This is a genomic window from Paraburkholderia franconis (genome assembly GCF_009362735.1).
GTDB lineage: Bacteria > Pseudomonadota > Gammaproteobacteria > Burkholderiales > Burkholderiaceae > Paraburkholderia > Paraburkholderia franconis.
Genome location: NZ_WHNP01000053.1, coordinates 1 through 53,335, shown reverse-complemented (window position 1 = coordinate 53,335; position 53,335 = coordinate 1). Strand labels below are relative to the sequence as shown.

The window sequence follows — 53,335 nt, the reverse complement described above, 5'->3', positions numbered from 1 at the left end:
CTGCGTGTCCATCACGGCAAGGCCGTGAAGGCCTGGCTGGGCAGGCACCGCGACCGGATCGAGGTGTTCTATCTGCCCAGCTACAGCCCTGAGCTCAATCCCAACGAGATGGCCAACGCCGACCTCAAGCAAAGCGTCACACGGCGGGCGCCAACGCGTACCAGGCTGCAACTGGTCAAGGCCACCGCGCACCATTACAGGGTTGTGCAGAAGCAACCCGAACGCATCCGGCGATACTTCCAGCATGATCCTGTCCGTTATGCGGCTTGATTTCAACATTTTATTGCCGGATCAATAACGCATGGTTGGCTCGCTCAGGCCCAACCCGCGATCGATCAACGTTATCGGCTTGCGGCTCATGATCCGGTGCAGCGCCTGCTCAACGTACATGCATCGCGCTGACTTTCCACCATCGTGCCGGTAACCGGGCTCAGCGCGCGCACCAGATCGCGATCAGACGCGATGCCTTGCGGCTTGCCGTCTCCGACGGCGAAGGCGATGAACCGTCGCCAGGTGCGCGCGGAGGTCCTGCGCCGAAATCCGCGGGCAGTTATTTGATTGCCTTACGCCAAAAGACCAGGTACGCGGCTGCACAGGATGCGATAAGCAGGACGCCCCACATCGGGGCCATGCTGACCAGAACGGAGGTGACAGACATATCGGTATCCTAACCAGAGTGATTGATTTTCAACACACAACTGCTTCACCGCTGTGCCAGGCGATCTGGCCAAGCATTGTGTTCCGTTTATCGATGCATCGATCGTATCTCCGTAAGCGGTGTCATACCTGTGGTTTCCTGTCGCACGACTTTGCGTCAGGTCAACCATCATTCAGTGGAGACACGGTGTCCCGTCCGCAATCCACTGTCACTCCCACCGAATGATGAAGTCATCCCCCCGGTGCGCGTTGGCTCGGGATTTTTACTACCGGGCGGTGCCAGTTGCCCCATGCAACTTGTTGCCCGTCAGAATACTGACGATGACGAGGCGGCTCAGCATGACAACACGAGAGGAATTGACTGACGCAGTCGGCGTCGACATTCGTGTGGAAGCGAGTCGAGCTCAATAGGCTGTTGCCGGCCGAGCGGGATGCCCCGCGGCAATGGAGTGCGGCGGATGTTGGACCCGGCCGCGCGGGATCTGGTCTCGAAGGGCGCGCAGGGCGGATGACGACTGAACGGATCCGCGCCGGTTTGACGCCGCGGAGCAGATATTCCCGATGCAACTCGCTGTGCTGGAAACGTTTACATCCTCGGCTTATTGGGGTTAATTCCAATGCGGTATTTGGATTGCCAGAATTGTTAAACGGCGCAGCTTGATGTAACTTTATCGCTCCAAAAGCCAGAGCAGTTATCCCCGGCTTTTAGTGCGTGTTAGGAAATCCCGCCAGTTTTGAGACTAGACCTCTCATCAGGAGAGCTGGCGGGGACTTTTTGTAAAACCGGGAAGGCGCTGCGTTTACTGGCTGTGGTGTACGTTGCCTTTGCAACGGTCAGGTTTCCTGGCTTCGACTGAAAATGTCGAGGTCAGGCGACAGACTGTCTGCGCGGACGGTAGACGTTATTCGTCGCCACGCCGCGACGGCAATACAAGCACTTCTGAGAGACTTTAAACAACATGAATCGATATGCTCGAACCATCGAGCACCTCGAGCGTAGCGGTGAGAACAGCGGCCTCAGACGCGCCCTTGCTGCGCGCCTCAACACCGCCCTCAGGCGAGCCAACGTCAGTTCGTCTCGCGTTGCAACGTGGCTCGGCGTCAGTGAATGTGACGTTCAGTTCTGGCGCCGGGGAATTACGGTGCCCCCGCTAAATGCATTCAAACGGATCGCCGCGGCGCTCGATCTTGATGTGCATTGGCTTTGTACCGGGCAGACATAAGGGGGTACCGGCTGAGCGGCCTCTGGAAGGATTGCGAAGCGTGTGAATCCCGTGAGCATTTGGCAATGACGGCCGCGTCGCCTCCCGAAAACACTCTATTGCAGAAGTCGCTTCGTCAGTCAGATATTGACAGGGCGTCGGCGAGAGCCGGTCGCATTTCAACTCAACGGTTTGGGAACAACAGGAAAATGGCAACAGGCACAGTGAAATGGTTTAACGATGCGAAAGGTTTTGGATTTATTACGCCGGACGACGGCGGTGAAGACCTGTTCGCACACTTCTCCGAGATACAGGCAAAAGGCTTCAGGTCTCTCCAGGAAAATCAGAAGGTGAGCTTTGAGGTGAAGCAGGGACTCAAAGGCAGGCAGGCGGCAAACATCCAGCCGCTGTAACCGGCTTTGACACCGGTCTGCACCGGAAGACGAAGCACGTCTGATGGCCGCACGATTTCGCGCGCCTGATGCGCGGTCTCTCTCGCCGCTTCTGTTGCTGGACTTCGCGGGGGAGACGGAACATCAAAGGTGCGAAGTCTGCATTCGGGCATTGCATCCCTCCGCGCCATACCGATGAGAGAGGAAATCACAGTGGATCAACGAAAACGGGACAGCATTGTCGCTTACCTGCGCCGTCGAATGGCCGAGGTCGGAATTGGCCTGGACGATGTCGCAGCCGCCATGGCGCAGGACGAAAACACTGCACGGTATCGCAGCGCAACGGGAGAGACATGGTCCGGCGATGGTGAGATGCCCGAATGGCTTAAACAGGCTATCAGTGCCGGTCAATCTCCCAAACACTTTGCCGTTGATGGAACGGCGTCGCAGTGCCACGCTGCTGCGCGTCGAAAAACAGACTGGCGCGAAGATCCGTTTGCAGGTACGCGCCTGGCAACGGTTCACCCTTCATCTGCCCATGCCCTTTGATGCCTGAATGCAGCACTGGCGTGGCGCGCTTCTGCTCGCAGACGGGTACATCGGGCGCAGTCATCCACGCGCAGACCAAAAGGGACCCGTGTAGTGACAGGGACGACGCCCGTTAAACTCCTTAAGCCGCTGCGTCCGTTTCCCGGTTTCCGTTCCTGATCGCACATGCACTCATAGTTGATGTCGATCCCGACACCCGCGACGCGCTTGCGGCGATGATCGCGGATGAAGGGCTGACGACAGCCACGGCGAACGGGCTGCGCGAGGCGCGCATCCCGCTCGTGCGGCAAATGCCCGATTTCGTGTTGAAAACCCGCGATGCCACTGAAGGCTGCCCGCAGGCCTCGTGCCGTGTGGACGCTGTCAATGGATCTCACCGTCGTTGCGTTCCAGCCACGCCGGAATATCACGCTTGCCGTTGAGCACGCGCCAGATTTCGACATGAGCCTCCCGCTCAATGTAGAAGATCAGGTGCGGATAGCGATCAAGCGGGCACGAGCGCAGGCCCGGGATGTCCAGCTCGTACGCGTAACGCGGAGACCCGATGTTAGGGTGCCGGGAGAGACGCGCGTATGCCTGCTCGATCTCCGCGATGAATCCGAGCGCTGCCTGCTCAGAGCCTTCGTCCACGAGGTAATGCGTCACCTCGTCCTCTACGTCCTGTCTGGCCAGCCGTGTCGGGATGACGGGCTTGGCCGTCATTTGCGAGACGTACGCACGCGGGCGCGCAACGATTCGAAGTAGTCGGCGTCGACAGGCGCTGCGAGGCCTGACGTCGCGCCCTGCAAGATCATCGCGCGCAGACGCTTGCGATCCTGGTCCTTCCGGATCAGTTCGCGGACGTACTCGCTGCTCGTGCCGTAGCCGCCCTCGCCGACCTGTTCATCGACGTAGTCCTTCAGCGAATCCGGCAGGGAAATGTTCATCGTGGTCATAAAAACGACTCTAGCACGGTTTGGCAAATTTTGCCAAAACTGCGGCAACAGTAGCAGAGCGACATCGAAGCGGTGGTGCTATGAACGCGGCTTTGAACTTCCAGGTTGGGGAGAACTGTTGTTGGAGAGGCCGGCCTGGATGGTTATGGCTTGCGCGGAGTGCCGCTCGCGCAGCGAGAGCCATCGGCATTGCCATTGGCATCGCAACGAGCGCGCTGCTCGCGATGCGCGCGAACCTGTCGCGCACCTTCACGCTGACGCGTCACGACGACCATTTTCTGCTGTGCCTGCGCAAGGACGCGACGTTCCTGTCGAAGCCGATGCTCACGCACTGTCTCGCGCAGATTCCGGACCGCGCGACCGTGCTGATCGATGCCGAGCGCGCGGATTTCATCGACCGCGACATTCGTGAGACGCTCGACGCGTTCGTAAGCGAGGCGCTGCGACGGCAGATTACGGTCGAACGGCGGCGCTGGTCGGAGGCACCGGCGCAGGAACGGCGGGCGGTGCTGCTGACGTTGCGCGTGATGGGCTAAGGGCGAACAGCGCGAGGAGTAACGGCGAAGGCGCGAAAATCCTTGCTGGCCCTCACCGGATCAGAGGATGCGGACCGCGCCAGAGCGGGGGCGAAATCGACCCTGCAAATATGGAAGGAGGGAGTGCCAACAGCGCCTCGATGGGCTCCTTCCTGGTCGTTTTGCAGTCCTTCATGTCTCTCTGGAGGACGCTTTTAGCACCGAGTCTCCCGGATTCCGGTGTGTCCCGCTAATCGTCGCATTCCAGTCCTCGAACGTCATTTCACGCTGCTTCCTCGTGCCGGGCAGCTGTGCCTTCGGGCGCACCGGTTCACCGCGATCTGCTCTGGAATCAGGACTCGCCGCCAGACCGGGCGGGATGACGTCACGCAGACTGATTCCTAACTGGAGCTTTGCTGACGCCTCCCGCTCGCAGCAATCGTGTCAGCGTTGCTGCCCATCGGCCTCCGCCCTGTCGGGTGACTGGCATGCGCGTCGAAAGTCGATCCCGAGTTTCCCAGTTTTGTCGAGTTGCGGCACGTAGAACGCGAAGAAGAACGCCATCAGCGCGGTGACCAACTCCGGGAGCATTGTCGTAACGAATTCCCTCGGGAAGTTGAGGACGGCAAGATCAATGCGCTCGAGCAAGCGTCGGGTACCTTCGCAAGGTCCTTTGGACGACCCTTCAGATGTCTTTTGACCGCGTTGAAAGAGTGCGCGCACACGATCGTATGCGCCGCCTTTTCGCCGAAACCGTGTCGGAAGGAAGGCGTCGCTTTCGATGTCTGGTTTGGTTTTGGCTTTCGTTCAGCATCGATGCGCGCATCATGTTCAGCGTCCGGTGTTTGCGCAGACCAACTGGCCGCTCTGTCGCCACAAGACCATCTGGAAAATCACTTCAACGCAGGCACCTCATTGTCCAGGGCGCATATGCGCACAACGTGGCAACTGTTAATCAGGTCACGGATACGCGGATAGATCTGTGTTCGCCATCGGTTTCCCGAAAAGATGCCGTAGTGGCCGCAGTCCGCGACCGTGATGCGGTGCCGGCGTGACGGTTCGATTGAGGCACATAGGTCATGGGCGGCGTGCGTCTGGCCTTGTCCGCAGATATCGTCGTTTTCTCCTTCGACGGTGATCAGCATGGTGTTCCCGATCATTTCGGGTCTTACGCGTTCGCCATTTACTGTCCAGGTGCCGCGCGCCAGACTGTACTCCTGAAAAACAACCCGTACCGTCTCCAGATAGTACTCAGCGGCCATGTCGAGAACAGCGTTGTACTCATTGTAAAACTCCCGGTGTTTGAGCGCGGCCCCTGTATTGCCCCTCGACACGTCATGGTAGTAGTTGACGTGCGCTTTCAGGTGGCGGTCGGCATTCATGGATACGAACGCCATGTGCTGGCGAAAGCCGGGGTACACCCTGCGACCCGCACCGGCGCTCGGATGAGGGACGGTATTGATCAGCGCGCGGGCGAACCAGTCCAGTGATCTACTGACCGCGAGGTCATTCACGGTGGTGGGGCTGCGACGCGCGTCGACCGGTCCGCCCATCAACGTGAGACTCGCCGGAGTGCAGCCGCCACCCGAAGCGGACAGGGCGACGGCGCCGAGAACCGGAACCGTGGACTGGCACACCGAAACTACATGAACCTGTGGACCCAGGAAGTCGATGAATTCGCGCAGGTAAGCGACATAGTCATCCAGGTGGAACCTGCCGCTGGATAGAGGCACGTGGCGCGCATCGAGCCAGTCCGTGATATAGACATCAAAGTCCGGCAGCATGCTCCTGACGGTATCGCGCAGTAGCGTCGCATGGTGACCGGACAGTGGGGCAACAATGAGGACAACAGGCTGCTGATAATCGGTTGCCCGCTCGAAATGAATGAGGTGGCAAAATGATTTCTTCAGTACGACGCGCTCGGTGATGGCGACACGCTGGCCGTGCACCACAGTTTCCGCGAGACCGAACTGCGGTTTGTCGTAGCGCCTGAAGAGCCGGACCAGCAGATCGCACCCGGCGGCAAGCTGTCGCGACGGTGTTGCATGGGCTATTCCATCGACTTTCGCGAGCAGGTCGGCTGTCGTCTGTAACCAGGGCAGAACCGGAGCCCACAAAGTGCTTTGCCACTCGCGCCATGCATACAACATCTCAGAGCCTCGTCAAGTTACCGGGATTGACGGTCGGCAGGCTTGCCTTGGAGCGACGCGTTGAACGAGCGGCATCGCGCAAACGGCAGGGCGTTGAGGTGAGATAAATCGCGGCCCCGCCGCCTTGCTGACCTGCTAGCAGCTTACATGGCATGGCTGCGCGTGCTGCTCGGCATAACCGGAAACAGTTGTACGGATGGGCTGCACTTTCGTTAAGGATTTCCCTATACCGAAACATGAGCGCATGAACATCGAGTCGCTTCACGATCAGCTCTTCTGCACGGGACGAACATGAAGCCGCCCTGAAATGTCGGCGGTGGCATGCAGCACACGCGCCAGCGCAGGCGTGGCGCCCACCGATAACAACGGTGAGCGCGCGGCCGCCGTCCCGGTATTTGACGGCGGCGTGACGATCGAGCAGCAGGCGCATCAGGGCGCAATGCGCTGCCTGGCGTCGGCGTCCGATGCATGGCGACGCTTGATGCCGGCGACCCTCCCGCGTATGTCCACGAGGTGGCCGAGCGCTTCGGCAAGATGCGCGAGCGCCGCGTCGATCTTCCGCCGACGGTCGGCGCGGCGAAGTGACGCAATGATCAATCAACTCACCAGTACGCGCCGTCCTCGAGCGCGCCCTCGCCGTGCCGCCTTCGAGTGGTTGACGACTTATACGGGGCGGTCGATTTCGTGAGGATTCGGGCGTGCGCTGAACGGCGCACCCTTATGCCGGATTTATCGGTGTGATACGGGCGGGCGAGACGGCCGACCGAATGATCGGCATCGTCACTTCTTCGACCCGCTCACCCTCGCCGTCGATTCCCTGATCTTCAGCACCGGCTGCACGACACAGGACTCGACGTTTTCCCTCCCGTCGAGCACATCGAGCAGATACCGCGCGGCACGCCTGCCGATTTCCGCCGTATCGACGCGCAGCGTCGTGAGCGACGGATGAATTTCCTGCGCGAGTGCGACGTCATCGAAACCCGTCACCGATAGCTGCTGCGGCACCTTGATCCCCAGCTCACCCGCTTCCAGCAGCACACCGATAGCCAGCTGGTCGTTGCCACAGATGATCGCGGTCGGGCGCTTTTCGGAGCCTTGCCAGATCGCACGCAAACTCTGACGCCCGAACGCAATCGTCGCCGGTCCTTCATACATGTGCGACGGACGCACCGCGAGTCCATGCCGCTCCAGCGCCTCCCTGATGCCTGCCATACGCGCCTGAACGCGATCGTTGCCTTGCGCCGGTTGGATGACGGCAGCAAACCGGCGATGACCCAGCCCGATCAAATGCTCGGTGATTTCAACAAAAGCCGCGCGATTGTCGAACCCGATACAGTGATGCGGGCTGCCATCACGATACGCATAGGTGATCGCATACGGCACACGCGCTTGCGTGAGCGCATCGAAGAGCTCAGGCGGATGCGCCTCCCCGACAATCGCAATCGCCTCGACGCCTCGCGCGAGCATCGCCCGCACCTGAGTCAAGGCCTGCGTGGGATCGTAGTTTGAGCAGCCGAGAAACAGCGTGATGCCGCGCTCGGCCAGCACCGCCTGCATGCCGGCGACTTGCGACGCGAACACCTGATCGTCGAGCGTCGGGATGATCGCACCAGCGATATGCGTGCGCGTCGATGCGAGCGCGCGGCCGGCCGCGTTCGGTATCCAGTTCAGCGCGCTCGCTGCCTGCAGCACCCGCTCACGCACAGAGGGCGAGACCTTGTCCGGCTCGTTATAGACGCGCGATACCGTGGCTGTCGACACTTCCGCGAGCCGTGCGACGTCACCAAGCACGGCTCGCCCGCTTTTGCGGCGAGTGCGGACGGCCGGCGTGTCGGGTGTCGCGGGCAAAGATGAGCTGCTCATGGTCGTTGTGACTGTCGTAGGTGAACCGCTGCGCGAGGCAATGTCGCCGCCATCTTACAGGGCGATGGGCGCGGCAGCGGATCGCGGGTGCGATAGCTGGCATGCAGTGCGGCGCGTGACTCCTTAAACGCAATCCGGGCGCCGCGACCACGCGTTTACCCTCGGCCTTCGTCATCCCGCTTGCAATTTTCGCGCATTTCGGTCGAAAATGTAAGCGCTAACATGACGCATAGGCGACACCGATCGCCGGACAAGGCTCACATGAAGGCCACATTTTCGGAATCAAGCAACATTCTGTCACTGTAGCGGGCCGAAATGTAAGCGCTAACATTACCATGAACAGCGCGACCAGCCCGCTCGACATCGTTCGCCAACCGATACAACCTGTTCCCCGCCATGAATTCTTCTGCCGCCGCACCCCTGATCGTCGTTGTTGGAAGCGCCAATATGGATCTCGTCGTGCATGCACCGCGTCTGCCGTCGCGAGGCGAGACGCTGCTGGGCGATCGCTTCGAAACGGTCAACGGCGGCAAGGGCGCGAACCAGGCTGTGGCCGCTGCGCGGCTCGGCGCGCAGGTGGCGATGGTCGGCTGTGTCGGCACGGACGGGTTCGGCACGGCGCTGTGCGACGCGCTGTATCGCGAGCGCATCGACCTCGCGCATGTGCACCTGATCGCCGGTCAGGCAAGCGGCATTGCCGCGATCACAGTGAGCAGCGAAGGTGCGAACAGCATCGTCGTGGCGCCGGGCGCGAATGCGCAGCTGAACGCCGTGCATGTCGATGCGGCTACCGATCTGATCGCGCGTGCCGACATGCTGGTCTGCCAGCTGGAAGTCCCACTCGCGCCCATCGCGCGCGCGATCGACATCGCCGCGCGCAACGGCACGCCTGTGCTGCTCAATCCCGCGCCGGCTCAACCGTTGCCAGACGTACTTTATCGGCAGATCGACTATCTGCTCGTCAACGAAACCGAAGCGGCGCTGCTGACGGGCATACCGGTGAACGGCGTGCCGTGCGCGCGCTTTGCCGCCGACGCATTGCTCGGCAAGGGGGTACGCAACGTGCTGGTGACGCTCGGCGCACAAGGCGTGATCTGGGCGGGCGAGCAGGGCAGCGGGTATATGACGGCGCCGTCCACGCGCGTCGTCGATACGACGGCGGCAGGGGACACCTTTGCCGGCGGCTTTGCAGTCGAGCGCGCGAACGGCGCACCGATGCAGCAGGCAATTGCTTTCGGGCAGCGTGCGGCGGCCGTGAGCGTCACGCGCTCGGGCGCGCAGACTTCCATTCCGTTTCGGGCGGAACTGGAAGAGCACCGCGTCAGCCCGGCATGATGCCGGGGCCCAGACACGGATGGCCGCACACGTGCGCGAGTCGAGCGTGCCGGAGACGCATTGAAGACTCCATAGCGCGGAAAGCGCATTGAACAAGGCGCCTTTAACAACGCCCGTGAGTGACTGTCATTGAGCAAGAGGCATTGATCAAGGCACATCGAGCAAGACCCATTGAACACGCAGTGAAAAAACAGCCCGCATCCAATACAACTGACGGAGACAGCAAACGTGGAAACAACCTCTGAATGCCTGACCGCGCCGCCGCGCATACGACGCGCACAGACCATCGCACTCGCACTGCTGTTGGTCAGCGGCATCGTCAACTATCTGGACCGTGGCACGCTGGCGGTCGCGAATCAGTTGATCCGCGAGGATCTGGGCCTGTCGCTGGGGCAGATGGGCTTGCTGCTGTCGGCGTTCTCGTGGAGCTATGCGCTGTGCCAGTTGCCCGTGGGCGGGCTCGTCGACCGGATCGGGCCGCGCCGCCTGCTCGGCGCTGGGCTGATCATCTGGTCGTTCGCGCAGATCGCGGGCGGCCTCGTGTCGACATTCGGCTTCTTCGTGCTCGCGCGGATCGTGCTGGGTATCGGCGAGGCACCGCAGTTTCCGTCGGCGGCACGCGTCGTGAGCAACTGGTTTCCGCTGAAGTCGCGCGGCACGCCAACAGGCATCTTCAACTCGGCGTCGCCGCTCGGCAGCGCGTTCGCGCCGCTGTGTCTGTCTGTGTTGATCGTGGCGTTCAACTGGCGCTGGGCGTTCATCGTCACGGGTGCGCTCGGGCTTGTGGTGGCTGTCGTCTGGTTCGCGCTCTACCGCGATCCGGACAGGAAGGCGTTGACCCGCGAAGAATGCGACTACCTCGAAGCCGACGCCGAACAGGTGACGGGACCCGCACCGAAGCTCACGTTCGCCGAATGGCGCGCGCTGTTTTCTTACGGGACGACCTGGGGCATGCTCATCGGCTTCTTCGGTTCCGTGTATCTGAACTGGGTCTACCTGACGTGGCTGCCCGGGTATCTGACAATGGAGCGTCACATGAGCCTCGCGCGCACGGGCATCGCAGCGTCGGTGCCATTCCTGTGCGGCTTCATCGGCGCGTTGCTCGCGGGCTGGTTCTCGGATCTGATCACGAAACGCAGCGATTCGCCCGTTGTAAGCCGTCGCAACGCCGTCGTGATCGCGATGCTCGGCATGGTCGCGTTCACGATTCCAGCCGCGCTCGTTCAGAGCAATACGATCGCGATTGCGTGCATATCGGTTGTGATCTTTCTGGCGAATGCCGCGTCCGCGGCATCGTGGGCACTGGCGACGGCGGCTGCACCGCCCAGCCGTGTCGCATCGCTGGGCGCGATGCAGAATTTCGGCGGCTTTCTGGGCGGCGCGCTGGCCCCGATCGTGACGGGCTTCATCGCGCAAGCGACATCGTTCGTCCCCGCGTTGCTGACGGCGGCGTGCATTGCCTTCGTCGGCGCGATGGCCTATCTGCTGCTGGTCAAGAAACCCATTCCCGAGCACGACACGTCGAGCGTGCCCGCTCAGCTTCCCGTATGACGGATGCTGAAGCGAGCGGTCCTGTGCCGTGCCGATCTGCGTATTCAAGGAGAACCCGATGATCGATAAAACGAAAAAGGCCGGCCCGATCGAGGGCATTGTTCCCGTGATGCTGACGCCGTTCCATGACGATGGCTCGATCGACTACGCGGGCCTCGAGCGCTTGATCGAGTGGTATCTGGAGAAAGGCTCGGACGCGCTGTTCGCCGTCGCGCAATCGAGCGAAATGCAGTTCCTGAGTCTCGCCGAACGCGGGGCGCTGGCGCGCTTCGTCGTCGAGAAAGTGGCGGGGCGTGTACCTGTCGTCGCATCCGGCCATATCAGCGACGATCTCAATGCGCAGGTCGAAGAGCTGTGCGTCGCGGCGGAATCGGGCGCGCAGGGCATCGTGCTGGTGACGAATCACCTGGACCCAAAGCGTGAAGGTTCAGGGACGTTTCTCGCCAATCTGAATCGGTTGCTGTCGAAACTGCCGTCAGACATTCCGCTCGGGCTGTACGAGTGTCCCGCGCCGTATCGGCGTCTGCTCACTGACGATGAACTGAAGGCCTGCATCGACACCGGTCGCTTCGTGATGCTCAAGGACGTCAGTTGTGATCTCGTGATCGTGAAGCGCCGCGTCGCGCTGGCGCAAGGCTCGCCGCTGAAAATCCTGAACGCGAATGCGGCGATTGCGTGGGATGCGATGAAAGCGGGGTCGGCGGGTTTCAACGGCGTGTTCACAAACTTTCACCCGGATCTTTATCAATGGCTGCGCAGCCGCAGTGAGGAAGATGCGGTGCTGGCCGGAGAGCTGTCGACCTTTCTCGTCGTCGCGGCTGTGTCCGAAGCGCTCGGCTACCCGGCGCTCGCGAAGATGTATCACCAGCGCATCGGCACGTTCGATTCGATCCGCTGCCGCGTGATCGACTATGACGTGCGCGAACGGTTCTGGGCGCTCGATGCGGTGCTGGACAAGATCGTCGCGGGTACCGAGCGTTTCCGGGAGCGGATCGCGGTGCTGTGAGTCGTCACCGCACCTTCAACACCGTTGCGCCCGGCGCGCGGCCGTTGCGCAGATTGTCGGGTGCGCGATTCGCTTCGGCGAGCGGATAGGCGTGATCTCGATCTCGAGATCAGTCTCATCGGCGCTTGCCATCACCGCTGCGCCATCGGCGCGCGCTTCAGATTCGCGCGCGGCCGACGTGCCGCTCGCCCCACAAGAACGCGCACGGAGACGCTGGGATGTCGCTCATGTGAATGTCGCCCCATACATCCCTGTGGCCCTTGAGCGAGCTGCGCAATCCGGCCACGGTGAAGGGCGTGCTCGCGGCTCGCATGGACCGGCTCGCGCCGGCGCAGAAGGCACTTCTGCAGACACTGGCTGTGATTGGCAAGGAATTTCCCTGGAGCCTCGTACGGCAGGTCGCCGGGCAACCGGAAGACCACCTGCGTCACCTGCTGGCAGGACTGCAGGCAAGCGATTTCATCTACGAGCAGCCCGCTATCCCGGAGATCGAGTACGCGTTCAAGCACGCGCTGACGCAGGAAGTCGCGGGCCAGGCGATGCTCGCAGAACAGCGCAGCGCGCTTCACGAGCGAACGGCACGAGCTATCGAGATGCTCTTTCGACGACAGCTGAAAGACCACTGCAGCGAGCTGGCCCACCACTATAGCTTGAGCGGCAACATCGCCAAAGCGGTGGAGTACCTGCACTGCACGGGGCGCCAGGCCCTCGAGCGCTCGGCTCACCCGGAAGCGATCCAGCATCTGGGCGCCGCGCTGGAGCTGCTCAAACGTACGCCCGACACGCACGAGCGCGCGCGCCAGGAACTTGCTTTACGCATCACGCTGGCTCCCGCGTTGCTCGCGACGAAAGGCTATGCCTCCCCCGAGGTTGAGGCGACCTATACGCGCGCGCTCGCCTTGTGCGAACAGGGCGGCGAAACCCGGCAGTTTTTCCTGGCGAAGTTGGGACTGCGAACGTTCTTTTCGCTGCGCGCAGAACACAGGATGGCATACGAACTGGGTGAAAGACTGCTCGCTCTGGCCGAGAGCGCGAACGACCCGGGCCTGCTGGGACAGTCGCATATCGTACTGGGAACGTCATCGTTCTATCTCGGTGAGCTTGGCCCCGCGCGAACCCATCTGGACCAGGGCGTTGCCTGCTTCGACCTTGAGAACCACTGCGCCGACGCGTTTCTCCTGGGGCAGGACCCGTTGGTGCATGGGCTGATTGCTTCTGGCCGGGCATTATGGTTCCTGGGCTATCCGGATCAGGCGCGCAGGCGAATGCACGAGGCGCTCGCGCTCGCCCGGAGCTGTCTCATCACCCCTACAGCCTGGCGCTCGGCCTGACTTTGGCCGCTGGGCTGCACCAGTGCCGACGTGAAACTGAACGGACGCTCGAGTACGCCGAAGCGGCCATCACGCTGTCAACTGAGCAGGGGTTTCCGCTTTGGCTGGCATGGGCGACGATTCTGCGTGGGTGGGCGTTGGCCCAACAAGGCCGCGCGGAAGAGGGCATTGCCCAAATGCGCGAGGGCCTGATTGCCTATCGGGCGACGGGTGCCGAGTTGGCGCGGCCCTATCAGCTGGCACTACTCGCCCAGGCCTGCGGGAACGCGGGGCAGGCAGAAACGGGGCTGGAGAAGCTGGGCGAAGCGCTAAACGTGGCTGATCGCAAAGGCGAACGTTACTATGTAGCCGAATTGCACCGACTCAGGGGTGAACTGCTCCAGCAGCGGTCAGGCGCGCAATCCCGCTACCTCGCAGACCACGAAGCAGCGCAGGCATGTTTCCGGGACGCTATCGCGATCGCCCGCCAGCAAGGCGCCCGGTCGCTCGAGTTGCGTACGGCGTCGAGTCTAGCTCGATTGTGCCAGCGCGAGGCCAACGTGGGCGCCGCCCGGCAAACGCTAGCCGCGATCCATGGTGCTTTTGCAGAGGGCTTCGACACCGCGGACCGGCAAGAGCTGTTCGTGTACATGTTCTCGGGGTTTTGTGCGGCGATCGTCGGACTCGTTATCACCGCCCAGTTGCAGACAGCGCACCCGCTGACGGGCCAGACGTTCGAGTTGAACGCGATTGCCGCGGTCGTGTTGGGCGGTACGGCATTGATGGGGGGCCGCGGTACGGTCTTCGGTTCGGTCGTTGGCGCCTGCGTGATCAGTATTCTAGGCGATGGCATGGTGATGTGCGGCATCAGCGATTTCTGGCAGATGGTCATCAAGGGTCTCGTCATCATCTTCGCCGTCGTCGTCGACCAGTTGCAACAGCGCCTGCAAACCCGCATGGTTTCGCTCACCGCCTGAGTGTCAGGGTCCGAACTGTCTTAGGAAAGTGACATGCAATACGTTCTGGCGATTGACCAAGGCACAAGCGGTACCAAGGCGCTCGTTTTCGACTCCGAAGGACAGGTGCATGCTCGTGGCTTTGTAGCTGTGCCGTGTACCCATCCGCGTACGGGATTCGTCGAACAGGATCCGGATCTGATCTACGAGTCGGTACTGCAAGCTGTATCCATATGCCTTGGAGAGTTCAAGGGTGACCGCAAGGACATCGCTGGTGTCGGGATCTCGAACCAGCGTGAGACGGTCGTGCTTTGGGATGCGGAAGGTCGCCCCATCGTTCCCGCAGTGTCCTGGCAATGTCAACGTTCGCTTGCGATATGTGATTGGCTCAGGCAGGAAGGTAAGGCACCTACCATTGCCGAAAAGACGGGTCTGCTGATCGACCCATACTTCTCCGGCACGAAGCTCATCTGGTTGAACGAAAACGATGAGCGCGTGCGATCGCATATTAAGGCGGGCACGGCGCACTTCGGTACGGTCGACAGCTGGTTGCTGCACCGATTGACCAGGGGCACAGCATACCGTACCGACTATACGAACGCGTCCCGGACGATGCTGTTCAATCTTGCAAAGCTGGAGTGGGATCACGAACTGCTTGCCGATTTCGGTTTGCAGGGGCTGCAACTACCCGAACTGCGTCCGTCGGCATCTGATTTCGGCGCAAGCGATTTCGATGGCATTTTCGATCAGCCAGTCCCGATCGTGTCGATGATCGGTGACTCTCATGCGGCTGCTGTCGGCGAAGGGTGTCTGAGTCCCGGTGTTGCCAAGGCGACGATGGGCACTGGCTCGTCGATCATGATGAACGTGGGTAGCAAGCCCTTGCCCGCCGCCCACGGCCTGGTGTCGACCCTTTGCTTTGCCACTGAGGAGCGCGTGGACTATGCACTCGAAGGCATCGTTATCAGTGCCGGCTCGACGCCTTCGTTCCTCAAGGAGAAGCTGCGAATCATCAAGGACTTTGCAGAAGCAGAGCAAGCCTTCACTGAATACGACAACGGTGGCGTCTTTCTGATTCCCGCGTTTTCGGGAATCGGCTGCCCGCACTGGAAGTATCCCGGCGGCGCACAGATCGTGGGTCTGAACTTCTCGACATCGTGGCAAAACGTCGCGCGAGCAGCGTATGAGTCGATCGTTTACCAGATCAAGGACGTGATCTCGGTCATGGAAGGCGCGGCCAATGTGCCGCTGCGTGAACTCTTCCTCGACGGTGGGCTGGTGCAGCGGCCGTTCCTTCTTCAATACCTTGCCGACACGTTGAACCGGCCGGTCAGTACGCTCACGCTCAGCGAGATCTCGGCCGCTGGCGCGGCAGCGCTCGCTGTGTTGCAGCTTGGGTCGATTAGCTCGCTAGACGCATATCGCGAAACACAGGTTGTGTCGCGACGTGTAGAGCCAGGACCAGGCGTCGAAGCGGCTGCAAAGAACCACGAACAATGGTTGCAATGGATCGGACGGCTCTAAGGTCCGTGTCTAATGGAGAGTGAAAGATGGCGTTCCAGCAGCGTTTTGAAAACAAGGTAGTGGTGGTAACCGGCGGTAGCCGTGGCATTGGGTTGGGTATCGCGAGGCGTTTTGGCGAAGAAGGCGCAAAAGTATGTGTCTCCGCGAACGAGAAGGCAGTGCATGACGCAGCGGCGCAGCTGCGTGATTCAGGCTTCGACGCCATCGCCATCGAAACAGATGTCACCAACAAAGAACAGGTTGTCGCGCTGTACGAGGAGGTTGCGGCCAAGCTGGGTGAAGTGGATGTTTCCGTGCAGAATGCCGGCGTCATCACAATCGCAAAGCTCGAAGACCTGACTGAACAGGAATGGGACAAGGTCCTTGCGGTCAACACCAAAGGCGTTTTCCTTTGCTGCCAGGAAGCTGCGAAGCGGATGCTGCGTGCGGGAAAGGCTGGCCGTCTGATCAATACGGCATCGGGACAGGCCCGGCAAGGCTTTGTCTACACGCCCCACTATGCAGCGAGCAAGTTTGGCGTCCTGGGGATCACGCAGAGTCTGGCGAAAGAGTTAGCGCCGACGGGCATCACGGTGAATGCGTTTTGCCCAGGAATCATCACGACCGATATGTGGTCGTACAACGACGAAGCATGGGGCAAGCTGCTGGGTGATTACAAGCCCGGGGAGCTCATGGCCGAGTGGGTCGAAAACATTCCCATGAAGCGCGCCGGCAGCGACAAGGATGTCGCGAGTCTTGTCGCATTCCTCGCGTCGGATGACGCGGCCTACATCACGGGGCAGACCGTCAATGTGGACGGTGGGATGTTCATGTCCTGAAGGTCCGGTGCGTATGGTCGCGAGCAACGTTGCCCGCGACCTTGCACCGCCGTCGGTTTGCAGCTTCAGGCGGCCTGTAGCAGGGAGAGCTTACGTACCGTGTCGCCGCAAGCCCGCGCCACTTCTGCGCCCTTCACAACAAAATGATCGGTGAAGAACTTGATGTGTTCTTCACCGTGATGGAAGTGGTGCGGCGTCAGAACGGCAGAAAACACGGGCGTATCTGTTTCAAGCTGGACCTGCATCAAGCCTGAAACGACCGCCTGAGCGACGAACTCCTGACGATAGATGCCTCCATCGACAACGAGTCCCGCTGCAACGATGCCCGCGTACCGACCGCTCTGTGCGAGTCGTTTCGCGTGGAGGGGAATCTCGAACGCGCCCGGCACTTCGTACAGGTCGATGTCGTCGGCGCCGTAACCGAATTCCTTGATGACGTTCAGGAAAGAGTGCTTGCACTGGTCCACGATATCGCGGTGCCAGCATGCCTGGATAAAGGCGATCCGGGTGCGATTGCTGCCGGAGGCGAATGCCGCTTGTGCTTCGATTGAGAGAGATTTGTTCATGGATTTCAGCCTGTTTTGTGTGAACAGGGCGAAGAACAGCCGTCTCCCGCACGCATGGGAATGCTGGCTGTCCTGTTCTCTTTCATCCGGACTATACCGTCGGCCCCGGAATCCAACCGGGTCTGCTGACCTCTGTTATCGCAGCAATGTCGACACAGAGCGCTCGCGGGCTACGTCTGTGAAAGACGATTACCGCCGGTGGGGAATTGCACCCCGCCCCGAGAACGTGTTCTTGACGAACGGAACGTACGTTACCACGAATCCGCGGAACCTGCTTCCCGTTCGCACCAATTGTGAAACGTAACGAGTGACTGAGGTATCGAGAATGCGACGCGAACTTGTGCTGGGAAACTGGAAGATGCATGGTTCGATCGGTGCGAACGGGCAACTGCTCAAGGCCATCCGGCAATGCGCGAGCCAGATCGATGTTCCGATTGAGGTCGGCGTGTGTGTGCCGGCACCGTATCTCTCTCAAGCCAGGGATGCATTGTTGGGCACTGCCGTGGCATGGGGCGCACAGGACGTCTCTGCATACTCAAGCGGCGCGTTCACCGGAGAGGTATCCGCTGCGATGCTCGCGGAGTTTGGCGCACGTTATGTCATTGTCGGGCACTCGGAAAGGCGCGCCTATCACAGAGAGACTTCGGAACTTATTGGCGCCAAAGCACGGCAAGCTATCTGAACCGCCCCGGCTTTCCCGGAGACTGTTTTGCTTGAGTCATTCCACGTTGGCAGACCCAGCGAGATTTGCATAATAAGCGGCTTCTGCCTCGGCAGGTGGAATGTTGCCGATGGGGCCGAAGAGCCGACGATTGTTGAACCAGTCCACCCATTCGAGGGTCGCCATTTCAACGGCCTGCAGATTGCGCCACGGTCCGAGGCGATGGATGACCTCTGCCTTGTACAAGCCGTTGATCGTTTCAGCCAGAGCGTTATCGTAGGAGTCGCCCACGCTGCCCACTGACGGCTCGATGCCAGCGTCGACCAACCGGTCCGTATAGCGGATCGATACATATTGGGCACCGCGGTCGCTGTGATGGATCAGTCCGTCCTGCTGCGCCGGCTGTCGTGCGTACAAGGCCTGCTCCAGCGCGTCCAGAACGAAGTCTGTGCGCGCCGAGTTCGACACACGCCAGCCGACAATGCGTCGGGCGAACACGTCGATGATGAACGCGACATAGACGAAGCCCTGCCAGCTCGATACATAGGTAAAATCTGACACCCACAGCGCATTGGGCCGTTCGGCCGTGAATTGCCGGTTCACGAGATCCTTCGGGCACGGCGTCGAACCATCGCTCACTGTCGTGTGTACCGTTTTGCCCCGCACCACGCCACGCAGGCCCATCAGCTTCATCAGCCGTTCGACCGTGCAGCGCGCCACGACGATGCCTTCCCGCCTCAATTGCTTCCAGACCTTGTCTGTGCCGTAGACCTGGAAGTTTTCTTCCCATACGCGTCGGATCTCATCCTTGAGCATCCTGTCGCGCCGGGCCCGCGGCGGCACCAGACTTCCCGCTCCAGTTCCTTGATCCGATCCTGCTCCTGCGTGCTCGTGCCCGGGCGCAAACCCCGATCCCGCTCTTCCTTGCGCACCCAGCTACGCAGCGTCTCGCCCGAGCAGCCGAACTTCGCTGCGATCGACGCAATCACCTTCCATTGCGATTCGCGCTCGCCCTGATGTTCCAGCACCATTCGCACAGCCCGCTCACGAACTTCCGGCGAGTACCTTGGGGACTTCTTCTTCGTGTTTTCCATAGCTCCATTTTCTCAAGAAGTGGAGTCTCCGGAAAACCCGGGGCGGTTCAATCTCGGCGGGCCTCATCCCCGTTATCTGCGTAGGTGAGACGTTGCAGGAGCGAGATTCTGGTCTGGCAGAGCCCACAGTTCGCAACCAGCTGTCTGATGTTCTTGCATTCGTAGGCCCCGAGAGTCCCGACCGTATTGTCATCGCCTACGAACCGGTATGGGCGATCGGTACCGGCCGGAGTGCGTCAGCCGCGGATGCGCAGGCGGTCCATGCTGCTCTGCGTGCCTGCTTACGCGAGCACGGCACGGCTATGGAAGAGGCCCGCATCCTTTATGGCGGCAGCATCAAACCCAACAACGCGCTTGAATTGCTGAGTTGTGCGGACATCGACGGAGGACTGATAGGCGGCGCCTCTCTGTCGTCCGCCGACTTTATATCGATCATTGGTTCAGCGTGCCGTGCTTTCGACCGCGTATCGCATCTTGAAGAGGCCGCCAATGCCGGTATCAAGTCGTAGACCGCGCACAAAAGCGTCCCGTCGTGTGCGGTGGTCGACTCAGACCTTGCTACCGCTACCGCACGAGTCCGTCCGCAGCCTGTCTCTCAACGCGCATCTGGCGTTGGAAGCGTGCAAGGCGCGAGACGGGAATCGCCACATGCTCAACGAACTGACCCGGTTGACTTACCTGTCTTTCTACATGTGGAAAGCCGGTATTGGAGAGATTGACCTGGCAGTGTACCAGGCTGCGGAGGATGCGCTAAATCAAGCGGTCGCAGGAGCCGAACGTACCGGTGTCTGGCATCTGCCGGAGTCACACATTAGAGCGTTGGAGCAGATGTTAGTAGCGTACGACGGACAGATCGCGACGGTATCTGCCCGGACCTACATGGAGGCTGTTATCCGGCTGGATCGCGTTCTTTCGCAGAACACGCCGCAGTCGCCTGTGGCAAAGATGCTGGCGACTGAACAATTGAAGATCCGTGCCGCTGGGTTCAATTCGTGATCGAGGAAACCTCTTCCCGGGAGTGTGTTGAGATGAAACGTGTGCCTCTGACGACATTGTCGAATGATCGATCACGCGAAGGCTGGTTGAATGCCTCTTTCTTTGAGCGCGGAGACAAGCATCGTTCTCTCTACAGGTGCGCCTTGAGAGAGCCAACCATATCACTGGTCGGGAAAATTGATGAGCGCCCAGATGTCGCGTCCGCGGCGGTTTTAGGTTATGACTAAGAGTGGTGCATTTTCGGGAAACCGAGAGAGCGTGGTTAGCGCATGAGTTCCTCACATTGCATCGCCGTACACGAGCCGGAATTATGGAATTTCAACCTACTTCGAGCTTCACCTTCGTTCTTTTCGGGGGAACTGGCGATCTGTCCATGCGCAAGATCCTCCCGGCTCTGTATGAAGCGCACCGTGCGGGCATGCTCGCGGCAAGCGGCAAGATCGTGGCCGTCGCGCGTCATGAAGAAGACCGTGACGGCTATCTGCGGTGGGTCAACGAGCACGTCAAGGCGCACGTTGCGAAGAGCGGCGTCGATGAAAACGCGTGGTCGAGCTTTGTCGATCGCATCGAGTACGTGAAGCTCGATCTCGGCAAGGCAGAAGACTTCGTCAAGCTGCGCGACGCGATGCAAGACCTGCCAGGCACGCGCGTGTTCTATCTGGCGACGGGCCCGTCGCTGTTCGTGCCGATCTGCCGCGCGCTTGCATCCGTCGATCTGAACGAGAACGCGCGCATCGTGCTCGAAAAACCGCTCGGCTATGACCTGCGCTCGTCGAATGCGATCAACGACGCCGTCGGCGAGATCTTCGCCGAAGAGCAGATCTACCGTATCGACCACTACCTCGGCAAAGAGCCCGTGCAGAACCTGCTGGCGCTGCGCTTCGGCAATGCGCTGTTCGAGCCGCTGTGGCGCCGCGAGTGGGTCGAGAGCATCCAGATCACGATTGCGGAAGAACTCGGCGTCGAGGCGCGCGGCGACTTCTACGACAACACGGGCGCGTTGCGCGACATGGTGCAGAACCATTTGCTGCAACTGCTTTCGATCGTCGCGATGGAACCGCCGCATTCGATGGACTCCGACTCCGTCCGCGACGAAAAGCTGCGCGTGCTGCGCGCGCTGAAACAGATCGATCCGCGCGACATCAGCAAGGTCGCCGTGCGCGGTCAGTATCACGCGGGCGTGATTCGCGGCACGTCGGTGCCCGCGTACGCGACGGAGCCCGGCGTGAAGACGGACAGCGCGACAGAAACCTTTGTCGCGCTGAAGGTCGAGATCGAAAACTGGCGCTGGGCGGGCGTGCCGTTCTTCCTGCGCACGGGCAAGCGGCTGGCCGATCGCGTCGCGGAGATCGTCGTGAACTTCCGCGCCGTGCCGCATTCGGCGCTCGGTTCGTCGGCGCTGCGGCCGGGCGCGAATCGCCTCGTGATCCGCCTGCAGCCGAACGAAACGATCCGCCTCTATTGCCTCGCGAAGAAGCCTGGCGAAGGGATGAACCTGTCGAGCGTCCACCTCGACCTCGCCTTCGACCAGTTCTTCAAGGAAGGACAGATGGAGGCGTATCAGCGTCTGCTGCTCGACGTGATCCACGGGCGTCTCGCGCTCTTCGTGCGTCGCGACGAACAGGAAGCGGCATGGAAGTGGGTCGAGCCGATCCTCAACGAGTGGGCCGCGTCGGGCAAGCCGAAGCCTTATGCGGCAGGCACGTGGGGGCCGGCGGCGGCGAGCGCGATGCTCGCGCAGCATGATACTTGCTGGCTGGAAGAAGAAAACTGAGGTTAAAGCGATTTGTGACATCGGGAGTGCCCAAAATGGAACTGCGCGAGGTTGAACGTAATCGTCTTCGGGTGTTCAGCGCGGATATCCCGAGCGATCGAGTTGAAAATGAGGAGTTGCAGATGTCTAGAACAAACCCATTTCAATCTGAATCGTTGACTGCGGCAGATAGAGAAATACTCGCACAGGGGCTGAGCGCTCTCCTGCGTGAACGATCGATTGCGTACGAACTTGCGGTTAAGGTCGCGGTTGCGCGAGGTCTTGTTCAACCGGACGTTTGTGATTTTGGATTGCCCGATATCCTCCGATTGAGCCGCGTCATCTAGCTAGGAGAAGAGTAGGGCGCTTCTTAGATGGTGGCTTTGATCGCGCTCGACTGCCTGCGGCCTCCGCCCTTCGCTGCGGTAACGGGCAAAGGCTCGGCTTTCTTCGCATCAACGGAAGACGCAAAAGTTTGCTACGTGCGCTCAACCATCGTTCAGCTGGGCGAACCTCGGCGCTCAAGAATGCGTCGAGCCTCCCCCGGAGACGATCTAATGACGGGGCTCGCTCCCGAAAAACGGAATGCCACTATTGCCTCGGTAACACAGTGGTCGCACCTGCGCCTGAAGCAACGGCAGGCTTTTGGTATCGGCATTGCCTCCTTGATCTGAGACGCGATAAAGGCGATCACGGACTTTTCCTCACACTCTACCGAGATAAAGTCGATTGTTGGCTATTTTCGCCCAACCCCCGAAAACTGAAAATCTCCTTTAAACCCTCGCAGACAAGGCTTCCCGGGCCAGATGAATGGCGGAATGGGCGTCCTGAAAGCCGGAGGTCAGCGTTCCTCATCCTCCTCTTCGGCTGCCGCCTGCAGCATGCGGGCCCAGTACTCAGGGTCGGCGTAATACGAGGCGAGCGCGTCGATGTCGACTGGCGCGGTCGCGGCGCCGAAATCCATCGCGCCGAACAGGTTGACGTGTCGCCAGGCGACTGGTGACATGCCTGCGATGAATGCCATCGCGGCCTTGTCTCCCGCGGCCCGCTTGTGCTCGTGGACGCGTGAGAGCAAGGCCGTGTTGTAGTGAATGATGGCGTTCGCGATCAGACGGGCGCACTCGTTCCACAATTGCTGCTCGGCCTCGGTATGCACGCGCAGCTTGCCGCCGTTGACAAAGGCGACCGCGCGGCGCAGCCGGTGGTACGCCTCGCCACGGTTCAGGGCTCTCTGCACTGATTGGCGCAGATCGACATCGTTGATGAAGCGGAGGATGTGGCGCGTACGGCAGAGGTTGTCGAGTTCCCAGAGCGCCTTTTTCGTCTGGTTCTGGCGTTTGTAGCTCGAGAGCTTGCGCACAATGGTGGCCTGCGAGACCTGCTTCTGCCCGAGCGAGGCCATGATGTGCTGCACGGCGGGCCATTCGCGGATGATCAGCTCGTCATTGGATTTACGCGAGGGTTTGACGAGCCACTTGCCATAGTTGCCGGGGGCATGACGGCCAACGAGGCCGCCGAGTTTCTTGTGGAAGTCGCGATAGCGCGGCGCGAACTGATAGCCGAAGGCATACAGGGTCCAGTAGTTCACCTGGTTGGTGCCGTGCGTGTCGGTGGAATGCAGCTGCGGGCGGATGTCGGAGGTGTTGTTGTAGAGCAGATCGAACACGTAATGGCTCTCGTGTTCGTGAGCGCCGAAGACGGTCAGATTGAACGGTACATGGTTGGCGACGGCGGTGTTGGCGCTGATGCCTTTGTCGAGGCCGAAGTACTTGGGTGAATGGCGTGCCTGAAAGGTGTCGAACTGGGTCTCGAAGCGCTGACCATCGCTGCTTGAATGGATCTGGTCGCCGATGTTGAAGAGGTGGAAAGCGGGCAGCCCGGCGGTTGCGTTGCTGATCGCGTCGTTGGCCGCATGGGCGGTTTCGACGCGAAGATAGTTGCGCGCGCAGCTCACGAGCGCGGCGTAACTGAGGCCCGAGATTTCGGCCATTTTGCGCAGCCCCATGTTGGTGCCCATCGCGATGATGCAGGCGAGGAGTTCGCGTGCATCGGCCTCGTGTTTGACGTACCGGTCGAGCACATGCGTGAATGCCTTGAGAAAGCTGGTGCGACCGGCTACGAACCAGAGCAGCCGCGCGATGTCGATGCTGGGGATCTGGCCATAGAATGCGTGATTGACGTTCTCATCGGGCTCCGGATAGACCAGGTTCAGGCGAGGCTTGCCGCCCTGGTGCCGAACCCTGATGTAGGGATCATCGCCTTCGTCGATGTGATGGTTGACATGTTCAAGGAGGCGCTCGATGTCATCGTGAAGCCTGGCAAGCGTATCCTCGATGGGCGCGAGGAGGACAGGCAGGTTGAGTTCCTTGAGCATGGCGTCCTTGTGCCGCCATCGCGCTTCACTGATCAGGTCGTCTTCGAAACGGCGAAACTCGTTGCTGTCGTGGCAGAAGACGTCGCCTGCCTCGAATGCGTTGCGCACCAGCCGGTAGACGAGAAACTCAAAACGATCCACATCGAGCCGCTTCACCTTGCCGGATCCGCGGTGATAGAGATGGGGCTTGAGTGTCTTCGGGATGAACGCCGTGGGAAAGGACGATGGATTGCACTGTCGAAGTGGTGTGCCGCTGCGCAGGCACTCCTGCAGAAAGGCGACGGCTTCGAGCAACGGCGTGTCTTCGACGCGGCCAGCCACGGCCAGTTCGGCGAACAAATGCCGCAGATTGCGTTTGAACGCGTGTGAGAGCGCCGTATAGCTTGACCACTCGAAGCTGGCCTTATCGAAGGTGACGTTGCACATGTATCGTGAAACGATCTCGATGCGTTCGGGCGCGAGCAGAGCGAAAGCTCTCTGACGCACGCTGGCAAAGGAGGCATGGTATGGAATCGAGCCGTCGACGAACAGGCAAAGGACCTCACCCGCGACTTTCAGGTGGGTGCCCGCTTCGGTGAGCGCGTTTTGCGCCGCCTCGCCAGCAGCCTGCCGCGCAGTCTGCTCGTAGTCGTTGACGAGACGGATGAAGGCCTCGATCAGGCGGTCGTTGACCTGGCGAAAGCGGTGACAGGTGAAGCACAGCAGGTACAGGCGCGCGACGCCGGGGTCCATGCGACGCAGCTTGTAGACGGTGTAGAAGGTGACGAGCGAGGCATAGTAGCGGATGCTGTCCGCGGAGATGCCGGTGGCGTCGAGAAACCGCTGGGCGAATGCGTACAGCGGTGCGAAGAACGCTCTGCGTTCGGATTCCTGCTGCAGTTCCTTGTAGCTGAAGTCCTTTGGTTCGCGCTTGAGGAGCGTCACCTGATAGATCGAGTCGTCGACCTCGAGCATCGCATCGAGCTGCTGCGCGATTGACCTGGTGAGCTCGCGTTCGAGCAGCGCCGAGACGCGCTGGCGCTCCGCAGCGACCGCACGGCCAACCATGTCCTGCAGGAATGAGTAGGTGGGCGCGACGACACGTTCGTGCTTCAGATACTGCAGGCATTCGTGCAGGATGAAGGCGGGCTGTGTGGAAAGCCTCGCGAGGCGCTGTGCCCGCTTTTCGAGGTCCGCTTTCGTGGCACCCTCGCATAGCTGAAAGCCGAACAGATCAAGGATACTGCGCTGTAGTGCTCGGCGCGTGGGTGCCGAAGGAACCGTTACGGCGGGAGGCGCTTCGTCGGGGAAGTGCCGCGCGAGGATGTAGCGCAGATCATCTGCGACGGCCGGTGGATCATAGTGGAAGAACTGGAATCTGGCCTTGAAGTACCCGAGTTGCAGGATGAGGTGGACCGCGACCGAAAGTGTGCGCGCCCGGACGAGCTGCTGTTCGGCGTTGCCGAGCTCGAAGTACGTGTGCCGGTCTTCGTCAGTAAAGTGCGGCAACGCATACAGTTCGTCGATTTCGGCACGTGTGAGGATCGAGAGGCGGTGCGAGGCGGACATGAGTTTATATTCTTGAACGCGCGCAAGTGGGAATCAGGGTTTCGCTTTGCCTGAGCGTGAGCTTGCGGGCTGGGGGCGGGCCTTGAGTTGCCTTGCCGAACGTAGCACAACCGGGCGATCCACCATTTCACAGTAACCGTGGCCTCAGCGGCTTTCATTCTGCAGGAGGAGCAATGTCGAACGAGGAGAATCCGATCGATGCCAAAGCGCTGGCGGCTGTCGGACCAGAACGCCTGGCGACGCTGCTGGCCGAGGCGGCCATGACGAACCCGTGCATGCGTCGTCGGTTGCAATTCGAGCTGTCCGCACAAAAAGGCGAAAACGTTGCGGATGCCGTTCGCCAGTGGATCAGTGAGTTCGGCGCGCAAACGTCATTTCTCGACGCGGAGCAGGTGGACGGACTGGCCGACGAACTCGACGCCATGCGGGTCACCATTGCCTCGAATGTTTCCGGGGCGGCGCCCGATCTTGCGCCAGCTCTGATGTGGCAGCTCTTCACGCTGGCCGGAACAATCTTTGAGCGTACGACCGAAGAGGGAAGGGAAGTCAGCTGCGTTTTCGACGAGGCCTGCTCCGATCTGGTCAGGGTAAGCGTCGACGCAGACGTCGGACCGATGGAATTCGCCGCGAAAGTTGTCGCGGCGATCACCTCCGACCAGTACGGAGAGTACCGTGCCCTGATTCGGGCAATTGCATCCGCTCAGCCGTGGGCACCTGCCTACGTCTCTGACCTGAAAGTCTTGCTCCATCGATTGCTGGAGGAGTCGCCCGGTCCGGCTAGCGAACGCAGCAGGGATTTGCAGCGTGCCTTGCAGGAACGCGATTCCCTGTCTGCAACATAGTTTGGTCGGCGAATTTCGCCACTATGCATTCCCGGCGTGCCTTTGCCGGCAAGCGTTTGAGGAGGTTTTTCAGTTTTCGGGGGATGGGCAAAAAATAGCCAAGCTGCTGCTGCAGCATCCGCAAGCGTGGCGCGACATCTGCGAAGAACCGGACCTCACTCCGAACGCGGTCGAGGAATGCCTGCGCCATAACGGATCGGTGGCGGCGTGGCGGCGGCTCGCGACGAAGGACGTCGTAATCGGCGGCATCGACATTCCGGCGGGCTCAAAGCTGCTGATCGTCACGTCGTCGGCGAATCACCACGAAGCGCGTTTCGCCGACGCGGATCTGTTCGACATCCGCCGCGAAAACGCCAGCGATCAGCTGACGTTCGGCTACGGCTCGCATCAGTGCATGGGCAAGAACCTCGCGCGCATGGAGATGCAGATTTTCCTGGAAGAGCTCACGCGCCGTCTGCCGCATATGAAGCTCGCCGAGCAGCGCTTCACGTATGTGCCGAACACGTCGTTTCGCGGGCCGAGCATCTGCATGTCGAGTGGAACCCGGCGCTCAATCCCGAGCGAAACGATGCGTCGGTGCTCGAACCGCGCGCGGCGGTGCGCATCGGTGAGCCGTCGTCGCATGCGGTGAGCCGCGCGGTGAAGGTCGAGCGCGTGTCGGCGTGCGCCGATCGTATCGCGCACATCCGCCTCGTTTCCGCCGATGGACGGCCGCTGCCGCGCTGGACGCCCGGCTCGCATATCGATGTGGTGTGCGGCGAGACGGGCCTGTCGCGCCAGTATTCGCTGTGCGGCGATCCGAACGAGCGCGCTGCGTTCGAAATCGCCGTGCTGCGCGAACCGGAAAGCCGCGGCGGCTCGTCGTGGGTCCATGCGAACGTGAAGGCGGGCGACGTGCTCCGTATTCGCGGCCCGCGCAACCATTTCCGCTTCACAGGCGATGCGAAGAAGGCCGTGTTCATCGCGGGCGGCATCGGCATTACGCCTGTCAGCGCGATGGCGCGCGAGGCGAAGGCGCGCGGCATCGACTATGAGATTCACTACAGCGGCGCGCGGCGCGCATCGATGGCGCTCGTCGGCGAGCTTGCCGCATTGCATGGCGAGCGGCTGCATGTGTACGTGTCGGAGGAGGGCACGCGCAACGACTTCGCGGCGCGCTTCGCACAAGCCGACGCGGACACGCACATCTACGCGTGCGGCCCGGCGCGCATGCTGGAGGCGCTCGAAGCGAGCTGCGCGCACTGGCCCGGCGACGCGTTGCGCGTGGAGCATTTCGCGTCGACGAAGGGCGTGCTCGATCCATCGAAAGAAGAGGCGTTCGAAGTCGAACTGAAGGACTCGGGCCTCGTGCTGACGGTACGCGCGGATCAAACCGTGCTTGACGCCTTGCAGCACGCGAACATCGACGTGCAGAGCGATTGCCGCGAAGGCCTGTGCGGGTCGTGCGAAGTGCGCGTGCTGAAGGGCCGCGTCGATCATCGCGACATGGTGCTCACGCGCGGCGAGCGCGAAGCGAACGACCGCATGATGACCTGCTGTTCGCGCGCCTGCGGCGGCGAGCGGCTGGTGATCGAACTCTAGGCGCCCGCGCGGGCACAAAGAGGCCGGCACGAAGAGCGCAGCCCCGCCAATTCACACCTGATACAAAACCGGAGACACAGCGCGATGAGAAAACGTGCCAACCTGATGTTCGCCTGCACCATCGGCACCACGCTCGAGTGGTACGACTTTTTCGTGTTCGCCGCGTGTGCGGTGCTGGTGTTCGACAAGCAGTTCTTCGTCGTGGGCAATCCGCTTGCTGCGACGTTGCTGTCGCTCGCGACTTTCGCGGTGGGCTTCATCGCGCGGCCGCTCGGCGGCATCGTGTTCGGCATGATCGGCGACCGCATCGGACGACGCAAGACGCTCGTCGTCAGCCTGCTGATGATGGGTCTCAGCACGTTCTGCGTGGGACTGCTGCCCACTTACGCATCGATCGGACTCGCCGCGCCGCTGCTGCTCGTGCTGCTACGCATTCTGCAAGGCATCGCCGTGGGCGGCGAAGCGACGGGCGCGATCCTGATGATCGCCGAGTCGATGCCGGGTACGCAACGCGGCTTCTGGACCAGCTTCACGATGTTCGCCGGGCCTCTCGCCAATGTGCTGACTGCACTGGTGATCGGCATCGTGCAGAAGATGTATGGCGATTCGGCGTTCGTCGAATGGGCGTGGCGCATTCCGTTCTTTATCTCCGCGCTGCTCGTGATCGTCGGTTTCTGGACGCGGCGCTGCATTCGCCGAACTCGCGGCTGCGCACAAGACGGTCGAGCGCGCGTCGCTGCGCGAAGCATGCAAGGGCAACTGGCGGCAGATGGGCAAGGCTTTCTTCGTGAAGGCGGCGGAAAACACGTTCCTGTATCTGTTCTCGACGTTCGTGCTCGGACTCGCGACGGGCTATCTGCACTTCAGCCGTCCGCAGGCGTTGTCCGCGCTGATGTGGGCGTCGGCGATCGAAGTGGCGGTGATACTCGTGGCCGCTTACGTGTCGGATCGCATCGGACGCAAGCCGGTGCTGATCGTCGACCTGCTGAGCGCGGCTGTCGCGGGATGCACGCTGTTCACGCTCTCGCCGGGTAGCGACTTTGCGCATCTGCAGCTCGCGCTCATCGCGTGTCTCACGTGTCACGGCATCATCCTCGGACCGATGGCCGCGTACATGGCCGAACTGTTTCCGACGCGCGTGCGCTATACGGCGCTATCGACGAGCTATCAGCTGGCGTCCGTGCTGGGCGGATCGATCGCGCCGATCGTCGGCACGATGCTGGTCAGCTTGACCGGCTCGGCCGTGTTCGTCGCGGGGTATGCGATCCTGATGGCGATTCCCGCGCTGATTGCAGTGGGCGTTTCTCGCGAATCGCATTGGCAGGACATCTCGCAGCAGCGTGCGCCCATCGACGGCGGCACCGACCGAACGGCTGCCGTGCAAACCACGGGTGCGTGAGTGCGTTTTCTCTTTCCGGACACGCAGGCGAGACGTTTGCGTGACGGCAACGCATGTAAACGGGGCTACACGGTGAATTGGGCTCCCACGGTCATGTGATCGCGCCGCCGAATGTTCATTAACCGTCTCGTTCATCGCCCACTGGCTCAAACCGGACAGACGGCACCCGCGATAACCGACCCGTACGATGGCGGGATGCTTCATCCCGACCGGCTCGGGGTTCTCAGCGGGTTGCCGTACGATGTCTGGCGCGGGTCGTGGGCACTGAGTCTCGAATCGGGCACTGCCATCCGCCGATGCGCCGCCGGACTAATTGCGTTAACGCGCCGGGTCCGATCGCCTCGCTATGTACCGACGCTACCCAAGCGATCACCGCGGTATCGAATCCGTGCGCGCATTGGCGACGCGCATCGGTATCGGGCAGCAGTCGGCCCAACTCCAGACGTTCACTTAGACACCGTCGACGACAGCGATAGGGTGGGCTACTCCGGGCGGAAAATAGCTTTCACCGTCTGGGCCAGCCCGGACAAGTGCGCTGGAATCGATCTTACGGCCCGCGCTCCGTTGCTGTGCGCTGCGGGTGGTGTGCCTGCTTCATCATGTCGATCCGGATCACCCCAACCCCCAATTCACGATCGAGCGAGCAGCGCACGTCGTGCGCGGCGCCCTGTACGGGAATGTCCTGATCACACGCGCCGCCGAGTTGGCCGAAATTGCAGCAGTGTCGATGCGATCTGACGCGTTCTCATTGGAATCAGGAGATGAACATGAACGACGAAGCGTTGAACCTGAGCATTCGCAAGCTTTTGAAGTCCTTCGGCGTTGCCGCGCAGCGCGAGATCGAGCATGCGGTCGAGAAGGCCTTGGCCAGCGGCGACGTGAAAGGAAACGAAACCCTGCCGGCCACCATTACGCTCGAAGTCGCCGGCCTGAAGCTGAAGGTTCCGTTTAACGGTGACGTTGCGCTCGAATGAGGGGGCCCGAGCCGCCGCGCATGCGCAGGACGCCGGCGGCTTCGCCAAAGGTGCCCTTTGACGATCGATTGTATGGACCGACCGGGAAACGGGGCGCCGCTGGTGGCAGCGAGCGATCCGTACGTGGCCGCCGCTCGCGCGATCCGTGGTTGCAGGGCAAAACCTTGCCCATGAAGAGGGCGTACTGGCACGGGTTCCGCGAACGACACGACGAAGAGGAATGTTGTCGATGGCGCGAACGGACCACGTTCGCCGCGCATGTTTACATGTATGAACGCCGCGGATGGGCAAGGCGTTTTTTTCCGTTCGTGTTTCCTGCCGGACTTCGTCGATGGCTTGTCGCAATGCAAAAGTCATGAACAGAGAAATACGGCCTGGATCCAGGCACGACCGGTTGAATCCGCACTCGACTGCGGAAGTTCGGTGCTGCGACGGGACGAGCAGCCGGCAGTCGACGTACTTCCGGATTCGGCCAAAGCGGTCCCTCACGAAATCCTCCCAACGTCAGCAACCTGGCGAGGAAGGGACATTGGCGCTCGATATCTGAAGCTGGGAATCCGACTCTTGAAGTTGTCAGCCGAGTCCGCAGGCAACATCTCCGCCCGGAGCCTGCACCTGAAGAAAGTCAGTTTCAACCCTCGATCAGCAAAAAAAGCATTGTTACACTGCGACCTGCGCGTTTGCAGCATCGTCGTCACGAAGCATCGGCGAACGTGTCATCGTGAGCACGACCAGTCAACCGTATTTCCGACCCGGTCAACCGCGCGGCAGAGGTAGGCCTAATTACCACGGATCTTCACATGCGTCTCGTCGACTCGCCACGACTGACCGGCCGTCATGTCAAAGCGATTCCAGCACTTGACGAACTCCGGCCTGAAGCGCTTGACCCAGCGCATGATCGTCGTGTGTTCGTGCGATAGGCCACGTTCGGCCATGATTTCGACGAGGTCTCGAACGCTGAGCTTTTAATGCAGGTACCAGCGAACCCACAGACGATGACTTCACAGTCGAAGTGGCGACCATTGAACAACCAATCGATGTCTCCGAGCGTACTCATTGCAAGCTCGCGTTCGAAAAAACCCGAGGGTAACACCGGGTAACACCCCGGCCTCTCCGATTTGCACCAGAACCGACGGGGCCCCCGTTTTTGCGGGACATTGCGCGATTGCCGAGTGCCGCCTCGAAGGCAGTCCCGGCTTTGCGGCCTTCGTGTATCCCGGCTCGCTGCCAGGCCATACGTTCGCCCTGACGGACGCGGGGCTTGCCGTCACCGTGAACAATCTGCGGCAGCGCCAGGTCAAGGCGGTCGTGCCACGCATGGTGCTGACCCGCGCCGTGCTGGATGCGCGCGGTCTCGCTGACGCTCGGGCATTGCGCGAGTGCTGCGTTGCTGAGCGTCGAGTACAGCGCGGCTGTTCGGTGCAGGCGATCATGGAGCCGTCGCTGCATGCGAATCATGGAAGCCGCCCGCGCGTAGGTTGTCGCGCAACACGGAAACGGCCGCATCTCATGCGATCCATCCGGCAATGAGCCGCTGTGCCCAGGTCGTGACGGATTCGTCGGGTGACCGGCAGCAGCGCGGCGCACGAAGCAGGGCGCGCGCCCGATCCGCTTGCGATCCTCGCCGACAGGCACGATGCGTCGCTGCCGATCTATCGCGCCGACCCCGCCGTCGTAACCGCCGATATCGTGATCAAGGCGTCTCACATAGAATGGGATGTTTATGAACAGCCTGGGATGCCGCCCCGGTATCGGTTGATCGATGGACACAGACAAACGCAAGACGCGCCGCACGGCTGCGAATAACGACAAGACGAGGGCGCCTGACACGCCGCGTAGCGTGGACGCGCTGCGCGAACTGGCGGTGCGCATCGGCCGCGACGAGGCAGGGCTTTCGCTCGGCGGCAAGGCGCATACGGTGCTGGGGCGGCTGCTCGAACGGCCGGAGGAAGTCGCCTTCCGTACGATTACCGATCTGGCGACGGCGCTGGACGTGAATGCGTCGACGTTGACGCGGCTTAGCACGAAGCTCGGCTATGCGGGCTTTGCGGACTTTCAGAGCGTGTTTCGCGACTCACTCGCCCAGCGTCATCGGCATTTCCATACGCATCAGGCGGAACGGCTGGTCGCTGGCAAGAAAGCGCGCGCGCAGACGCCCGTCGATGGTGCGACGTCGCCCGAGGTCCACGTCGTGGCGCAACTGGCGCGTGAATCGATCAGCAACGTCGAGACGTTTCTTGCGCGCCTGTCTGCTGCGGATCTGCGTGACGCGGCGGCTTTGCTTGCTGACGCGCCGCGCGTGCGCGTGCATGGCTTGCGGCAGTTCAGCGCGCTCGCGAGTTTTCTTTGTTATGGGCTCGGGATGATCCGCACCGATGTCGCATTGCTCGATGTGCAGGGACTCGGCGTCGCGGAAGGACTCGCGCAATTGCAGCCGGGTGACGTGGTCGTGGTGTCGAGCGTCGCGCCTTATACGCGCAGCGTCGCCGAGGCTGCCGTGGCGGCCGCCGCGGCCGGCATGATCGTGATCGCGATCACCGATACGCTCGCGTCGCCGCTGGTGCCGCCCGCACGTCACGCGTTTCTGATCCCCCATGAGAGCAGCTTCTTCACCACCAGCATGGGCGCGTATCTGATCTTTTGTGAAGGCCTGCTCAATCTGGTCGCGACGCACTTGGGCAAGCGGTCGTTGCAGGCGCTTTCGCGGCGTGAGCGCTTGATTACGGCGTTAGGGATCGAGACGGACTGAGGGGCGGCGATGGTTCGTGTGAGGGACTTCACCGAAACTACGTTTGACTAAAGGCTGTCGACATAGATGGGGTAACGTACTCGTTTCAGGGCCGAGAACGGCCGGATTACCGAAACCGTTTGCGATTGATGCAATCGTCCGACGGAGTTCGAGAAAAGCAGTGCCCTCTGGCTTGCAAGGGTTACGAGAATGGCAGCCGGTTCAGCGCAAGTGAGCGCGGCCGGTACAACCTGTGCCCAGTGCGGGGCGCATTCATTATCACAGGATGTCGTCAGCGCCGCTTTGCCGGACGACGCATTTCGCGTGCTCTGCAGCCGTTGTTTCAACCCGGAGATGGCGCGTCTCGGGAACGTTCGCCTCGTCGAATATCCGAAGTTCACGCATGCCGGATGCGGACGGCGTCCTGCACGAGTTCCACTTCCGAAGCTTGTTGTTCGGCGATCAGCTGTCGCTGGAAGGTTTCGAGCTAACGGGCAATGAAGAAGATTTCGCGGGCTCCCGTGCATTCCTGAAGCGTTTGAAGGCAAGCATCGCGTTGACCCTGACTTGACGTGACGATGATCCTGCTCGATCAGATTGTTCAGGTACTTTGACGACCGTACTGTCGTGTCGTCTGGCAGCAACGCGTCCGTCATTTCGCGCACCGCCCGGTGCGACGCCGGTAGCGGCCCAGCGTGAACGTTTTTGGAGCGCGCCCCTGGCTGCTGGTGGCCCTCGCGAAGAAGGCTTTGGCTGCATGGACAACGCCTTGTGCTGAGCCGGAAGTCGACCGTTTTGCCGGTTCGATCAACCGCACAGTAGGGGTAGGCCCATTTGCCATGGATGTTCACGTACGTCTTATCGACCCGCCACGACTGACCGGCTGGCACGGCAAAGCGATTCCAGCGCTTGACGAACTCGGGCGTGAAGCGCTGGACCCAACGCATGATCGTGGTGTGTGCGAGCGACAAGCCGCGTTCGGCCATCATTTCGACGAGGTCGCGAAGGCTGAGCTTGTAACGAAGGTACCAGCGAACACACAGCACGATGACTTCGCGGTCGAAGTGGCGGCCATTGAATAACCAATCCATGTCTCCGACATTGCGGGCTTGCGTTGGAAAAAACCGAGGGTAACACCCCGGCCGTTTCGATTTGCACCAGAACCCTCAAGGCCCGCTTCGGCGTATGAGACTAATGCCCTTTGAAGATGGGTAGCCGCTTCTCGAGCGTTGCTGCAAGCGCTTCAATATGGTCGCCGGTGTTGTGGCATATGCCCTGGAAGACTGCGCAGTGCTCAAGGAAGTCCGCGAGTTCCATCCGCTGCGCGCTCTTCATCAGCCGCTTGGTCAAACGCAGCGCCTGAGGCGGCTTGCCGGCGAAACCTTGCGCGAGACGCTGTGCGGCCTCGAGCAGGTCGTCAGGTGCCGCAACGTCAAGGACAATGCCCATTGCCTTTGCTTCTTCGCCTTTGAAGGTGCGTCCTGAGAAGGTCAGCTCAGCCGCACGCTCGTAACCAACGAGACGCTGCAGGAACCACGCGCCACCGTCGCCCGGAATAATGCCGACGTTCACAAACGTCTCGCCCAGGATGGCATCGGGCACCGCCAGCCGGATGTCACACATACATGCGAGGTCGAAGCCGGCGCCCACAGCTGCTCCATTGATTGCGGCAATGGACGGCACCTCGAGCTTCTGCATGGCCAGCGGAATCCGCTGTATCCCGGCACGATAGCGGTTCTGAACCTCGTAGACGTCACCACCGAAGCTGCCTTCGCGGTGAAACATATGCTTGATATTCCCGCCCGAAGAAAATGCCTTGCCAGCGCCAGTGATAATCAGGGCCGCCACTTCTTCGTTTGCATTGATCCACGCGACCGTCCTCTCGATATCCTCGACCAGCTTTGTGCCAGTCAATTCGTTGCGGACGTCGTCACGATTCAGCGTCAACGTCACGACCCGTCCACTGCGGGTGATGATCGCGTCTGTCAGAGTTGGGACGAGTGTCATGTTGGCTCCATGATTCATTCAGTGGCTGCCGTTTGCGAGGCGGCATCGAGCAGGATCCGTGCATCGAGAATACCTACTCCCGACGGATAGGCCATTACCGGGTTGAGATCCAGTTCCTCAATTTCTGGAAATGCAGTACACAACGCCGAGATGCCCAGCATCAACTGGACGAGCGCATTTTTATCGGTCGGAGGCGCACCGCGAACGCCGTTCAGAATCTCGGCTGCCCGTATCTCTTCGAGCATTTGACGCGCGTCACCTTCGGTCAGGGGCAGTGAGCGGAACACGACATCCTTGAGTACCTCAACCAGTATTCCGCCGAGCCCGAACATCATGACCGGACCATAGGTCGGGTCGCGCACTACACCCACGATGACCTCGACTCCTCCTTTCGGCGCCATTGGCGTCACAAGCACACCGGTGATGTCTGGGTCCGGGACGAATTGACGGCCGCTTGCCAGAATGTCGTCGAAGGCCTGCTTGACCGCGCCAACAGCGCTGACGCCCAGTTTGACTCCCCCTGCGTCGGACTTATGAATGATGTCGCGCGAGACGACTTTCATTGCGACCGGGACCTCGCCGAGCTGCCGGAATGCCTCCACCGCTTCGTCAGGGCTGCGTGCAAGGACTGCCTTCGCAGTCATGGGAACACCGGCGTCGGCCAGCGCCTGCCGTGCCTCGTGTTCAAGGACGACGGTACGGTCCTCGGCGCGGCAGATATCCACAATCTGCCCGAAAGTGCTTGAACGTTTAGCTGGCGCCGGTGCCGGGCAGTCGGTCCGGGAGCGCGCTTCTCCGACCTCAGCGAGAGCCTGAAGACAACGGACGGCCATTTCCAGCGAGTCGTAGACCGGAACACCCGCTTCGCGAATACAGGCTAGAGGGGCTGGGCGCAAATCAGCATACAGGCTGCCGTAGAGGCTGTGAACCACCACCGGCTTGCCAGATTCGTTGTTAATCTGAGCGATCCTGGCGGAAGCTTCCATCTCGATGGGCGTCAATGACTGTGAAAAACGGACGCCATACCCTCCGTAGAGCCCCGTAATCAGCAGGCCATCGACCTCCGGATCCTCAAGGAGGATTTGCGCACACTCGGCGAATACTGCGGGGTTTGAATCTGTGCCGCCGGCGACATCGACGGGGTTGGCGGTCGCGGCCGAAGGCGGAAGGATTGCGGCCAGGCGTGCCCGCGATTCCGGGGAGAGCGTCGCCAGCGCGAGTCCCGATTCGCTCAACGCGTCAGCGGCAATCGTGGCGTGCCCCCCACCGTCAGCAAGCACCGCCACGCGACGCGATCTGAGTGGCTTGAGCAGCGACAGCGCTTCAGCCAGCGACATGATCTCGTCCGATTTCGCGGCCAGGACGGCGCCGGCCTGACGCAGGACGCCCTCGCTCACTGCATAGTCGCCGGCAAGCGCACCGGTGTGCGATTTCGCTGAACTGATACCGGCGCTGGTGCGGCCCGACTTGTACAGGACCACTGGTTTCTTGCGGGTGATGCGTCGCAACCCCTCGAGGAATGCGGCGCCGTCTTTCATTCCCTCGACGTACGCAACCAGGACCCTGGTGTTCTCGTCATCCGCGAAATAGTCGAGATATTCATGGAACCGGATGTCCGACTCGTTGCCTATACCGACATAGGTCGACAGGCCAAGCTGACCATTCGCCTGCGCCTCTGTTACCAGAGAAAGGGCCATGTTGCCGGACTGTGACAGGAGCCCGATGTCGCCCTTCCTGAGGTTGCTGAAGCCAACGATGTTGCAGTTCTTGTGGGTGTTGAAAATGCCCGAGGTATTGGGCCCCACGATGCGAACGCCGTACTGGCGCGCCACGCTGACCATCTCTTCCTGAAGCAGCCGGCCGTCGTCACCGGCCTCCGCGAAACCGCCGGCGAGCACCACCGCACCCCTCGCGCCTTTCTTCCCGCATTGTTCGATAACTTTTGGAAGTGTCTTCGCCGGCGTGCAGACGAGTGCGAGGTCAAAAGCCTGTGGAATCTCCTCGACACTTGCATAACATTTCAAGCCGAGGATTTCCGGTTCCTTCGGATTGACGGGATAAATCGTGCCGGTGAAGCCGTCTTCAAGCAGCTTCTGGATGGACCGGAAACCGCGCTTGGTTTCATCCCTTGAAGCGCCGACCACTACGATGGAGTTCGGATAGAACACGTCGTGCAGGTTACGGGTTGGCATGCTTACTCTCCCTTGAAGACCGGTGCACGTTTTTCGGCGAACGCATTGACGCCCTCCTGCCAGTCCTGCGTGGTGGAGCAGAACATCATGCCCTCGAGTTCTGCGGTCAGCGCAGCATCGAAGGTCCGTTCACCCGCGAAGTTGAGTTGATCCTTGGCGAGCCGCATCGAGTGCGGAGCTTTGCTCGCGACCTTGCGTGCGAATTCCCGGGCGTGCTGCAGGAACCCGTCGTCCGGAAAGACCCGGTTGGCCAGGCCGATTCGGGCCGCTTCCGGCCCGCCGATGCGCTCGCCGAGAAAAACGAGCTCGCGCGCCTTTGCCAGACCGACCAGGCGCGGCAGGAGGTACGTAATGCCGCCGCCGAGGAAATTCCCGATGCTGATTTCCGGAAGCCCAATCTGGGCGCTCTCGGCCATCAGGACGAAGTCGGACGCAATCGCGATTTCCGCCCCCGCGCCGAGAGCGAAACCATTGACAGCAGCGATCACGGGCTTGCCGAGCGTGAGAAGCCGCTTGCAGGCCACCTGCTCGCCCCGCAGGTACTCGCGGCGCTCGAAGGGCGTGCGGCCGGCCTTGTGTTCCTTGAGGTCCGCGCCCACACAGAATGCCCGGCCCTCGCCGGTAATGAGGGCAACCCGCACGCTGCGGTCCGCCTCGACCATGGTCAACGCTTCGCTCAATTCGTCGTAAAGTTTTTGCGTCACTGCATTCAACCGGTGCGGGCGGTTCAGCCGGATTTCGGCGATCCCGTCCTGCACGCCATAAAGAAGCGTTTCAAATGCCATCGGGAGCTCCATCGTTAACTGTCGAGGTACCGGCGCGTACCCGCGACCTGGAAGTCCCACGGACTCACGAGGCCGGTCACCCGCCGCGAAATTATGCAACGTATGTTGCCATTACTATAGACAACAGAAACGAACGTTGCGCTTCGGTGTTTACCCGTGTGAACCCGTCGTCGCCATTCCCTCTGCCACCTTCAAGGCTGCAGCCTGCCAGCGTGGTATCGGAGCAGCACCGGCCCGCTCCCGCGCGCGACCGCCTCATTGCACATGGCCTGCTGCCGGCAGGAATCGGCCACCGGTATTGTGGAAGCGATCATGGCTGGACAGCGACGGCCAGCCCCCGGTCCCGAATCCCGTAGCACGGCGCGAACGGGCACCTTGCCAGGATGACAGCCGCTACGTAACATTTGTTGTCACCTTATCGGGGGTACACATGCCACCCAGCTTTGACGAACTGGCCGCGCTCATCCGCACCAGGTTCCCGGAATTAAGTCCGCAGTTCCAGACGGCCGCCGCGTACCTGCTGGATTTTCCTGACGAAATCGCAGTTTCGTCGATGCGGAAAGTGGCGGCAGGTGCGAGGGTACAGCCGGCGGCCCTCGTCCGGCTGTCCCAGGCGCTCGGCTTTCCAGGCTGGAACGATCTGCGCGAAATCTACGTCGCCCGCCTTCGCACCCGTCCCGAGCCCTTGAGCAGCAAGGCTCGTGCGCTCGTGAAAGGCGGCTCCCGTCAGGCCCTGGCGATCCATATGGCGGTCGCGCAGCAGCACAACCTCGAGGCGACCGTCGCGCAGAGCGGCGCCCGGATACCGGACGCAGCCAGGTTGCTCAAGAAAGCGCTTCACGTCCACATCGCCGGGTTCCGCTCCTGCTATCCCGTCGCGTTTGGTCTGGTTTACGGGTACCGGCTTTTTCGACCCTCGGTGAGTCTTGTGACTGGCGAGGCAGGGACGCTGGAAATGCAGCTGCGCAGCATCGCCAAAGGGCATGCAACAGTTGTTGTCAGCTTTGCGCCCTACTCCCGCGAAGCGGCGCGGGTGGCCGAGGCAGCAAAGGAGCAAGGCAGCCGGCTTGTCGCCATCACCGATAGCGCCGTGTCACCGATTGCGCTGAATGCGGACCAGGTGCTCCTGTTTTCGCACGAAAGCCCGTCCTTCTTCCCCTCGCTGGTCGCTGCGTCAGCCATCGCCGAGTCCCTCGTGGCACACCTGCTGGCGCTTGAGGGCGAAGACGCCGTCAGGCAATTGACCGACGCCGAGCGGGCCCTGCACGAGAAGGGTTCGTATGTCAGCTGACACAGCCGCGTTTCCCCAGCCTGGCACGCCTTCCTGAGCCCGCCGCTGCGCGGCCAGGGTTTCTCACTACTGAATTCTTGTTGACGTCTCGTTCAGGTGTATTAGTATTCGACGTGACAACATATGTTGTGCATATATAGCAGTGCGCATCGCTCGTTGCAATGCACCCAGGTTGTTGTCGCTCGTCCCTCCGCATCCTGGAGGGGCATCGTCAATCACTGCGGAGAATATCCATGGGACGTCGTTCCTTCCTCATGTCTGTCATTGCCATAGCCATGCTCGGCACGAGCATCGCGCATGCGCAGAGTAAAGAACTGGTCGTCGGCACCGACACCTCCTTCATGCCGTTTGAATTCAAGCAGGGTGACAAGTACGTCGGCTTTGACCTCGATCTGTGGGCCGAAATCGCGAAAGACCAGGGCTGGAAGTACAAGATCCAGCCAATGGACTTCAGTGGCCTGATTCCGGCTCTTCAGACCCAGAACATCGATGTGGCGCTCTCCGGCATGACCATCAAGGAAGAGCGCAGGAAGGCCATCGACTTTTCCGATCCGTACTACGACAGCGGGCTCGCGGCCATGGTTCAGGTCGGCAACACCAGTATCAAGTCCATCAATGACCTGAACGGAAAAGTCATCGGCGCAAAGACGGGCACGGCAACCATTGACTGGATCAAGGCGCACCTGAAGCCGAAGGAAATCCGCCAGTTCCCGAACATCGACCAAGCATACCTGGCGCTGGAAGCGGGCCGCGTTGATGCGGCGATGCACGATACGCCGAATGTCCTGTACTTCGTGAACACGGAAGGCAAGGGCAAGGTGAAGGTTGCGGGCGACCCGGTCAGTGGTGACAAATATGGTATCGGCTTCCCGAAGGGCAGTCCGCTCGTGCCGAAGGTCAACGAGGAGATAACAAAAATCAAGGCGGATGGCCGCTACGCCAAACTGTACAAGAAATGGTTCGGTTCGGAGCCGCCCAAGTCGTAATCGTCTGAAATGGGGGCGCGGCGCCAGTCGCCGCGCTGTTGACGAATCAACCAGGAGTGATTTGTGGAATTCGATTGGTCAGCCATCTGGGCCGCGCTTCCGGACCTGCTGGACGGAGTGAAGCTAACGGTATTCATTGCCTTTGTCGGGCTCGTCGGTGGGTTCATCGTCGGCATGATTACCGGCATGTTCCGGGCGTATGGACCCACCGCACTGAACGTTCTGGCCCAGCTCTACATTGAACTTATCCGCGGCACGCCGATTGTCGTGCAGGTCATGTTCCTGTACTTCGCGCTGCCGCTGCTTGCACATATCCGCATCGACGCCCTTTCAGCCGCCATCATTGCCATCACCGTGAACTCCGGGGCCTATCTCAGTGAAGTCATACGTGGCGCATTGCTGTCGATTTCCAAGGGTCTCACGGAAGCGGGTCTGGCGATGGGTCTGTCGATGCCCCGGGTGCTGCTGAAAATCGTCGGACCGCTGGCATTCCGCCGGCTGATTCCGCCGCTGGGCAACCAGTGCATCGTCAGCCTCAAGGACACGTCGCTGTTCATCGTCATTGGTGTGGGTGAACTGACGCGCAAGGGACAGGAAATCATCGCCGGGAATTTCCGGGCGGTCGAAATCTGGACGATCGTGGCACTCATCTACCTGCTCCTGACGGGTGTGATGACAATCACGCTGCGTCTCGTTGAAAAGAGGATGCGCATACTATGAGCATGGTCGAATTTCACGGTGTCTCGAAGAGCTTCGGCCACGTGCCTGTGCTCAAGGACATCAATCTGCGTATCGATACCGGCGAGGTCGTGGTCGTGGTCGGGCCCTCCGGGTCGGGCAAGTCCACGATGCTTCGATGCATCAATGCGCTGGAGAAGATCTCGGGCGGCGAATTGCTGGTGGATGGTCAGAGTGTCAAGGGCAACGCGTCGGTCATTCGCAACATCCGCCTGGAAGCCGGCATGGTCTTCCAGCAGTTCAACCTGTTCCCGCAGATGACCGCGCTCGAGAACGTCATGTTCGGCCCCATCCAGGTGCGCGGAGCGTCCCGGGCCGAGGCGCGGGACCAGGCGATGGCACTGCTCGACAAGGTCGGTCTCGAATCGCGGGCCAATCACTTCCCGTCCGAATTGTCCGGCGGCCAGCAGCAGCGTGTGGCGATTGCGCGGGCGCTCGCCATCCGGCCGAAGCTGATGCTCTTCGATGAGCCGACTTCCGCCCTGGACCCCGAGCTGCGGCACGAAGTGCTCAAGGTCATGCAGGACCTGGCAACCGAAGGCATGACGATGATTGTCGTGACGCATGAAATCGGATTTGCGAAGCGCGTCGGCACGCGTCTGCTGTTCATGGACCAGGGTGGGATTGCCCAGGATGGTGAACCGACAGAACTCGTCGAGCGGCCGCCTACGCTACGACTGAAAGACTTCCTGAAACACGTCGCCTGAGCGAGGTCATGTTCAAAATGCAGGCATTGACTCCTATCGTCATCTCTGGCTCGCCGTACGAAATTGGTCTTGCTCTTGGCGAAGCCGCGCGTCCGGTGATGGACGCGTACATGGGACAGAGCTCCGCCTGGCGGGCAGTCAGCCAGTGGCGAGGACACCAGTTTGTGCAGGGCCTGCGGCAGGCCGCTGAAGCCGCGTACCCGGATCAGGTCGCCGAAATCGACGGCATGGCGGCCGGCCTCGGCTGGCCGGCGGAAGACGTTTTCATCTGGAACTGCCGGGGCGAGCTGATTCATAACGCGCCGGACGGCTGCACCACGCTGGCGGCGAGAACCCCGGACGCACGTTTCATCGCGCACAACGAAGACGGCGACCCGTACCTGCGCGGCAAGTGTTCGCTGGTAGACATCCGTCCAACCGGCAAGCCCGGGTTCGTGAGCTTCTACTATCCCGGCTCACTGCCCGGACATACCTTCGCCGTCAATCGTGCAGGTCTGGTTCAGGCCATCAACAATCTCCGCATCAGACAGCCGGCCGTTGGCGTTCCGCGCATGGTCCTCGCGCGCGCCGTGCTCGACGCGACGTCCGTTGATGCGGCGGTGAATATCCTCAATCACGTGCAGCGTGCGAGTGGCTTTCACCATACGCTCGGCTGCGTCGGCGATGAGCGGCTGCTCAGCGTCGAGGCGACAGTCAGGCGCTGCTCGGTGCTGGATGTTCCCAGGGTGTCGGGCCATGCGAACCATCTCATTCATGCCGGGAGCGATGCCGAGGCGCAGATTGTCACGGGCTCGTCCGGCGACCGCCAGGCCAGGCTCGACCAGTTGCTTGCGGCCCTTGGCGACATCAGTGGTCCGAGCCTGCTGCAAGTGCTGTCGGACAGGGCTCCCACGGGCCTGCCGATTTACCGCGACGACCCGGCCGACCCTGACGAAGAAAATACCCTCGCGACGGCGCTCTTCACCCTCACGGACGCAGGAGTGGACTTCGAAGTACGCCAGCAGGGCGAACTCCGGTTCAGGCAGTTCCTTACCCCGGAGACATCCGCTGCGTCCTGAACATTGAGACAGCGCATGAACACCGTATTCTATCGCGCACCGCGCGTCACACTCCCTGCTGCCGTCACCAGCGACGGCAGCGATAGTTGCGCTGTCGGGTTCAGTGCCGGGACGAATGTCATCGCAGTGATGAGCGGATGGTGATCGACAGGTGTCGATTCATCACACGCGTGATGAATAAGGCCGGGGATCGGACGAAACACGTTGATACGTGAAGCCGCGCTCGGTGAACCCGGACCGCCCGGCGGAGGGGATGGCGGCGTGACCGGTGTTCAGGCCGCCGCCACCCCCGCGCGAGAGCCGTGTTCATCAGATCTTCCAGCAGCGACTCGACCTTCGCAACGAATGCGTCGTCATACGCATGCGGCATCTGCTCTTCCATATAAGGGCTTGTCGTACTTTCCGTGCAAGGTGACCGGCCGCGGAGTTGCTTGCAGCAAGACTCTGCGGCTCTTTGTTGTGCGAGCACGGAACGATTCTGTAAGTCAGATCGAGATGGTGTTATGACCAAACCGCCAGTTTTCGCACGGAACGTACGACAACCCCCGGAGTGGGTCGCTCGCGGTCATCGGCATCCGGCAGCAGTCGGCTGCGGATTCAACCGGTCGATGCAACACACTAGCGACTGCGCAAGCAGTAGGAGTGTTGCATATGAAGCAGCGACGCCGGATCTACTACACCGAGGCCCAGAAAGCGCTGATGTGGGAGCGCTGGCAGAAGGGCGAATCCCTGCAGCATATTGCCCAGCTTTTCGATCGGAACCACTCGTCCGTACAAGGGATTCTGGCTGAAACTGGCGGCATCCGGCCGCCACAGCGACATCGCTCGCGCCTGGCGCTTACGTTGGCTGAGCGGGAAGAGATATCGCGGACGCTTGCTGCAGGCGATTCGATCCAGTCCATTGCGAAGCGCCTTTCACGCGCGCCGTCCACCATCTGCCGTGAGATAAAACGCAATGGTGGACCGGATGGCTACCGGGCAAGCCACGCCGACCAGCTTGCCTGGGATCGAGCGCGACGTCCCAAAGCCTGTAAGCTGGTTGAGCACCGGATGTTGGCGCACATCGTGGCAGGCAAGCTCCAGCTGCAGTGGTCGCCGCAGCAGATTGCCGGATGGCTGAAGCGCAGGTACCCGGACAACGAGGACTACCACGTGTCACACGAGACCATCTATCGCAGTCTGTTCATCCAGGCCCGTGGTGCCCTGAAGAAGGAGTTGCTGGAGCATTTGCGGCGCACCCGCGCCATGCGCCGGTCCCGCCATCACACGCAGAAAACGGACGATCACGGCAGGATTCGCGACACGGTGTCGAACAGCGAACGCCCGGCCACCGTTGAGGATCGCGCGGTACCCGGCCACTGGGAAGGTGATCTCCTGTGTGGCAGCGCAAGCAGCCAGATTGCGACGCTCGTCGAACGCCAGACACGCTACGTGATGCTGGTCAAGGTCGCCAGCAAGGATAGCGAGGTCGTCGCCAATGCGCTCATCAGGCATGCGTGCAAGTTGCCGCATGAACTGTATAAATCGCTGACCTGGGATCGGGGAACGGAGATGGCTGACCACAAACGTTTCACTGTGGCTACGGACATCAAGGTTTATTTCTGTGACCCAAAGCATCCGTGGCAGCGTGGGTCCAATGAAAACACGAACGGGCTGTTAAGACAGTATTTCCCCAAGGGCACAGACCTGTCCGTGTATTCGCAGGCCAGACTCAATGCCGTAGCGAGGCGATTGAATGAGCGTCCGAGGAAGACCCTGAACTACGAGACGCCCGCCGAACGGTTTCACCAAACTATTGCATCGACCGGTTGAATCCGCAGCCACGAGCGGTCATTCGAGGCTAGCACATGAATCGTCGACAATCGGCCTTGCAACCGAAAAGATTATCCGGCGATCAACGGAAACCGTGCGCCGCTACCGGTTCTTTTTGGCAACGGCTACCGCTGCCGTACGTCGGAGCTTTCTGAAAGCCTGGGGCTCCCATCCGCGCATGGCTAGAACGAGAGCCGTTCCGCTCCTCTCCGGCAACGGTGCCGAGGATGATTGGTCATGTAGAGCGGCAAACTTCGAACGAAGCTTGAACAATTCGTCGTTTAACTGATTGAGTGCTCCTTTCGTCAGCATGCCGTGAATGAAGCTCATCGATTCGTCTGGCGTGTCGAACCTGCTATCCATGAAGTCGGGAAGCCCGCGCTGGGAAAAGTATTGTCGAATCGGGCCGCCAGGCAGCCAGTCGAAGTCGCGCGCGACAAGCGGTTGAATCCGGTTGCCAGGTTTCAGCTTGACGAGGCCCATCCTGTCGAGCGCGAGCAGGTACTTGATGCACTCCGCCGCGGTCAGCCGATACGTCGCGACGACGTCATCCACCGACCAGTGGTTGAGCGCGCACACCGTCACCAGCAGAAACTTCTCGTCAGAGACGAGCCGCGACTCCTGCTCGGGTTTGAGTGTGTGCAAACGGGGCGTTGAGTTCTCGGCTTCATGAAGTAGCTCGGCCATCGTCAGGCCCAGCAGGTCGCAAATCTGGGCGAGGCGCTCGACAGTCATGCGTCCGTTGTCCAAAAGGCGCTTCACACTTGCCTCGGACAGGTCTAGCGCGCGTGCAACCTCTCGATAGGTAAGCCCGGCCGCCTTGAAGCGGTGCTTGAGCGTCGCGACCAATCGGGCAATCTCTGTCATGAAAGTATCGAAATCCGGTACCTGACGGGGCATTTTACGCATAATTTCACGAAAAGAGTGCGCGTGACGAGACCCCGTGACATCCTGCGCGCAATAACACAAACCGGGGACCTCACTATGTCCATCCTCATCGACTGCGCGCCGTGCGACGTTGGCGAAGCGGCTACCTGCCGGGAGACGCCATGATGGCCGCGATTGTTCTTCTCTTCGGATTCTGCCTGGTGCTGGAGACGTATCGACCAGGCTGGAACCTGCCGCGCGTACGGACCTGGCATGTGCGGGTGCTTCTTGTCAATGGCGTCCAGCTCGGTGTCGTTACCGTGGCGGGAATGACGTGGGAGAAGTGGCTCTCAACAGGTTCGCTTTTTCATCTGTCGAAGTACGTGACGCCCGGCGTTGGCGGTGTCTGCGCATACTTCGTCGCGACCTTCGTGTTCTATTGGTGGCATCGTTGGCGCCATGAACTAGACGTGCTTTGGCGGCTATTCCACCAGATCCACCATAGCCCGCAAAGGCTGGAGGTCATCACATCGTTCTATAAGCACCCCGGCGAGATGGTCGTTAACTCCGTGATCGGTAGTTTCCTCGTCTACTCACTACTCGGCCTGTCCGTGCAGGCGGGTGTTGTCTATACCTTTTGCACGGCCGCCGGAGAGTTTTTCTACCACACGAATTGCAGGACACCTCGGTGGATTGGCTTCTTTTTTCAACGCCCCGAGATGCATCGTATTCACCATGAGCACGGATCGCACAGGAACAACTATGGCGATATCACCTGGTGGGACATGCTCTTCGGGACCTACGACAATCCTGTTGCGTGGGACGGTCAATGTGGCTTTGACGACGAAAAGGAACAACGGCTGAAAGACATGATGCTCTACCGGGACGTGCATAAGCGTTAGGTCCATTGCCACCTCGACCGAAATACTCCGCTCGTGGTCATAGGCGAGAACCGTCCAACATCAAGCCCAACACCCTTTCGGGTAATCTGCAGTTAGTGCATTATTCGCCGAGACGTTTTCCGATAACCCCACAAACCGGAACGCGCATCGCCATGCCATTCACTCCTCTCTTCGCCGCATTTCTGCTGCCGCACGGACGCATCACTCGAAGCGAATGGCTGACGCGCATTGCGATAGCGGCGTTCGTTTGTGCGGCATTCGGCAGTCTGGCCGGGGCAGCGTTCGGCGAGGTCGGCTCGGGATGCTTCGCGCTGCTGTTCATCTGGATTGCCATCGCGCTCGCCACCCAACGTCTGCACGATGTCGGACGGCCCGGTGGCGCACTCGTCGTGACAATCGTTCCCGTGATCGGCCCGTTGTGGGTGCTTGGACAACTACTTAAGCGCGGCGTCGATCATTCGAACCGCTTTGGCGCCGATCCCGCCAGCCGGGTCGATTATTTGCTCGTCGACACCGCGAAGTGAAGTGCGCCATGCCGACAGTCAACGACGTTACTCAGCTGAACCGCATGTCGGTTCTCTCAGTTATTACGCCAACATCGACCCAGGAAGTCGTGAACGTGCTCACCCACACTGAACTCCCTGTTTCGGTTGGCGGCGGGCACTTCAGCATGGGTGGCCAGACGGCGAGCCCGGACACGCTGCATCTGGATATGCGCCAGATGAACCGTGTGCTGCGCTTCGATCCGCAAGCGGGAGTGATCCGCGTCCAGGCAGGCATCCGCTGGTGCGATATCCAGCGCTTCATCGACCCGCACGGCTTCGCCGTGAAGATCATGCAGACCTATGCGAACTTCACCGTTGGCGGTGCGCTCTCCGTGAACGCACATGGGCGCTACGTGGGGCTCGGGCCGGTCGTGCTGTCGGTGCGTGCAATCACGTTGGTGCTGGCTAGCGGTGAAGTCGTTGAGGCAACGCGCACGCTCAACACGCGATTGTTCAATGCAGCGATCGGCGGCTACGGCGGCGTCGGAATCATCGTCGAAGCTGAGCTCGAGCTCGCGCCGAACACGCGTGTCGGGCGCAACGACAAGAAGATGGATACCAGCCAATACAAGGCGTGGTTCGATGCGAACGTCCGCGGTCGCGAGGACGTGGTATTCCACAACTTTGACCTCTACCCGCCGCACTATACGCGCGGGCGGGCGGTGAGCTGGACCGTGACCGAGGCACCCACCACCGCCCCACGCCTGCAGCCGCTCACGCATGGCTTCTGGCTCGCGAAATACCTGTTGTGGGCGATCACGGAGACGCCGCTCGGCAAGTTCCGCCGAGAGTACCTGTACGATCCGCTGCTGCATCTCGGCAAGAAGGTGCACTGGCGAAACTACGAGGCCGGTTACGACGTCGCTGAACTGGAGCCCATCGGCCGGATGCGCCGCACCTACGTGCTGCAGGAATATTTTGTGCCTTCCGATGCTGTCGGCGCGTTTGCCGAGTCGATGGGGGTCGTTCTCGCGAAGCATCGGGTGAACGTCGTCAACATTTCCGTGCGCCATGCTCTTGCGGACAACCAGACCGTGATGGCGTGGGCGCGGGGCGAAACGTTCGCGTTCGTGCTGTACTACAAGCAGCGCACGCGCGAAAGCGCAAAGGCGCGCGTCGCCGTCTGGACCCGCGAGTTGATCGACGCGGTGCTCGCGGCGGGCGGCACCTACTATCTGCCCTATCAGCTTCACGCGACCGACGAGCAGTTTCATCGCGCTTATCCGCGTGCACGGGAGATGTTCGCGCTGAAAAGCGAGATCGATCCGCGCTATCGCCTGCGCGGCGCGCTGTGGGATCGCTACTACGCGCCGCGCTTCGTGACCGCACCGGCCCTTGCACGTCAGGATGGCGCGCCGTCGAATGGCAGATTTTCTCCGTCGCTGTTCGCGTCCGTCTACCGCGACGAACGTGAGGCCGACCGCTTCTACACGTTTCTGCAGAACATCTTCCACGTGCTGCCCGAGGACCGGCTCCACACGCTGATCCGAGTCGAGACCGCGAAGCACGCGGACGACGAAGCCATCTATCGCGGTATTCAGGCCGGCCTGAAGTCGATCACGCCGCCGTTGGCGATGCTGACGCACGCGTTGCCGTCGCTCGCGACGCAGAAGGCGGAAATGGGCCGCCAGACGGCCACGCTGATCGGCGAGAAAGCGCTGCGCGATTATGTCGAGATCGGCACGACGGGACGCTACGTACGGGCCATGAAGAAGCACCTTCGCCTGACGGGCAGCGTGACGTTAGTGCACGACGTGGCGCCCGGCGCGGGGCCCGTCGATATCGTCGAACGCGGACAGCTTCGAAAGCCGGGTGTGTTCGTGCCGCTGAACGGCTATGCCCCCGTTGCGCTGCCGGCACAAAGTGCCGATCTCGTCAGCTGCTTCGTCGGGCTTCATCACATGGCGCCGTCGCGGCTCATGCCCTTTCTTGAATCGATCGCGCAGATCACGAGACCAGGCGGCTATTTCATTGTTCGCGACCACGACGTGACGACGCCCGCGATGGATGCGTTTGTGTCGCTTGCCCATACGGTGTTCAACGCAGGCCTCGGCGAATCATGGGGGACGAATCGGAACGAGCTGCGCCATTTCGCGAGCATTGAGGATTGGATCGCGCGCATCGAGACTGTCGGCTTCCGTCACACCGGCGCGCGGCTCGCGCAAGCGGGCGACCCGTCCGACAATCTGTTGCTCGCATTCGTGCGCGATGGGAATCGGCAATGAGGCGCAGCATCGCATGCGCGGCCACTGCACTGTGCGCAACGTTGCTCGCGACCGCGCTCGCGTGTGCCGCCGCCGCGGATGCAGGCAGCCTCGTGCCACCCGAGGCACGGCGCGACACTGAGCAGACTCTGCTGACGTTCCCCGAGTGGTATCTCGTGCACAGTCCTGCGGAGTACGCGCGCGTCGTCGCGCAGCGGCCGGCACATAGGTTCCCGTTCATTGCGCAAACGGAGCAGCTTTGGTCCACCTATCGCACGGTGACCGAAGAGCAGATCCGCGACCGATACCCGCTCAACCTGGGCTATCACCTCATGATCCTTGTGATCGCCACGAGCACGACGGTTGAATACACGCTGCGCGCCGTCTACGAAAACACGGTCGGGCGTGCGAGCTGGCTGCTTGGTGGAGGCCGCCCGACGGACGAGGATCGTTATGGGGCGAAGGCTGCCCAGGACTACGTCGATTTTATCCGCCAGGAGCCATGGTATCTGTTCGATTTCTGGTCGCAACTGAAGCACCTATGGACAGACGTGCCGCTCTTCGGACCTGGCCTCGTGCGCAAGTGGGAGCGCCGGTACGAGCTCACGACTGAGTACGCAATCAAGGCGGTGTACGGCAAGCTGATCGAGAAAGCGACGCGCGCGACGTATACGCCGGCACTGATGACCACCGACGTCGTGGTCGACCGCCTGCCGCAGGGATGGACGCCGCCCGCGCGCGTGAGCGTGCAGCAGCGCTTGCCGGATGGGCGCGTATTGCTGTCGCTGCCTCGTTATTTCGACTTTCGTATCGCGGCTACGGCTCTAGCGCGGCAAGGCCTGAGAATCGACGACATCGCAGGCAACGGCGCGTCGACGCCGATTCTCGTCACGGTATGGGCGGGCAACGACACGAAACTGTCGGCTGGGTATTGGCGCGTGCTGTTCGAGCAGCCGCTCACGCTGCCCGCGCAAACGCGACGCATCGCGCTACTGATGCCGGTCGGCAGACTGTCCACGTTTCTCGTGCAGGCTTCCGCGATGGGACTGACGGTCGAGCACGTGTACGACTATTGATTTGCCGGACCTTCAGGCAACGGCGGTTGCAGCGTGTCTAGTGACAAGAAACGGGTGGATCGTCAGGGTCGGCGTCGGCACAAGAAATGAACAGATTCAGTGTGACGAAACGGCCTATCATTTCGAACGGCCGCTTTCGAGCGATCTCAATGTCTCTTCAGGGCCGATTCCAGTAGTGCGTTGCGAGCTCTGGTTCGGCCAGTCGCGGATGTTCAACCGGCATTATGCGTAAGTTGGTGTCCGCCGGTCCAGACGCCCGACGAGTTGATTACCATCCCTTGCATCCGGTACTCTGACGAAGACCTCCTCGTCGCGAGCGGCTGTTGTCATGGATCTAGATTTTCGACAGGCCGTATCCGGAGACTCGGAATGGCTATTTGACACGTACCAGCGAACGATGAGAGGTTTCGTTGCCGTAGCGTATGGTTGGGACGAGAACGTGCAACGAGCGGCGTTTGCAAAAAGCCTTCGCCAAGGTGCTTGTCATATAGTTATGCGGGAAGGCAACCGATGCGGGTTTGTGCACTGGGAAGTCGAACCGGATCTTGTATGGCTGAGGATGCTTTGTATCGTGCCGGGGATGCAAAACAAGTCGATCGGCAGTGAGGCGATGGCCAAGTTGATGTCGTTGTCCAGTTCCTTACAAAAGCCGCTGTACTTGCATGTCTTGATGTGCAACCGGGTTGCCTCTGACTGGTACAGAAGAATCGGTTTTGTCGAAATCGAGAACGACGGCAAGGTCTCCAGTATGGTGCTTGCTCCTTCGCCCTCCCGGCCCTTATAGAGCTGATGGGGTAGTCCTCCAACCGTGCGATCGCAAACAGCCGGGGCCGGCCAACTTGAGACATTGGCCGGTATACCCGGGCGGCTGCTCGAACGTCGCGTCGGCCCTTGGCAACGGACATTCGCGGAAGGTACGCGGTTCCGCTCGCATTTGTTGCGACCCAAAATCCATCGATAGCGTTACGGAAACGCGCTGGCGGCGGCCTCGTCCGCGGCCGTCTCAGATCGAGCCGACCCGAGACGATTATGCGAGCTTCCGCCGATCCGCGAGCAGAGGCGCGGCTTCAAATCTTTCACGGACCAGTATTCTTTCCATCTCCAGCCAGAAGCCGGCGCTGGGCGAGCAAACACGAAGATTGTGAACAGGGTAATGCCGCCTATCATTGGAGGTAGGCGAACCGGAGGGTCCAGTTCATGATCAATCTGCACCAACTCCGGTATGTCCGGCTCGGTACCCGCGACATCGACGCCGCGGCGAAGTATGCCTCCGATATTCTTGGATTGCAGCTGGTGCGCCGCGAGGGTGGCTGGGCCTACCTGCGCTCGGATGAGCGTGATCACACGCTGGTCTATTTCGAGGGCGATCCGACCCACCATACGATCGCATTCGATGTCGTCGCGAATGAGATGCTCGAGCATGCGGGCACATTGTTAGAGCAGAACGGTTTCCGCGTACACGTCGGCAGTCGCGACGGTTGTGTCGCGGTAAGGAGGAGGAGACGATTTAGGACGACGTCCGTAGGAATGCTTACATCGCAAGGTCGTAGAATTGCTCTGCGCGTGAGCGTTCCGGACCATGGCCAGTCTCCATCTGTCCTTTCGCTATCATGTGCATGAGTTCGATGCCGCTCAAGATGATGCGGGCGCAGCGAAAGTTCTTGAAACCCAGCATTGGCCGTACCACGCGTTTGATCGCCCGGTGGTCTTGCTCGACAACGTTGTTCAGGTACTTCGCTTGTCGAATTTTGATCGGTGTCTCACGCTCGAGATTGACTATGTGCAGCCCTGCGAGATTCGCTCCACTCTTATCGATCGTTACGGTCTCGGGTGCGCCGTTCCGAGCGATCGCTTTTTCGAAGTAGCGCCGTGCGGCGGTCTTGTCCCGCTTCGCGCGGAACAGAAAATCGATCGTGTTGCCAGCTTTATCGACGGCCCGGTACAGGTATTTCCATTCACCCTTGACCTTGATATACGTCTCGTCCATTCGCCAGCTCTTGCCGACCGCCCGCTTACGCGGTCCAAACGCCTTCTCGAGAACCGGCAGAAGCTTGATGGCCCAGCGATGCACAGTCGAATGGTCGACCGACACAGCCCGCTCCAGCATCATTTCTTCGAGATGGCGCAGACTCAACAGGTAGGCTACGTACCAGCGCACGCAAGTGAGCATCACATCCAGTGGGTAGTGCAGGCGCTTGAGCACCTTCCTCACAGCGGCGTTCGGGGTCGTCATCGTCGGCTACATGTTCGGTTCGGAAACGTTCACGATAGCAGGTTCTCTTACTGCGACAGAGCCGGCTGGATGTGCTTTATGCGACGACAATGAGGCGGCCGACGTGGAGCGTTCCACAGAAGGAGAGCGACAGCGACGGTCTGTTTGCGGTGACCGGGCAGGGTATGGAAGGGTCGCCTGAACCGCGTTTCGCTGGGTAACGGCCGACGGGGTTCTGGTGCAAATAGGTAAGCCGGTTGAGAAGTCTTCATATAGGAAGGATACCTTATTGAACGCAGAGGACCGTATTCCATAAGACGGGCGCAACGGCATCGTTAAGGCCGAGCTTCGCGAGATCGAACTGGACCTTACGAACGCGATGCGTCAACTCGATGCCTGAAATCGTCGTCGCGGCGCTTCTGAACCGTTTGAAGCCGAGCATCACATTCGTTCTGGATTTGATATGGCGATGGTCCTGCTCGATCAGGTTGTTCAGGTATTTCGAGGACCGGACCTTCGTGTCTTCAGGCAGCGAACCATCGACCATCATCTCGCGCACCGCGCGGTGCGAGGCAGCATAGCCATCGAGCGTGATGATCTCCGGCGACTGGCCCTGATGCCTGATCGCCTTGCTGAAAAAGGCTTTGGCCGCGCCCACGTCGCGCCTCGCCCTG

General features: G+C 60.9%; 47 protein-coding genes, 6 pseudogenes and 1 riboswitch. Of the genes and pseudogenes, 37 read left to right on the top strand and 16 right to left on the bottom strand.

Annotation, left to right across the window (positions count from 1 at the left end; translation table 11 throughout):
- The 3 genes from GCT13_RS35095 to GCT13_RS35075 form a co-directional block, all read left to right on the top strand.
- A partial coding sequence (locus tag GCT13_RS35095; protein ID WP_193727833.1) for a transposase occupies nucleotides 1–270 on the top strand: 270 nt, incomplete at its 5' end.
- 1,798 nt (nucleotides 271–2,068) lie between these two features.
- The gene (locus tag GCT13_RS35080) at nucleotides 2,069–2,272 is read left to right on the top strand and encodes a cold-shock protein (protein ID WP_152766221.1); all 204 of its coding nucleotides are present in this window, start codon (nucleotides 2,069–2,071) and stop codon (nucleotides 2,270–2,272) included.
- Between the two features lie 192 nt (nucleotides 2,273–2,464).
- Nucleotides 2,465–2,800, top strand: coding sequence for an H-NS family nucleoid-associated regulatory protein (locus tag GCT13_RS35075; RefSeq protein WP_321574822.1), 336 nt, complete (start codon nucleotides 2,465–2,467; stop codon nucleotides 2,798–2,800).
- Between the two features lie 363 nt (nucleotides 2,801–3,163).
- Here GCT13_RS35075 and GCT13_RS35065 read toward each other — a convergent pair whose 3' ends face one another.
- Both GCT13_RS35065 and GCT13_RS35060 read right to left on the bottom strand, forming a co-directional pair.
- The gene (locus tag GCT13_RS35065; protein WP_152766218.1) at nucleotides 3,164–3,502 is read right to left on the bottom strand and encodes a type II toxin-antitoxin system RelE/ParE family toxin; all 339 of its coding nucleotides are present in this window, start codon (nucleotides 3,500–3,502) and stop codon (nucleotides 3,164–3,166) included.
- Nucleotides 3,499–3,735 carry a type II toxin-antitoxin system ParD family antitoxin gene (locus GCT13_RS35060; RefSeq protein WP_152766043.1) on the bottom strand — a complete coding sequence of 79 codons (237 nt, stop codon included), beginning with the start codon at nucleotides 3,733–3,735 and terminating at the stop codon, nucleotides 3,499–3,501. Before GCT13_RS35060 ends, GCT13_RS35065 begins: the two co-directional genes overlap by 4 nt.
- Nucleotides 3,736–3,959: 224 nt before the next feature.
- Between GCT13_RS35060 and GCT13_RS35055 the strand changes: the two genes are divergently transcribed.
- Nucleotides 3,960–4,271, top strand: a complete 312-nt coding sequence (locus tag GCT13_RS35055) for a hypothetical protein (RefSeq protein ID WP_227747174.1) — start codon at nucleotides 3,960–3,962, stop codon at nucleotides 4,269–4,271.
- A gap of 423 nt (nucleotides 4,272–4,694) precedes the next feature.
- Here the strand turns inward: GCT13_RS35055 and GCT13_RS35050 are convergent, their stop codons facing one another.
- The 3 genes from GCT13_RS35050 to GCT13_RS35040 all read right to left on the bottom strand — a co-directional run bounded on the left by GCT13_RS35050 (nucleotide 4,695) and on the right by GCT13_RS35040 (nucleotide 8,263).
- Nucleotides 4,695–4,898 carry a hypothetical protein gene (locus GCT13_RS35050; RefSeq protein ID WP_152766216.1) on the bottom strand — a complete coding sequence of 68 codons (204 nt, stop codon included), beginning with the start codon at nucleotides 4,896–4,898 and terminating at the stop codon, nucleotides 4,695–4,697.
- Between the two features lie 245 nt (nucleotides 4,899–5,143).
- On the bottom strand, nucleotides 5,144–6,400 hold the full coding sequence (locus GCT13_RS35045) for a polyhydroxyalkanoate depolymerase (protein WP_152766214.1): 1,257 nt from the start codon (nucleotides 6,398–6,400) through the stop codon (nucleotides 5,144–5,146).
- A 780-nt stretch (nucleotides 6,401–7,180) separates the two neighbouring features.
- Nucleotides 7,181–8,263 carry a LacI family DNA-binding transcriptional regulator gene (locus GCT13_RS35040; RefSeq protein ID WP_152766212.1) on the bottom strand — a complete coding sequence of 361 codons (1,083 nt, stop codon included), beginning with the start codon at nucleotides 8,261–8,263 and terminating at the stop codon, nucleotides 7,181–7,183.
- Nucleotides 8,264–8,659: 396 nt separating this feature from the next.
- On the opposite strand from GCT13_RS35040, the gene rbsK reads away from it, so the two are divergent.
- From rbsK to GCT13_RS35005, 7 genes are all read left to right on the top strand, one after another.
- The gene (rbsK, locus tag GCT13_RS35035; protein WP_152766210.1) at nucleotides 8,660–9,598 is read left to right on the top strand and encodes a ribokinase; all 939 of its coding nucleotides are present in this window, start codon (nucleotides 8,660–8,662) and stop codon (nucleotides 9,596–9,598) included.
- A gap of 228 nt (nucleotides 9,599–9,826) precedes the next feature.
- Nucleotides 9,827–11,149: an MFS transporter gene (locus tag GCT13_RS35030; RefSeq protein ID WP_321574821.1), complete on the top strand. Its 1,323-nt coding sequence runs from the start codon at nucleotides 9,827–9,829 to the stop codon at nucleotides 11,147–11,149.
- 58 nt (nucleotides 11,150–11,207) lie between these two features.
- Nucleotides 11,208–12,155 (top strand): dihydrodipicolinate synthase family protein, encoded by a 948-nt coding sequence (locus GCT13_RS35025; protein ID WP_152766208.1) that lies wholly within the window; start codon nucleotides 11,208–11,210, stop codon nucleotides 12,153–12,155.
- Between the two features lie 260 nt (nucleotides 12,156–12,415).
- A complete protein-coding gene (locus tag GCT13_RS35020) occupies nucleotides 12,416–13,486 on the top strand; it encodes an ATP-binding protein (protein WP_152766206.1) in 1,071 nt (356 codons plus the stop codon).
- A 2-nt stretch (nucleotides 13,487–13,488) separates the two neighbouring features.
- Nucleotides 13,489–14,442, top strand: coding sequence for an ABC transporter permease (locus tag GCT13_RS49795; RefSeq protein ID WP_227747173.1), 954 nt, complete (start codon nucleotides 13,489–13,491; stop codon nucleotides 14,440–14,442).
- Nucleotides 14,443–14,475: 33 nt separating this feature from the next.
- Nucleotides 14,476–15,945: an FGGY-family carbohydrate kinase gene (locus GCT13_RS35010; protein WP_152766204.1), complete on the top strand. Its 1,470-nt coding sequence runs from the start codon at nucleotides 14,476–14,478 to the stop codon at nucleotides 15,943–15,945.
- A gap of 26 nt (nucleotides 15,946–15,971) precedes the next feature.
- Complete coding sequence (locus tag GCT13_RS35005) at nucleotides 15,972–16,763, top strand: glucose 1-dehydrogenase (RefSeq protein WP_152766202.1); 792 nt, start codon at nucleotides 15,972–15,974, stop codon at nucleotides 16,761–16,763.
- Between the two features lie 65 nt (nucleotides 16,764–16,828).
- Here the strand turns inward: GCT13_RS35005 and GCT13_RS35000 are convergent, their stop codons facing one another.
- Complete coding sequence (locus GCT13_RS35000) at nucleotides 16,829–17,329, bottom strand: 6,7-dimethyl-8-ribityllumazine synthase (protein ID WP_152766200.1); 501 nt, start codon at nucleotides 17,327–17,329, stop codon at nucleotides 16,829–16,831.
- Between the two features lie 70 nt (nucleotides 17,330–17,399).
- Nucleotides 17,400–17,559, bottom strand: a riboswitch (FMN riboswitch).
- Nucleotides 17,560–17,654: 95 nt separating this feature from the next.
- Here GCT13_RS35000 and GCT13_RS34995 point away from each other — a divergent pair.
- The gene (locus GCT13_RS34995) at nucleotides 17,655–18,011 is read left to right on the top strand and encodes a triose-phosphate isomerase family protein (RefSeq protein ID WP_152766198.1); all 357 of its coding nucleotides are present in this window, start codon (nucleotides 17,655–17,657) and stop codon (nucleotides 18,009–18,011) included.
- A 36-nt stretch (nucleotides 18,012–18,047) separates the two neighbouring features.
- On the opposite strand, the pseudogene GCT13_RS34990 reads toward GCT13_RS34995, so the two are convergent.
- Nucleotides 18,048–19,084: pseudogene (locus tag GCT13_RS34990) on the bottom strand (IS3 family transposase).
- 50 nt (nucleotides 19,085–19,134) lie between these two features.
- Here GCT13_RS34990 and GCT13_RS34985 point away from each other — a divergent pair.
- The 4 genes from GCT13_RS34985 (at nucleotide 19,135) to GCT13_RS34970 (ending at nucleotide 22,180) form a co-directional block, all read left to right on the top strand.
- Complete coding sequence (locus GCT13_RS34985) at nucleotides 19,135–19,593, top strand: triose-phosphate isomerase family protein (protein ID WP_321574823.1); 459 nt, start codon at nucleotides 19,135–19,137, stop codon at nucleotides 19,591–19,593.
- A gap of 139 nt (nucleotides 19,594–19,732) precedes the next feature.
- Nucleotides 19,733–20,080 (top strand): hypothetical protein, encoded by a 348-nt coding sequence (locus GCT13_RS34980; protein WP_152766194.1) that lies wholly within the window; start codon nucleotides 19,733–19,735, stop codon nucleotides 20,078–20,080.
- Between the two features lie 310 nt (nucleotides 20,081–20,390).
- Nucleotides 20,391–21,854: a glucose-6-phosphate dehydrogenase gene (zwf, locus tag GCT13_RS34975; protein ID WP_152766192.1), complete on the top strand. Its 1,464-nt coding sequence runs from the start codon at nucleotides 20,391–20,393 to the stop codon at nucleotides 21,852–21,854.
- Nucleotides 21,855–21,889: 35 nt separating this feature from the next.
- Nucleotides 21,890–22,180 (top strand): hypothetical protein, encoded by a 291-nt coding sequence (locus GCT13_RS34970; RefSeq protein ID WP_227747172.1) that lies wholly within the window; start codon nucleotides 21,890–21,892, stop codon nucleotides 22,178–22,180.
- Between the two features lie 494 nt (nucleotides 22,181–22,674).
- Here GCT13_RS34970 and GCT13_RS34965 read toward each other — a convergent pair whose 3' ends face one another.
- Nucleotides 22,675–25,755, bottom strand: coding sequence for a Tn3 family transposase (locus tag GCT13_RS34965; RefSeq protein WP_152766190.1), 3,081 nt, complete (start codon nucleotides 25,753–25,755; stop codon nucleotides 22,675–22,677).
- Nucleotides 25,756–25,928: 173 nt separating this feature from the next.
- On the opposite strand from GCT13_RS34965, the gene GCT13_RS34960 reads away from it, so the two are divergent.
- From GCT13_RS34960 to GCT13_RS34945, 4 genes and pseudogenes are all read left to right on the top strand, one after another.
- Nucleotides 25,929–26,597, top strand: coding sequence for a DUF6880 family protein (locus tag GCT13_RS34960; protein WP_152766188.1), 669 nt, complete (start codon nucleotides 25,929–25,931; stop codon nucleotides 26,595–26,597).
- 100 nt (nucleotides 26,598–26,697) lie between these two features.
- Nucleotides 26,698–28,178, top strand: a pseudogene (locus GCT13_RS34955) (cytochrome P450/oxidoreductase); the annotation flags it as partial.
- A gap of 84 nt (nucleotides 28,179–28,262) precedes the next feature.
- Nucleotides 28,263–29,577 (top strand): annotated as a pseudogene (locus GCT13_RS50995) (MFS transporter).
- Between the two features lie 767 nt (nucleotides 29,578–30,344).
- Nucleotides 30,345–30,551 carry a DUF6494 family protein gene (locus GCT13_RS34945; protein WP_124612815.1) on the top strand — a complete coding sequence of 69 codons (207 nt, stop codon included), beginning with the start codon at nucleotides 30,345–30,347 and terminating at the stop codon, nucleotides 30,549–30,551.
- Nucleotides 30,552–31,333: 782 nt separating this feature from the next.
- Here the strand turns inward: GCT13_RS34945 and GCT13_RS34940 are convergent.
- Nucleotides 31,334–31,608, bottom strand: a pseudogene (locus GCT13_RS34940) (IS6 family transposase); the annotation flags it as partial.
- Here GCT13_RS34940 and GCT13_RS49780 point away from each other — a divergent pair.
- The 5 genes and pseudogenes from GCT13_RS49780 to GCT13_RS51395 all read left to right on the top strand — a co-directional run bounded on the left by GCT13_RS49780 (nucleotide 31,608) and on the right by GCT13_RS51395 (nucleotide 33,850).
- Nucleotides 31,608–32,081: a carcinine hydrolase/isopenicillin-N N-acyltransferase family protein gene (locus tag GCT13_RS49780; protein WP_227747170.1), complete on the top strand. Its 474-nt coding sequence runs from the start codon at nucleotides 31,608–31,610 to the stop codon at nucleotides 32,079–32,081. The pseudogene GCT13_RS34940 and the gene GCT13_RS49780 overlap by 1 nt on opposite strands.
- Before the next feature lie 33 nt (nucleotides 32,082–32,114).
- The gene (locus GCT13_RS49775) at nucleotides 32,115–32,357 is read left to right on the top strand and encodes a hypothetical protein (protein ID WP_227747169.1); all 243 of its coding nucleotides are present in this window, start codon (nucleotides 32,115–32,117) and stop codon (nucleotides 32,355–32,357) included.
- The gene (locus GCT13_RS34930) at nucleotides 32,314–33,300 is read left to right on the top strand and encodes a MurR/RpiR family transcriptional regulator (protein WP_152766186.1); all 987 of its coding nucleotides are present in this window, start codon (nucleotides 32,314–32,316) and stop codon (nucleotides 33,298–33,300) included. The genes GCT13_RS49775 and GCT13_RS34930 overlap by 44 nt, the downstream gene beginning before the upstream one ends.
- A gap of 189 nt (nucleotides 33,301–33,489) precedes the next feature.
- Nucleotides 33,490–33,591, top strand: a pseudogene (locus tag GCT13_RS51640) (hypothetical protein); the annotation flags it as partial.
- Between the two features lie 91 nt (nucleotides 33,592–33,682).
- On the top strand, nucleotides 33,683–33,850 hold the full coding sequence (locus GCT13_RS51395) for a DUF7686 domain-containing protein (RefSeq protein WP_407670908.1): 168 nt from the start codon (nucleotides 33,683–33,685) through the stop codon (nucleotides 33,848–33,850).
- A 40-nt stretch (nucleotides 33,851–33,890) separates the two neighbouring features.
- Here GCT13_RS51395 and GCT13_RS51390 read toward each other — a convergent pair.
- The 4 genes and pseudogenes from GCT13_RS51390 to GCT13_RS34905 all read right to left on the bottom strand — a co-directional run.
- Nucleotides 33,891–34,370: pseudogene (locus tag GCT13_RS51390) on the bottom strand (IS6 family transposase); the annotation flags it as partial.
- A 100-nt stretch (nucleotides 34,371–34,470) separates the two neighbouring features.
- Entirely contained in the window at nucleotides 34,471–35,286 is an 816-nt protein-coding gene (locus tag GCT13_RS34915) for an enoyl-CoA hydratase-related protein (protein ID WP_152766184.1), read from the bottom strand.
- 14 nt (nucleotides 35,287–35,300) lie between these two features.
- On the bottom strand, nucleotides 35,301–37,478 hold the full coding sequence (locus GCT13_RS34910; protein WP_152766182.1) for an acetate--CoA ligase family protein: 2,178 nt from the start codon (nucleotides 37,476–37,478) through the stop codon (nucleotides 35,301–35,303).
- A gap of 2 nt (nucleotides 37,479–37,480) precedes the next feature.
- On the bottom strand, nucleotides 37,481–38,263 hold the full coding sequence (locus GCT13_RS34905) for an enoyl-CoA hydratase/isomerase family protein (RefSeq protein WP_152766180.1): 783 nt from the start codon (nucleotides 38,261–38,263) through the stop codon (nucleotides 37,481–37,483).
- 430 nt (nucleotides 38,264–38,693) lie between these two features.
- On the opposite strand from GCT13_RS34905, the gene GCT13_RS34900 reads away from it, so the two are divergent.
- The 6 genes from GCT13_RS34900 to GCT13_RS34875 all read left to right on the top strand — a co-directional run bounded on the left by GCT13_RS34900 (nucleotide 38,694) and on the right by GCT13_RS34875 (nucleotide 44,855).
- Nucleotides 38,694–39,554 carry a MurR/RpiR family transcriptional regulator gene (locus tag GCT13_RS34900; protein WP_152766178.1) on the top strand — a complete coding sequence of 287 codons (861 nt, stop codon included), beginning with the start codon at nucleotides 38,694–38,696 and terminating at the stop codon, nucleotides 39,552–39,554.
- A gap of 233 nt (nucleotides 39,555–39,787) precedes the next feature.
- Nucleotides 39,788–40,540 (top strand): glutamine ABC transporter substrate-binding protein GlnH, encoded by a 753-nt coding sequence (gene glnH, locus GCT13_RS34895; protein ID WP_152766176.1) that lies wholly within the window; start codon nucleotides 39,788–39,790, stop codon nucleotides 40,538–40,540.
- 63 nt (nucleotides 40,541–40,603) lie between these two features.
- Nucleotides 40,604–41,260 (top strand): glutamine ABC transporter permease GlnP, encoded by a 657-nt coding sequence (gene glnP, locus GCT13_RS34890; RefSeq protein ID WP_321574819.1) that lies wholly within the window; start codon nucleotides 40,604–40,606, stop codon nucleotides 41,258–41,260.
- Nucleotides 41,257–41,985: a glutamine ABC transporter ATP-binding protein GlnQ gene (glnQ, locus tag GCT13_RS34885; protein WP_193727831.1), complete on the top strand. Its 729-nt coding sequence runs from the start codon at nucleotides 41,257–41,259 to the stop codon at nucleotides 41,983–41,985. Before glnP ends, glnQ begins: the two co-directional genes overlap by 4 nt.
- Before the next feature lie 17 nt (nucleotides 41,986–42,002).
- The gene (locus GCT13_RS34880) at nucleotides 42,003–43,043 is read left to right on the top strand and encodes a C45 family autoproteolytic acyltransferase/hydolase (protein ID WP_152766226.1); all 1,041 of its coding nucleotides are present in this window, start codon (nucleotides 42,003–42,005) and stop codon (nucleotides 43,041–43,043) included.
- 651 nt (nucleotides 43,044–43,694) lie between these two features.
- On the top strand, nucleotides 43,695–44,855 hold the full coding sequence (locus tag GCT13_RS34875) for an IS30 family transposase (RefSeq protein WP_152766174.1): 1,161 nt from the start codon (nucleotides 43,695–43,697) through the stop codon (nucleotides 44,853–44,855).
- Nucleotides 44,856–44,957: 102 nt separating this feature from the next.
- Here GCT13_RS34875 and GCT13_RS34870 read toward each other — a convergent pair whose 3' ends face one another.
- Nucleotides 44,958–45,722 carry a helix-turn-helix domain-containing protein gene (locus tag GCT13_RS34870; protein ID WP_152766172.1) on the bottom strand — a complete coding sequence of 255 codons (765 nt, stop codon included), beginning with the start codon at nucleotides 45,720–45,722 and terminating at the stop codon, nucleotides 44,958–44,960.
- A gap of 182 nt (nucleotides 45,723–45,904) precedes the next feature.
- Here GCT13_RS34870 and GCT13_RS34865 point away from each other — a divergent pair, with 182 nt between their 5' ends.
- From GCT13_RS34865 to GCT13_RS34840, 6 genes are all read left to right on the top strand, one after another.
- Complete coding sequence (locus tag GCT13_RS34865) at nucleotides 45,905–46,624, top strand: sterol desaturase family protein (RefSeq protein WP_152766170.1); 720 nt, start codon at nucleotides 45,905–45,907, stop codon at nucleotides 46,622–46,624.
- Between the two features lie 152 nt (nucleotides 46,625–46,776).
- Nucleotides 46,777–47,148 (top strand): DUF805 domain-containing protein, encoded by a 372-nt coding sequence (locus GCT13_RS34860; protein ID WP_152766168.1) that lies wholly within the window; start codon nucleotides 46,777–46,779, stop codon nucleotides 47,146–47,148.
- Between the two features lie 8 nt (nucleotides 47,149–47,156).
- Nucleotides 47,157–49,394 carry an FAD-binding protein gene (locus GCT13_RS34855; protein WP_152766166.1) on the top strand — a complete coding sequence of 746 codons (2,238 nt, stop codon included), beginning with the start codon at nucleotides 47,157–47,159 and terminating at the stop codon, nucleotides 49,392–49,394.
- Complete coding sequence (locus GCT13_RS34850; RefSeq protein WP_227747168.1) at nucleotides 49,391–50,449, top strand: hypothetical protein; 1,059 nt, start codon at nucleotides 49,391–49,393, stop codon at nucleotides 50,447–50,449. The genes GCT13_RS34855 and GCT13_RS34850 overlap by 4 nt, the downstream gene beginning before the upstream one ends.
- Before the next feature lie 397 nt (nucleotides 50,450–50,846).
- A complete protein-coding gene (locus GCT13_RS34845; RefSeq protein WP_227747167.1) occupies nucleotides 50,847–51,233 on the top strand; it encodes a GNAT family N-acetyltransferase in 387 nt (128 codons plus the stop codon).
- Nucleotides 51,234–51,646: 413 nt separating this feature from the next.
- Nucleotides 51,647–52,069 carry a VOC family protein gene (locus GCT13_RS34840; RefSeq protein WP_227747166.1) on the top strand — a complete coding sequence of 141 codons (423 nt, stop codon included), beginning with the start codon at nucleotides 51,647–51,649 and terminating at the stop codon, nucleotides 52,067–52,069.
- Here GCT13_RS34840 and GCT13_RS34835 read toward each other — a convergent pair.
- Together GCT13_RS34835 and GCT13_RS34830 are read right to left on the bottom strand one after the other, a co-directional pair.
- Nucleotides 51,981–52,682 carry an IS6 family transposase gene (locus tag GCT13_RS34835; RefSeq protein WP_152766162.1) on the bottom strand — a complete coding sequence of 234 codons (702 nt, stop codon included), beginning with the start codon at nucleotides 52,680–52,682 and terminating at the stop codon, nucleotides 51,981–51,983. The genes GCT13_RS34840 and GCT13_RS34835 overlap by 89 nt on opposite strands.
- Nucleotides 52,683–52,947: 265 nt before the next feature.
- Nucleotides 52,948–53,335 (bottom strand): DDE-type integrase/transposase/recombinase (locus GCT13_RS34830; RefSeq protein WP_152766160.1); only part of this gene is annotated, 388 nt, incomplete at its 5' end.

What these genes read in the sequence shown, in the direction of transcription:
- GCT13_RS35080 (WP_152766221.1), top strand. Translation starts at nt 2,069, where the DNA reads ATGGCAACAGGCACAGTGAAATGGTTTAACGATGCGAAAGGTTTTGGA.
- GCT13_RS35065 (WP_152766218.1), bottom strand. Translation starts at nt 3,502, where the DNA reads ATGACGGCCAAGCCCGTCATCCCGACACGGCTGGCCAGACAGGACGTA.
- GCT13_RS35060 (WP_152766043.1), bottom strand. Translation starts at nt 3,735, where the DNA reads ATGACCACGATGAACATTTCCCTGCCGGATTCGCTGAAGGACTACGTC.
- GCT13_RS35055 (WP_227747174.1), top strand. Translation starts at nt 3,960, where the DNA reads ATGCGCGCGAACCTGTCGCGCACCTTCACGCTGACGCGTCACGACGAC.
- GCT13_RS35045 (WP_152766214.1), bottom strand. Translation starts at nt 6,400, where the DNA reads ATGTTGTATGCATGGCGCGAGTGGCAAAGCACTTTGTGGGCTCCGGTT.
- GCT13_RS35040 (WP_152766212.1), bottom strand. Translation starts at nt 8,263, where the DNA reads ATGAGCAGCTCATCTTTGCCCGCGACACCCGACACGCCGGCCGTCCGC.
- rbsK (WP_152766210.1), top strand. Translation starts at nt 8,660, where the DNA reads ATGAATTCTTCTGCCGCCGCACCCCTGATCGTCGTTGTTGGAAGCGCC.
- GCT13_RS35025 (WP_152766208.1), top strand. Translation starts at nt 11,208, where the DNA reads ATGATCGATAAAACGAAAAAGGCCGGCCCGATCGAGGGCATTGTTCCC.
- GCT13_RS35010 (WP_152766204.1), top strand. Translation starts at nt 14,476, where the DNA reads ATGCAATACGTTCTGGCGATTGACCAAGGCACAAGCGGTACCAAGGCG.
- GCT13_RS35005 (WP_152766202.1), top strand. Translation starts at nt 15,972, where the DNA reads ATGGCGTTCCAGCAGCGTTTTGAAAACAAGGTAGTGGTGGTAACCGGC.
- GCT13_RS35000 (WP_152766200.1), bottom strand. Translation starts at nt 17,329, where the DNA reads ATGAACAAATCTCTCTCAATCGAAGCACAAGCGGCATTCGCCTCCGGC.
- GCT13_RS34995 (WP_152766198.1), top strand. Translation starts at nt 17,655, where the DNA reads ATGCGACGCGAACTTGTGCTGGGAAACTGGAAGATGCATGGTTCGATC.
- GCT13_RS34980 (WP_152766194.1), top strand. Translation starts at nt 19,733, where the DNA reads ATGCTCAACGAACTGACCCGGTTGACTTACCTGTCTTTCTACATGTGG.
- zwf (WP_152766192.1), top strand. Translation starts at nt 20,391, where the DNA reads ATGGAATTTCAACCTACTTCGAGCTTCACCTTCGTTCTTTTCGGGGGA.
- GCT13_RS34970 (WP_227747172.1), top strand. Translation starts at nt 21,890, where the DNA reads ATGGAACTGCGCGAGGTTGAACGTAATCGTCTTCGGGTGTTCAGCGCG.
- GCT13_RS34965 (WP_152766190.1), bottom strand. Translation starts at nt 25,755, where the DNA reads ATGTCCGCCTCGCACCGCCTCTCGATCCTCACACGTGCCGAAATCGAC.
- GCT13_RS34960 (WP_152766188.1), top strand. Translation starts at nt 25,929, where the DNA reads ATGTCGAACGAGGAGAATCCGATCGATGCCAAAGCGCTGGCGGCTGTC.
- GCT13_RS34945 (WP_124612815.1), top strand. Translation starts at nt 30,345, where the DNA reads ATGAACGACGAAGCGTTGAACCTGAGCATTCGCAAGCTTTTGAAGTCC.
- GCT13_RS34930 (WP_152766186.1), top strand. Translation starts at nt 32,314, where the DNA reads ATGGACACAGACAAACGCAAGACGCGCCGCACGGCTGCGAATAACGAC.
- GCT13_RS51395 (WP_407670908.1), top strand. Translation starts at nt 33,683, where the DNA reads ATGCCGGATGCGGACGGCGTCCTGCACGAGTTCCACTTCCGAAGCTTG.
- GCT13_RS34915 (WP_152766184.1), bottom strand. Translation starts at nt 35,286, where the DNA reads ATGACACTCGTCCCAACTCTGACAGACGCGATCATCACCCGCAGTGGA.
- GCT13_RS34910 (WP_152766182.1), bottom strand. Translation starts at nt 37,478, where the DNA reads ATGCCAACCCGTAACCTGCACGACGTGTTCTATCCGAACTCCATCGTA.
- GCT13_RS34905 (WP_152766180.1), bottom strand. Translation starts at nt 38,263, where the DNA reads ATGGCATTTGAAACGCTTCTTTATGGCGTGCAGGACGGGATCGCCGAA.
- GCT13_RS34900 (WP_152766178.1), top strand. Translation starts at nt 38,694, where the DNA reads ATGCCACCCAGCTTTGACGAACTGGCCGCGCTCATCCGCACCAGGTTC.
- glnH (WP_152766176.1), top strand. Translation starts at nt 39,788, where the DNA reads ATGGGACGTCGTTCCTTCCTCATGTCTGTCATTGCCATAGCCATGCTC.
- glnQ (WP_193727831.1), top strand. Translation starts at nt 41,257, where the DNA reads ATGAGCATGGTCGAATTTCACGGTGTCTCGAAGAGCTTCGGCCACGTG.
- GCT13_RS34880 (WP_152766226.1), top strand. Translation starts at nt 42,003, where the DNA reads ATGCAGGCATTGACTCCTATCGTCATCTCTGGCTCGCCGTACGAAATT.
- GCT13_RS34875 (WP_152766174.1), top strand. Translation starts at nt 43,695, where the DNA reads ATGAAGCAGCGACGCCGGATCTACTACACCGAGGCCCAGAAAGCGCTG.
- GCT13_RS34870 (WP_152766172.1), bottom strand. Translation starts at nt 45,722, where the DNA reads ATGACAGAGATTGCCCGATTGGTCGCGACGCTCAAGCACCGCTTCAAG.
- GCT13_RS34865 (WP_152766170.1), top strand. Translation starts at nt 45,905, where the DNA reads ATGATGGCCGCGATTGTTCTTCTCTTCGGATTCTGCCTGGTGCTGGAG.
- GCT13_RS34860 (WP_152766168.1), top strand. Translation starts at nt 46,777, where the DNA reads ATGCCATTCACTCCTCTCTTCGCCGCATTTCTGCTGCCGCACGGACGC.
- GCT13_RS34855 (WP_152766166.1), top strand. Translation starts at nt 47,157, where the DNA reads ATGCCGACAGTCAACGACGTTACTCAGCTGAACCGCATGTCGGTTCTC.
- GCT13_RS34850 (WP_227747168.1), top strand. Translation starts at nt 49,391, where the DNA reads ATGAGGCGCAGCATCGCATGCGCGGCCACTGCACTGTGCGCAACGTTG.
- GCT13_RS34845 (WP_227747167.1), top strand. Translation starts at nt 50,847, where the DNA reads ATGAGAGGTTTCGTTGCCGTAGCGTATGGTTGGGACGAGAACGTGCAA.
- GCT13_RS34840 (WP_227747166.1), top strand. Translation starts at nt 51,647, where the DNA reads ATGATCAATCTGCACCAACTCCGGTATGTCCGGCTCGGTACCCGCGAC.
- GCT13_RS34835 (WP_152766162.1), bottom strand. Translation starts at nt 52,682, where the DNA reads ATGACGACCCCGAACGCCGCTGTGAGGAAGGTGCTCAAGCGCCTGCAC.